The organism is Bacillus sp. 7884-1 (genome assembly GCF_002272245.1).
In the GTDB taxonomy this organism is placed as follows: Bacteria; Bacillota; Bacilli; order Bacillales; family Cytobacillaceae; genus Neobacillus.
The window spans coordinates 1-48,037 of sequence record NZ_NPDD01000079.1 but is presented as its reverse complement, the minus strand read 5'-3'; the positions used below and the strand labels follow the sequence as shown (position 1 = coordinate 48,037).

Genomic DNA, 48,037 nt, shown 5'->3' with positions numbered 1-48,037 from the left:
AACTTTTGATTGTAAAGCCTCCATAGATTCTTCGCCCGGTATTGGTTGGTTGGCTTTTGGTTTCTGTGTTTCTGTTTTCATTGTTTCTTTTTTCATGGATGGACGCCCCTTTTTCTTTGATTTAAGGGCATCAATTCCATGTTCCTCGAACTGCCTACTCCATTTTCGAATGGTAGAAGGATCAGCTATATTAAAAATAGCAGCTGTTTCATTCGGTGACGTCCCGTAATCATTCATATATTTTAGTACGTCTAGTTTAAACTCTGTTGAGAAACTTGTATAGGATTTTTGAAACGCTTCTTCACCGTTTATCTCGTATTGCTTCACCCAAGTTTTTATGAGAGAAGAGTGTACTCCAATGGAAGCCCCTATCCTACGATAACCATCATTGCCTTGTAAATAGCGCTGAACAGCCGCTAATTTATCCTCCGCACTAAATTTAGCCATAAAAAACACCCCGTAAATGTTAGAATGGTGTCTAACATTTACGGGGCAGATCACTGCTGGGCGAGTTTTTTTATTAAGAATACAAAAAACCTTATTTATACAAATATAACCTCACTTACTTGTGATAGGGTTCACCGTAATGCATCAACATGAGGTTCTCTTGGATTTTTGAGTTAAAACTCACCCCCTATTAGGGTGGCTTGTCTTAATCAGTAACCAGCAAAAGTAAAATAAGCGGAGATTTTCCGGTTAGAAGCAAAATGGAGTTCGTTTCGGGGTATATAGGGGGAGGTTTTCCGGTTATTCAAAGCAAAATCCCCCATTATAATATATTTCGAGTCAATAGGCGGAATCTCTCCGTCTATTTAAGCTAATTTCGAAGCTATTTATTAAATAAGCGGAATTTTTCCGTCTATTTAATAAATAGGATGTTTAACCCCATCCCCAACCGATATGAGCATAATAATAATAATCGTAAATTGCTATGTCTAAGTTAATAGAATTTCGTAGAAACCTTGTTAAATAAAGAAAAAGACGTATGCGAATTTTATACGTCAATTCTCTTGTCTTTTACTAACAAAGCACCCCCGAAAACGGAACCCTTTAATCACTAAAGTTCAGGGGCTTTTTCTAGGATTCTTAATCTGTATGCATTCATGGCCGTCTCACCTAATTGTTTTAATAAATTGTTATTGGCATATGCACCCACAAATGCACCGATTCCCGGCACTAACTGGAACATCTTTACTAGGTCAATATAATCTCTATATTCCTGTTGAAATTTGCGCCAATCCATTTCCACGAGCGTCTGCTTTCTCTCTTCCCAGTTTTCAATGTCAGATAAGGTTTCTCTGCGAATTTCATCACTTGAGAAAGCAAGCTGGAAGATATGCAGTAAAAATAGCCGTTCTTCAAATTCTTTTGTGTTAAATCCATAAATAGCCGCCGCTTCAAAAAGAAATTTCATTTTTATGGAAAGCAGTAATGGAAAATCGGCAAGACCCAGCAGGATTCCTCCAGCCCCAGTCCCTGCCCCCTCCACAAGGGCAGTCTTTTGAAATACAGCCGTCTTTTTTCTCATTAATTCATCACGCTCTTCTAGGCTCAGACCTGCAGCTTGATTCTTGTTCGTCGTGAGTTGGGATCCAAATAAGGTGGTTTTGACCATTCCCTTTATACTTTCTGTCATGACCTCGTGGACCTTTTCCGGGATCATTTCATTTATTTTCCCTTGAGCCTTTTTGGATATTCGATTCATCATCCCTGAACGTCTTGTTAATTTCCTTTTCCATTCAACCACTTCACCGTATACCTTTAACTCATATTCGTTCATGCTCCCACTCCCCTCAGCAAAAGAATATTAGATTTTTTCCGAATCCATTCTTGCTTTTAGCCTTTTCTTACTATAAACATTTACAAATAAAGTGCTAAATAATAATCCTGAGAGCAGGACTGCTAACGAAAAGAGCCATTCCCCTTTTATCAAAACAATCATGAAAAAAACGGTGGATTGAATATAGAGAATCGTTCTTAGAATAGAATAGAATGCAGCTGTTTTATGTTTTTGAGATACTGGATATAAGTCAATCCAAAGCTTGTTTTGGTGATGATTCCATAAGGGCAGCAGTTGAAATCCAGTTAGATAAATAAACAACAGTGACAGAACGATTTGCCCCCACCCAAAGGAAATAAAGTACAGTGCTAAAGCTCCGATTACAGTTAGACGAATAAAAAGACCTAAATAATCAGATGCTCTCAGGAATGTTCGTGCAAATAAGTAATGGTAGGTTTTATTCTGTGAAAAAGAAATGGATTGAATAAATATGTCTAACCATTTTCTTCTCTTAACCGTATCCTTTAATTTCGGTACATCTGTGAATAAATTAGCTAAACGATAAAAGGAAGCCATACGCTTCTCTTCTTGAGTAATAAGTAAATCCCACTTCAACCCCATTTTTTTCGTTCTAACATAAAAGGATTGATAGTAAAATGCCAAAATTAAGGCAAATATTAGTAATAAGAGTATATTGGCGTTGCTAAATAATAAAAAAGTAAAGATTACATTTATGAAATAACGGACGAACATGTCCCAAATATAAACCGATGGCTGAACATAATAGTGAATTCTCCAGTTAAGTGCAAGGTTCCATGCTTTTATGATCAATAACACCAGTAAAAAAATAAAAAACGATTGAAAACCATTTGCACTAACGTGTGCATACATCGGCATCAAAATGGCTAACACCATTAATAAGATATATCCTTGAAAGATTAGACTTAGTAACCCAGATTGCAAGAAATACCTCTTTAACCTTGTTTCAAGTGGTATTAAAAATACCTGATCTGCCTCAAGCAAAAAAGTATACACAGGACTGTGTGTTAATAACATCCCTAGTATTAACGCAATAATAATTTCTGCAGGGAATTCTTGTGATAATGAACTTATCCATTCTTGATAATAAAAGGCAGCCGTACCAATTAGAAATAACAGGACAACAACAAGATGACCATTTAATATATAACGAAGATAAGTGCCAAATTCTTTTAGACGATGAACAGATCTGTCCTTCCATAGCTTTTTCTCATCAAACATATTTTTCTTCCTTCGTTAATTGGATATATAAATCATCTAATGAAGCTGTCGGCATTGAAAATTGCTTTCTGAGTTCATCAAGTGTCCCTTTTGCACGAACCTTTCCTTCATGCAGAATGATAAATGAGTCACAGTATTTTTCCGCAGTGGTAAGAATATGGGTTGACATTAGTATACCTGCACCGTTTTCTTTCATTTTTTTCATTAAATCAAGCAATGATTGAATCCCAAGTGGGTCAAGACCAACAAATGGTTCATCCACTATATAAAGAGATGGCTGCACCAAAAAGGCGCACATAATCATTACTTTTTGTTTCATCCCCTTGGAAAAATGAGCTGGGAACCATTTCAGTCTTTTTTCCATTCGAAATTCAGCTAATAATTTCTCAATTCGTGCTTTATATGTAGTCTCATCTAAACCATATGCCATTGCCGTTAATCTCAAATGTTCCTCGAGGGTTAGTTCTTCGTATAAAACAGGTGTTTCTGGAACAAAAGTAAACATTTTTCGGTAAGCCTCTTTATCTTCTGTTATCGTACGTCCATTTATTTTCACTTCTCCGCGATGTGGTTCCATTAAACCAATAATATGTTTAATCGTTGTACTTTTCCCAGCACCATTCAGTCCAATTAATCCAACTAATTCTTTTTCGTTTACTTCGAAGGATACATCTTTTAAAACAGGATTCCTTGTATATCCGCCAGTTAGTCCTTCAATTGATAATAAAGACATGATTTCCGTCCTTCCTATATCATGATTTCCTTACATTTTACCAAATCGCAGTTGATAAAAATAGGAATTCAAATTTTTGTTACTTTTTTTGTATATTTAAAATCAAAACGGACATCATAATATTCGAAGGGGAAACACCTACTACTCGATGAAGTGATTCATCAAAATTTGAAATGAGGTGTCTGTCAAAGACATTTAACTTTTCAAACAAGTAGCTTCTAAACGTTTCTAATAAGGGGATGGTTGTTTTGCACAAGTTGCCTTGTAACCATTTAGAGTTCAAATAACACCAGCTATTTATCAAAAAAATAAATGAGGTGTTTACCGCAGATTATCATCCGTTTTTATAAGTTGGGAAAACTATAAAAACACATAGGGGATGGTCAGCTTGAACAAAGATTACTGTTTATAAAAAAACACTAAATTGCCAAATGAGGTGTTTATCAAACGTAATTCCTGAATGAACGTATAAAATGAAGCAATCCCCTTCGAGAGGACAGGATTCCATGCGGATCCTGTCTCTTTCTTTTTTTATTGCTAATACATATGGTAAAATACGGATATCAAAGTTAATAAAGGGGTTGTCAATTCAATGAGCGATTGTATTTTTTGTAAAATAGTTAATGGTGAAATACCAGCAGCAAAAGTATTCGAAAATGAATATGTTATGGCCTTTTTAGATATCAGTCAGGTAACAAAAGGACATACACTAGTCATTCCTAAGGTACATAAAGAAAATTTGTTTGAACTCACTCCTGACATCGCTAAAAACCTTTTCGAATCTGTTCCAGCAATTGCAAATGCATTAAAAGAAGAGTATAAGCCACTCGGCTTAAATTTAGTGAATAATAATGGTGAACAAGCGGGTCAAACGGTCTATCACTTCCATGTGCATTTAATTCCACGCTATGGTCAAGGAGACGGATTTGGTGCGGTTTGGAAATCAAATACGAGCGATTATACTCCACAAACCCTAAAAGAAATGGCAGCAAATATCAGCAAGCATTTTTAAAAGAAAGAATAAATTATCTGAAAATTATATCTTTATTATTTTTATATACCTGTGCTATAATGATAACAAGTTTTTCGCTGTAGACATTTAGCGTACTACAGGAGAAACAAATAGCGAGGTGAAAGAGAAAGCCTTTCACCCTTAGTCAGCAGAGGAGAGATGAGAAATGAATACAAAGAATCTAGTAGTCCTATCACTTTTAGCGGGAATTGGGGTAGTCTTGCACACGGTGATGCCAGCCTTTCTTACCATTAAACCAGATATGATGCTTGCAATGATGTTTTTAGGAATTATTCTGATTCCAGATATTAAGAGTGTTATGCTGTTGTCCATTGTGACTGGAGCATTATCTGCTCTTACAACTGGTTTTCCTGGCGGCCAGATTCCAAATATCATTGATAAGCCCATTACTGCTTTGGTCTTTTTTGGAATATTTTTGGCATTAAAGAAATACCGTAATTCTATCATAAGTGTTGCAGTATTAACTGCAATTGGGACATTGGTTTCAGGATCTGTCTTTTTAGGAGCAGCCCATTTCATTGTTGGCCTGCCAAGTTCTTTCGCTGCACTTTTTGCTGCAGGTGTCTTACCTGCAATTGCCCTGAATACAATTATTATGGTTATTTTGTATCCTGTTGCACTTTCAGTTGCCAAAAGAACGAAGTCGTCATCATCTATTATCATTTCCAAATAATACAGAGAGAAAAGAACCTAAGAAAGGTTCTTTTCTTTCTATAATTCCTGACAATAGTTGATTAAAAACTTGATAGTATAATAGCCACTAACAAAAGTATTCCTCCACCTCCTGCTAATGCTGAAGCTCTTTTCTTCAAGACTTGCTTAGGTGGATAAAATCCTGGTCTTTTTAAGGCTAACGTATTCCAAATAGCACCGACAATGAGCAATACACTAAGTAAAAAAAGAATCGTACTTACGCTTTTCATATCCTACCCCCTATTGAAGACCCAAGAGTTGATACTTTCATTCATATGTTTTAGTGTCCTTCTCTATGTAGAATATTCAAAAGGTTGAAATTATTAGGAGGAAAAACGGAAAAAAACATAAAAATTCTTATAGATTTTAATAAAAATAAATTTTTCAAGTAGAAAAATACGTAATTTCTAAAAATTTTGTGAATTTACACTTTATTAATTTTTACTTTATTGGCATAATGTTAATAGAGAAATAAAAAAGTAGGTGAAATTGGGGATGTCGGAGAAACAGTATTCAATGAAAGAAGCGATGCTATTTAGCCAGCGTATTGCACAGTTAAGTAAAGCCTTGTGGAAATCAATTGAGAAAGATTGGCAGCAATGGATAAAGCCTTTTGATTTAAATATCAATGAACATCATATCCTTTGGATTGCATACCATTTAAATGGGGCTTCCATTTCCGATGTGGCAAAGTTTGGGGTCATGCATGTCTCAACAGCGTTTAATTTTTCAAAAAAGTTAGAAGAAAGAGGATTGCTTCAATTTTCAAAGAAAGAGAATGATAAAAGGAATACTTATATTCAACTCACCCCTGAAGGTGAAGAGATTTTTCTTCGTATAATGGAATCCTATCAGCCAAACGGCAATGCTGCATTCACTGGAGCTTTACCGTTAAGAGACCTATATGGAAAGTTTCCCGATATTATTGAAATGATGGCAATAGTTCGCAATATCTATGGAGATGATTTTATGGAGATCTTTGAGCGTTCTTTCCATAACATCGAAACAGAATTTAACGAAGATGCTGGTAAGCTTAGGAAGTCTGTGAAAACTGAAAAAGAACTACTTTAATGTTTAAAGGCACTTATGGAACTCTCTAAAAAGAGGTTCGTATAGTCGTTGATTTAAACAAGTTTGAATTACTTCCTTCACGTCAAATTTTGCTGGCAACGAATATAAAAACTCATTGAAAAGCGGATGAAAATTAATAAAACCTTCCGCTTTTTGTTCTTCCATTTTTTTGTTCATTTCCTCACAAAGTTTGTTGAAGGCTTGTACTTCCTGTTCTGATATCCCATTTTCAATGACCAATCTATAGAATTCGAGATTGGGGGCAGATAACATTTTTAATAGCAGCCTTTGATGGTATTCAAGAAGATTCACTCTAATTTGTAATTCAGCATATTTATCCATACATTTCGACCTCCGAACATTCTTATACTTTTCTTATATTCATTATTTACCTTATTAAGTCATAGGTAAACCTTTTTCTTAAATGGTTTTGTTCCTTGGTAAACATGACCTAGAAAACTTTATTGGCAGCAATTTCAATTTATTTCCTACTTTACTACCAATCCTTTTAACTATCTTTTTTTGTAAATTTTTGATAATGTATTAACATAAATGAACATCAGGGAGGGAATCGTTGATGATCTCCATTTTTATTGTCTTGGCCATTTTTATTTTATATTATGTTAACAAAATGACCAATTCCCTTTGTATTCAAAAGGATATCCCAGAGGAACGTCAGCACAAAGTATTTCGCACAATAAATGTACTTGTCACGATATTACTGATTTCATCCTATGTAGAAATACTGTATACATAGGCTTAATTCATGTAGGTTTATATTGTAACAAACAAATAGAAGCGATGAGAATTATCTCATCGCTTTTAATTTTGTCTTCAGGTTAGAGCCAAGAAGCCCCAATAATTATTAACAGGATGAAAAGAACTACGATTAACGCAAATCCTCCACCGTGGAATCCATAACCAGACACACAATTCTCCCCTTTCATAAGTGGTAAGCTGTTGTCTGCATCATTTTAAATTTTCATTAGCAAATCCAAGATGCTCCAACAATAATCAATAGAATGAATAGGACTACAATCAATGCAAATCCTGCTCCGTGTCCACCACTCATCATAATACCTCCTTTATTGTTTACTACGATATACTATTCAAGCTGTATTCATTTCGACTAGGCTCTTACCTTATTTTCTTATGAAAAAAGTCCACCTTTTTCATAATGGGTAATGATCCATTGAGAATCTCCTGCTTAGTACCTAGGCAGTTGAACAGTATTCCTTTTTTCTTACATTGTATCGTATGTACAAATTCCGAAATCGCGATAGGTATATGCCCAAAATTCTGTAAACAACACAGGAAATATTTTTGCAGTGGTTACCATTTATGTTATAGTATAGTTTGTGGACAAAAACCCACAAGAATTTACTGTTTAGGAGAGGTTCCTCATGAAAAAATGGATGTTAGCCCTTACATTAGCTGGCGGGGTTATTGCCTTAAGCGCATGTAATCAAAGCGGTTCTACTGTGGCAGAAAGCAGTGCTGGAGATGTTACACAGGATGAACTTTATGAAGCAATGAAGGAAAAGGTGGGGGCACAAGCATTACAACAGCTTGTCTATGAAAAAGTCCTTTCCGAGAAATACAAAGTAACGGAGAAAGAATTAGATGCCAAGGTTGCTGAATTAAAAGAGCAGCTTGGAGAAAACTTTGAAGCTGCATTAGCGCAATACGGCTACGCGGATGAAAATGCTTTTAAAGAAACAATGAAACTCGGCATGATGCAAGAAAAGGCTGCTATGAAGTCAATCAAAGTAACAGATAAAGAAGTAAAGGAATACTACGATAACTATAAGCCTGAAATTAAGGCTCGTCATATTCTTGTTGCGGATGAAAAGACAGCATTAGAAGTGAAATCAAAACTTGATGCTGGAGAGAAATTTGAAGATGTAAGCAATACTTATTCTACGGATGAAGCGGCTAAAGCAGCTGGCGGAGACTTAGGATGGTTTGGTCCGGGAGCGATGGATCCTGCTTTTGAAGAGGCAGCATATGCACTTAAAAAGGATGAAATCAGTGCACCTGTGAAAACATCATTTGGATATCATGTTATTCAATTGACGGACAAAAAGGAGAAAAAGTCCTTTGAAGAAATGAAAGAACAAATGGAAAAAGAATTAAAATCTTCAAAATTAACCACCGAAAAGATTAATGAAATCATGCAAAAAGAAATTAAGGATGCAAAAGTGAAGATAAGTGATAAAGACTTAGAAAACGCTCTTGACCCACAAACTGCACCAGCACAACAATAAAGCAAAAAGAAGGAACTCTGAATAATCGAGTCCCTTCTTTTTTTATTCCGCAGTGATCCTTTCTCCTTCACGTCTTTCTTTTTCTTCTTCTAGACGGGTTAAATATATCTCTCCCTCTTTTTCTATATTTTCCATTTCTAACAAACGTTCTTCTCTGCCTGTTTTGATTGCCATCAACGCACTAATTACAATACCAACCACGACTGCATATACCCAAATAGGAATAGTCATTTATTATTGCTCCCTTCGTTAGTGGTTGTCCACTTTTTATACAACATATTCGAGTAATATATAAATATTCTATGAGCTCAAAAAAAATAACCCAATTGGGTTATTTTATTTATGAAAGATTGGCTTATAAAATGAGCGGTTATCTAAGGCATATACTCTTTCAGTAAATTCTCCAGGTTTCACTCTTTCTAAGGCTCGATCGAGCATGTTCATTTTTGCGTCAAGATTATCGATATAGTGAAGAATTTCAGCTTCTTTAATTAACGGCGGCTTTGGACTTCCCCACTCCGCTTTTCCATGGTGGCTTAACACAAGGTGCTGAAGAATTAAAACTTCCTCACCAACTATTCCTAGCTCCTCAGCGGCTTTGCCGATTTCATTTACCATTATCGTAATATGACCAAGTAAATTTCCTTCAACGGTATAAACAGTAGAAATGGGTCCTGATAATTCCACAACCTTACCCATATCATGCAAAATCACGCCTGCATAAAGTAAGTCCTTATCGAGACTTGGATATAGTGTTGCAATGGATTTTGCCAAATCAAGCATACTTACAACATGATAGACTAGTCCTGATACAAACTCGTGATGATTCTTCGTAGCTGCTGGATATTCTAGAAAAGCCTGCTGGTGCTTTTTCAATAAATGACGGGTAATTCTTTGGATGTTTGGGTTTTTCATGTCAAAAATATATTGTGTCAGTTTACTTGTCATTTCCTCTTGGCTTAATGGAGCCGTAGCTAAAAAATCCTCCAACTTTACTGAATCACTAGGTCCTGTTCTTCGAATCTGGCGAATTTTCAGCTGGCTTTTACCGCGATAGTTATGAGTATCCCCGATAATTTTAACAATTTTTTGTGCAATGTAATTCTTTTCATCCTCTTCATTAGCGTCCCAAAGTTTTGCTTCTATCTCACCGCTTTGATCTTGAAGAATAAGGGTTAGGAATGGCTTTCCATTACTCGCTATCCCTTTTGTGGCGCTTTTGATAAGTAAATACAGATCAACCTGTACACCAAAATCATAATTTAAAATTCCTTTATTCATCTTGCTCTCTCCTTCCCATTAGTACAAGTATAACATTCTCTATCAAATTACTTCGACTGCTCCCTTATGAAGATACAGAACGTTTTCAGGTTGAAAGTATTGAAGTAAATGTGTATGACAGGTAAAGAATAAAATTTGATTATGTTCAAGTTTTGTTAATAACTCCATCACCTTTTTTGTACGGCTTGAGTCAAAATTTACAAAGCTATCATCGATGATGATTGGAAAGTGATACTTTTCATATAGTGTAGTGGCAAGCGCAAGTCTAATAGAAACATATACCTGCTCTGCAGTAGCTTGACTTAACTCATTTGCCTCAAATAAGGTATGATCACTTCTTTCAATCAGAAAGCCAGATCCGGACTGCTGCAGGTGGATACGCTCATATTGTTCCTCAGTAAGAAAAAATAGGTATTCCTCTGCTTTAGCCAGCATTCTAGGTAAATGGACGGTTTTATACTTTTCAACCGTTTTTGATAGGATGTTTTGAGCTAAAGAAAAAACTGACCATTCCTTTGCTGCTTCTTCTAACTCAAACTTTTGCTGTTTATAGTGATGAAGGATTTCAGAGTAGGACCCGCCTTCTTCAAGAAGTTGAATCTGGTAGTTAACAGCTGCTTGCTTTTCTTGCAGTTCAATCAATCTAGAGGATAAAGTTTCTTTCTCCGCATGATAATGGATTAATAGTCCTTCTACATTATGAATTTGTAAGAGTCTTTCTATTTCTTCTTCCTTTAGAAAGGAATATTGGACCTGCTTACCTATATCTGCAAGCCTATCGATCAGCTTACTCTTCTTTTCTACTTTTTTACCAAGCTCATAGTATGCCTCTTCTTCCTCTACATCGGCTTCGTCAAGGAGCTTTTTCTTTTCCGAAATTAGATGGTTCTGCTCCTGCTTCATTTGATTAAGGTCTGCCTCAAGGTCATCAAGCTTTTCTTGCTTTTCTTGAATTTTTATTAATTTTCCATGCTCCTCCTTTAATTTATTCCGCAATAAAAAGGCAATTTTGGAAAAATCACTACCTTCCTCTGCTAGATATTGTTTTGAGTAAAATGTGAGTCTTTTCGTAATGTTTGCCTGTTCCTGATTAATATTTTCCAACCTTGCAAGCAAATGCTTTTTTTCTCTTCCTACTTGTTTATATTGTTCAATTAGCTGAAATGCTTCTAGGAAAAATGTTTCGGCAATATATTCAGGTATATGAAGTTCACTACTCAATTTCATTAATATTTCCTTATTTTCTGCTGCTTCGGTTTCCCATTCCTCAAATTTCCTAATTACATTCTCATACTGTGTTTGCTGCTGTTCAAGCTTTATTTTTAACAGCAGATACTGCTCTTTCCGAAGATTATCTTGATCCAATTTTTCTTGAATGGCTGGGATATTACTATTTTTATATTCCTCTAATTTTTGTATTAACTTTTTTTCATTTTCTAACAACTGACTTAGAGCCTGATGGATCTTGGTTTCATTTTTATGGGCAAGGTTTTTACTAAGAAAAACACCAATTAGTAAGCTTCCTAATACACCAACAACTAACAGTGTCCATTGCTTAGTAAACAAACCATAAAGTGTTAGAACTAGCAGTATCGCACCAATGGTTAGAAATTGAATTTGTTTTTGCTTGTTTATCTTTGTAAATGTTTTTTTGTCCTGCTCATGAGTATGTTGATAATACTCTATTTTATCTTGGACTGCCTTTAGTTCGTATTCTACTTTTCTTTTTTCACCTTCCACATGTACTACCTTTTCAAGCTTTGCTCTTTCATGAGCTGGAATCATTTGTGTTTTGGCAATGCGAACTTTTCCTTCCAGCTCCTCAAGAGCACTTTTTTCTTCACGAAATTTCTCTTCAAGGTCCTGCTTTATTTCTAAAAGCTTTTGCTTCTTACCTGCTGTCTGCTCCACCTGATTTTTCATATAGATATTGGTGTTTATCGTTAGGACTTCTTCTTCCCTTAGAGGTAAGTGTAGTTTTTCATTTATGTTGGAGATTTTTTCTTCTAAATCTGCTACTTTCAATTCGCACTGTTGTTTTTCTAGCGTCAACTGCTCATAGATGGGAATTTGGTCTAGCGCAGCAAGAAGCTGAGACTCATCAGCGAGCAATTCCTTTTCTGGCTGTATAGAGGCAACTTCTTTTTTTAATTGTGCGATTCTTTCCATTAAACTTGAAATCTGAGCATTATAAGGGTAGATTAGCTGATTTACTTTTTCTAGCCGTTCAACACCTCTAACAGGGAATGAACTTTCCCCTAATAACTTGATTTCAGAGGTGATCCATCTTTCCTCTTTGACAAGTGAATGGATCCTCTGCCACTCATTTAATTTTTCAACCTCGCCTTTTACTTCCTGCAGAGAATTATTTATCCTCTCTACTTCCTTTTGTATACTTTCTTTATCTGAAACTAGAGCTTCGTATTCTTGATTTTTAGCTGCAGCCTTTTTTAGTTCGCCACTAAGTTCGTGAAGGGCTTTAAGTTTTTCATTAACCACAGGCTTCTTTCCACTTGGTTTAAAGCGTGCTTCTATTTCCTTCTGGAGTTCTGCCTCTGACTTTTGCAGCCGTTCTGTTCCAAGTGTACCAGTTGAAAATAAAAACTTGCCTAATTCCTCCCCTTTCATTTGGTGGATATTTTGCAGCCCATGTATATTGAATGAAAAAATTGCCTGGAATAACCCTTTATCCATATTTCCAAGTAATTGCTTAAGAAGAGTCTCATCGCCTGTCGTTCCGTCCGCGAGCGTTACCGTAACATCCCCAGAAGCTTTTCCTCTAACCCTCTCAATCGTGGCAATTCCAAGCTCATCAAATAAAATTCTTAGCTTCCCGCCATAATTTGATCCGTTTTTTGGCACATAGCGAAGTTCTGAAGATTGCTTAGTTGGGAACCCAAATAGTATTCCATGAATAAATGCCATAATCGTGGATTTTCCTGCTTCATTTTCACCATAAAACACTTGAAAATCAGATAGGTCTTTAATGACCGTATTATTTAATTGACCAAAGCCGTATATATGTATCTCCTGGATTTTCAGGCTAATCATCTCCCTTCTCTATTGATACAATAATCCGATTAATAGTTTCTCTGCTTTTTCCAATAATCCTTTCTGTTCACCTTCTGTTAAAATTTTTAAGTATTTTCTGCCCATTTGATGTTCGTATAATGGGGCTAATGCAGCTTCAGGATTTTGAAAGTCATCAATAGTTGCAAACAACTCAGAAAAAAAATCTGCTTCTTTCATTAAGCTTTTTCTATCTAGCTGCTGGTTATCCTCAAGGGATAAATTAACAATCCAAACAAATGATTCTTCATCATTTTCATAATCTACTAGTAATTCTAGAAGGTCAGTATCTAGAACTCTTTTCTCTTGGAAATCATCCAATTGAACATTTTTCAAGTTCATGGTAAGCAGCGTTCCAATACCGGCTTTACGATAACGTTCAATGGTAATTTGACATAATTGAAAGATTTCTTGAAAGCTTTGTGCCGAAGCAGCATCGACAGAAACTTCTTCCCAAACCACATCTGAAGTTGCAACAAATTCCTTTTTTGCCTCTAGTTCATTCAACGTAATACAATAACATCCCTTTACTCCAACTTCCTTCTTATTACGTCCTTGGAGGTTTCCTGGATAAATGATTGGCGGGGTTTCAGATAATATCATCCGTTTATGGATATGTCCTAAAGCCCAATAATCAAATTCTTTCTCATGAAGGTCCTTGATAGTAAATGGGGCGTAATTATCGTGGTCAGTACCGCCGCCTTCATTTCCATGGAGTATTCCGATATGGAAATCCGCACGCTCTTGTTTTTGATAGTCATCTATTCTTTTATCAAGAATATGACGCTGTAGATAACTAAAGCCGTATAAATGGACTTTTTCTCCACGTTTTGTATGGAATATTTTCATTTCAACATCACTGCTAAAAAAATGTACATTCGAGGGCATATCTAGGTGTACCCATGAGCCACTTAGATGATCATGGTTTCCATGAATAACATAAACAGGAATACCTTTTTGTGAGAGCTTTTTCATTTCATTCCGGAAACGTGATTGTGCACGTAAGCTTCTGTCTTCACCATCATATAAATCCCCAGCTAAAATAACAAAATCGACGTTGTTATCGATAGCTGCTGAAGTGAGCTTCCCTAAAGCTGTGAAAGTACTTTCTCTCACTCTTGAAAGGATGTTAGCAGGCAAATGCTTTAAGCCAACCATCGGGCTGTCCAAATGCAGGTCAGCAGCGTGTATAAATGAAATCTGTTTCATAATCAAGCTCCTTTCAGTGAGTTTTTCTTTATTGTAACATCCTAAAAATGCGAATGCACGTTCTGAGTGAAAAAATCAAAAGAGCTTTGCCTTTTTTAGACAAAGCCCTCACATTTTATTCTTTTTTTGTTAATTGCAAAGCCTTTTTTATATCCTTGAAAGAATTTGACTTTCCGTACATTAATACTCCACCGCGGTAAACACGAGCACCAAATACAGCTAAGAAAATTATAGTCGAAAGCAGGATCGTAATCCCTAATGCTGTTTCCCAAACTGGAATATTGAGCATACCTACTCGTAAAAACATAATCATTGGGGTGAAGAAAGGTATATAGGATGTAATGACAATAAAAGGCGAATCCGGTTTGCCGAGACCGAACATCGCAATCATAAATCCTGCTACAACGAGTAATGTCATTGGAGTAATCATTTGCTGCACATCTTCAATCCTGCTCACCAATGAACCTAGAAAGGCGGCAAGGGTTGCATAGAGGAAATAGCCCAGAATAAAGAAGATAACCGCATACGCAATGGTTGATAACGAAATATTACCAAATCCAAAATCGTCAAAAAAACCACCTTCTAATGAAGACATATTCCGTTTAATCGAAAAATACCCTACTGATAAAAGTACTGCAAGCTGAGTTAAGCTTAAAAGACCAATTCCCAGTATTTTTGCAAACATCTGCTTGATTGGTGATACACTGGAAATCAGGATTTCCATCACCCTTGAAGACTTCTCTGTGGCAACTTCCATGGCAATCATACTAGCATACATGATAACAGCAAAATAGATGACAAACAGCAGAACATAAACAAGTCCCCTAGCTTGATTCAATTCCTCTTCCGTTTTTGCATTTTTTTCAAGAGCAATTTTCTCAAAAGAAACTGGTTCATAAAGTTGTTGGAGCTGCTCTGGTGTTAGATTAATTTTCGAAGCCGCAAACATAGTTTTCATTTGTTGAAGTCCTGCCTGAAGATCAGTAAATAATGATGAATCCGCTACACTCATTGCTTTATATGTAGCTTCTGGCAATTCCTCTGCATCATAACGCAGCTGGACAAAACCTGCATATTCTCCTTCTTCTACTGCCTTTTCAGCCTCTTTCTCTGTGCCGTCGAACTCTGTCAGTTGAAGGTTTTTATTTAAAGCACGCATTTGTTCTTTAAGCGGTACATATAGCTGACCTGTTTCATCTAAAACAGCAACCTTTTCTTTGCCTCCGTCTTTATCAAAAACCTTGATAATACTATTCATATTGGTTAATGCTAGAGTGATGACTACGGTCAACAATGTTGTAATTAAAAATGACTTTGTTTTTAATTTATTTACATACGTATGAATTAAAATAATCCAAAATTTATTCATAGGAATCACCTACTTTCTCGATAAAAATATCATTTAAAGAAGGCTCTTCAAGGTCAAATTTTCTGATGAATCCTTTGTTTACGATATCCTTTAGTATTTTTTCTGCAATGTATTCTCCCTCGATTTGCAGATGTATTCCCTCTGTTGTCGATTTAGTCTTAAACACTCCTGGATAATCCTTCAGAGAATCCAAAGGAAAATCAGCATGAATAACAAGGTTCTTTTTACCAAATGCACGTTTTATTTCTTTTAAAGAACCATGCAAAACCTGTGTTCCTTTATGCATAATACAAAGATGCTCACACATCTCTTCAACATGGTGCATTTGGTGGCTTGAAAAAACAATGGTCGTTCCCTGTTCCTTTAAAGAGAGTACTGCCTCTTTTAGCATTTCAACGTTAACTGGATCCAAACCGCTGAATGGCTCGTCGAGAATTAATAATTTTGGTTTATGTATGACTGCTGCAATAAATTGAATTTTCTGTTGGTTCCCTTTTGAAAGTTCTTCTACTTTCTTATTTTCATATTCTGGAACTTTAAATCTCTCCAGCCAATATTTCAATTCAGAAATTGCTTCACTTTTAGCCATTCCTCTTAATCTCGCAAGGTAGACAATTTGTTCGCTGACCTTTAATTTTGGGTATAAACCTCTTTCTTCAGGAAGGTAGCCAACTAAATGACTTGTGGAATAATTGATAGGCTGATTTTCCCAGGTAATCCTGCCCTCACTAGAATCCAGCAGCCCTAAGATCATTCGAAATGTTGTCGTCTTCCCTGCACCATTTGCTCCTAAAAAGCCAAACATTTCTTTTTCAGGTATTACAATGGATAAATTCTTCACTGCGGTAAAATCACCAAATCGCTTTGTGACATGTTCAAGTTTTAAAACCATACCAATTCCCCCTCAGAATTACTACGTATTTCCATATGAAAAGTTTCACCTTTACAATATATCAATAATTATGCGAATATTATAATATTATCGAAAATTAGGAGGATGTAAAATGAAAACTTACAAGTTAACTGCCTTTGAAGCAAATGGGGAAAAAATAGTAGATGAAGCGTTTCAAGCTGATCATGATGAAGCGGCAAAAGAATTAGCTGAAAAACTATTGGCAGAAAAGAATTTACTAGAAAAAACACATCGCTGCACATCACCAAGTGGAAAGCTTTTGCTGTTCCATTCGTAGTTTATAGACAAAAAAAAAGAAGCAAAGAATGCTTCTTTTTTTCTTGTTACTTTCCAATAAACTTAGGCGCTCTCTTTTCTATAAACGCTCTAATTCCTTCTTGGTGATCAAAAGTTCTACGCATATTTAATTGCCCTTGTTTTTCTAGTTCTAGTATCTTAAGTAATTGCGGACGGTTACTATCTGCTAATATTTTTTTCGTTTTTATCATTGCCTGAACTGGACGACTCAGCCAATCAGTTAATCTTGCTTCTAAAGTTTCTTCTAGATTTCCCTCAGCAACTTCCTGGATCAGCCCTAAATCTAAGGCTTCCTGTGCATTCATCATTTTTCCATCCCAGATAACTTGCTTAGCTTTTATTTCGCCTAATCTCTTTTCTAAAAAGAAGTGGGAACCGCCATCTGGTATTAACCCGATCCCAATAAAATTCATTGCCAGTTTGCTTCTATTGTCCGCTATGATATGGTCAGTAGCCAATGCTAGACTGAAACCAAGTCCTGCTGCAGCACCATTTACAGCGCTAATGGTTAATTTAGGAATACTGTATAAAGTAATGATCAATTCGCTAATACAGTCCATCACTGGAAAGAATTCGCTCTCATTCAATTCAGACAGCATCGTTTTAATATCCCCGCCTGCGGAGAAGGCTCTGCCATTCCCTGTCAAAACGACAACATCAATATCATCAGAGTCCGAGATTTCTTTAAGTTTGCTGGCAAGTCCCCTTATCATGTCCACATCAAGTGCATTTAATGCCTCCGGTCTATTCATTTCCACCGTCGCAACCCGGCCGTTAACCCTAACCTTTACCTTATCTGTTACAAAATTAATACTCACCCCAAACCCCTCCCATGAACTTTATTCATTTCTATTATAGCTTGAATTGGTACGATAAAAAATAAATTTTCATAATATATGGAATTTTCACTACCTCTATTTACTAAAACTATTTGTTACGGCAAATAGGACAAAGAGCAGCCTCTTTGTCCTTTTACAAACTTACTTCCTAAGTACTTCCTTTTGTACCTGCTCTCTTAGTGTCATCTTTAAAAACTTCCCTACAGAGGTTTTCGGAATTTCCTCTAAGAACAAGATTTCATCAGGTAACCACCACTTAGCAAACTGTGGTGTTAAAAATTCAATTAACTCTTCTTTCGTCACCTTATCTTTAAATGCATCTTTTAAAACCACACACGCAACAGGTCTTTCCTGATATTGTTCGTGCGGGACAGCAACAACTGCCGCTTCAAACACCGATTCATGGGCCATCAAAGCATTCTCCAAATCAACGGAAGAAATCCATTCACCGCCGCTCTTAATTAAATCCTTTGTCCGATCGACAATTTTCACAAAACCTTCCTCATCGATTGTAACCACATCTCCAGTGTGCAGCCAGCCGTCACGGAAGGCATCTAGCGTTCTCTCATCCTTATAATACTCAGAGGCAATCCAAGGACCCTTGATGCATAGTTCGCCCATTTCCTGACCATCCCAAGCTACTTCTCCATCCTTGCCAACAACTTTTATGCTTAAGCCCGGAACAAGAACTCCTTGTTTCGCTCTTATTTCTAGTCTTTCCTCATAATCTAAATTCTCTTGATAGCTTTTTAGGGTGGAAATAACCACCAGCGGACTTGTTTCAGTCATTCCATATGCATGTAAGAAAGGCACTTTGTGACGTTGTTCAAATGCCTTAATCATTCCTTTTGGAGCTGCTGAACCGCCGCAAAGTACTCCTCTTAAACTACTAAGGTCGTAAGAGCCCTCATCAAGTTCTTTTAACAACCCTAGCCAAATGGTTGGAACACCTGCCGTGATGGTAACTTTTTCACTTTCAATTAGTTCTGCAAGTAGTTTCGGAGTAAAATATGGTCCTGGCAGGACTAAGGATGTCCCAAACCATACAGCAGCAAATGGCATTCCCCAAGCATTGGCATGGAACATTGGCACTACTGGCAATGCAATGTCTTTTTCACTGATGGCCGCACTATCGGCAAGCCCTAATGCCATACTATGAAGAAATATCCCTCTATGCGAGTATACGACTCCTTTTGGATTTCCTGTGGTTGCAGAAGTATAACACATACCTGCTGGATCATTTTCTTCGATATCTTCAGGATAGTTAAAATTGGGATTAGCTTCTGCTAACAGATCTTCATAATGGTAAATTGGAGAAAGGGTGGTTTCAGGAAGTTCCTTGTCGTCTGTCATAATCACATAAGCCTTCACGCTTTTTAGCTCTGTTGCACATTTTTCAAGTAATGGAATGATGTCTGGGTCTACTAAGAGGACACTATCTTCTGCATGATTAATAATGTAGGAAATATGATGTGGAGAAAGACGGATGTTAATCGTATGAAGAACGGCTCCGATACACGGTATCGCAAAATAGGCCTCTAGATGGCGATGATGGTTCCATGCAAGCGTTCCTACTCTATCGCCTTTTTCTACTCCAAGTTTTTTAAGACTATCTCCTAGTCTTCTAGTTCTTTCACCGATTTGTTTGTACGTAAAACGATGTAAACCACTTGCTGTTCTCGAAACTACCTGCTTCTTTGGAAAATACTTTTCTGCTCTTTCAATCATCTGTGTCATTGTTAATGGCGTTTGCATCATTACTAAATCCCCTCCATAACTGAAAGCGTTTTCAATTCATAGTATTCTATGACTGTTTTCCTATAAAATATTCTCCATAATTATGACTTTTCCTCTATTAAGAACAAGATTTCCATAAAAAAAATCTCCTGCCTATTAAGCAAGAGATCCTTTTTCAGAGAATATTTTATCTAATATTTTTATTTTTTCTTCTGTGTAAGCTTCAAAGCTTTCATTATATGTTTTTGGATCTTTCGGATTAGCGAACTGGGTGATCTTTCCTGTCTGCAGGTCAATAAATTTACTCGCTGCTCCGCATCCAAGCCCAATTATGGTCTGCTGCTCTTCCATAATCATGATATTATAAATGCTTTCTTGATTTGGAAATGCATAACCGACATTTTCAAGATTACCCAGAATGTTTTTTTGACGGTATAGATAATAGGGAACATAGCCGTGACTGTCTGTCCACTGTGTTGCTAGATTCATCATTTGTTCTACTTCTTCCCGACCTGCCACTTTGTATTTATCCTTGTTTTTCGTCATTTCTGAGGCACGCTTAAAGGATAATGTATGAACAGTTAAGGATTCCGGCATTAACTTTTCCGTTTCAGCAAGGGAATGTGTAAATTCAGGTATCCCTTCACCTGGAAGACCAATAATGAGGTCCATGTTTATATTATTCATGCCCATTTCTCTTGCTAAATGATATTTTTCGATTGTTTCAGTAACCGTGTGATGGCGCCCAATTGCTTTTAAAGTTTCCTGTGTATAGGATTGAGGATTAATACTAATCCGGTCGATTTTCCATTTCTTTAATACCTCTAACTTTTCAGGGGTAATCGTATCGGGACGACCGGCTTCCACCGTGATCTCACGTATCTTTTCAACCTCTGGGAATGAATCATACATTTCCTCATAAAGCATATCCATTTCTTCAGCTGTAATACTAGTTGGGGTTCCGCCTCCATAGTAAACGGTGGTAATCCTTACACCCTTTTCCTTCAGCCATTCCCCACTTTTCTTTATTTCATAATGCAGCCCGCCTAAGAACGAATCAACTGATCCTTGTCGACCATTTATTGCATATGCCGGGAATGTGCAGTAGGCACATTTTGTCGGACAAAAAGGAATACCAATATAAATGCTAACTTCCTTTTGAAGTGAATATAGATCCGGAACAATGGCTAGTTGTCTGTCGACGATTTGCTGCATGAGATTTATCTTTTCGTCTGTAATAAGGTAATCAGCTTTTAATTGCTGGTGGGCAATTTCTTGAGGAATTCCCTCTTGAACTTTACGATGTAATAGCTTTGTGGGTCTGATTCCGGTTAAGATTCCCCACTTTTGGGTAATTCCTGTCCAATCCTGTAAAAGCACTAAATAAACATGAGCAACTGCATTTTTTATCTGCTTAAATTTTTCCTTTTTTGAATGTGACTGAAGGAATTCTTTTTCGTAGCTTTCCGTAATAGAATTACCTGCTTGATCTATCATATCAGCAGATACCTTAATAAAGTCGTTTTCAGCTAAAGTAAAATTTATTATTAAATCAGCAGCTTCATCTTTAACTTTCAAAATCTCTGTTTCTTCAAAAAATAAATTTCCGATTAGTTGCAGCATCCGATTAAATCGTTCATCGTCTAAACCAATAATACTAATTCGCATAAAAATCACCTTTTTCTATTTAAAAAACTCCTTTAAGTTTACATAATCAATAATATTAGGTCAATATAATGGAAAGCATTGACAAAGATAAAGAGACATCATCGTGTATGATGATGTCTCTTTCATTACTTTTTAATAATATTCATTTTCCTTAAAAACTCAATCGGCTGCTGCTTTCTAAAGTGTTCTTTAACCATATATGCAACGCCGTGCTCATTTTTTGATCTGGTTACCCAGTTAGCTGCTCTTTTCACCTCAAACTCGGCGTTCCACATAGCCACGCCCAATCCAGCAGCCTCAATGGCTGGAATATCATCTAATCCTTCTCCAATGACAACCATTTCTTTTAATTGAATCCCAAGATTACTTCCAAGGAAGGCAAGACCCTTTAACTTTGAAGCACCCGCAGGGACAATATCTAATCGCAAGGCGTCAAGTTGTATCGTCTCAATTTCTGTAAACATCTTTTCGATTGCCTTTTTTGCATCCTGAAGATCACTTTCCTCTTCAAAATAAACCTCTATTTTCGGTGGAGTAACCGGTTGATCATGTAAGTATTCACTAAGAGACGAAACAAATTGCTGTGAATAAAATACTGGATCTCCTGATGTAAACACAGTTTTAGCTAACAAATTATTGTTTAACTTCAACCTATTTGCTAACGAATATTGTTCATGTACCAGCCTAATTTGACAAGGCATCCCCTCTAGGAAACGGACTGTATCATAGGTGATATTTTCGTGTATTCTTTGGACAAGATTTTGTTTATCTTGAATGTTTGCAATATAGGCACCTTGATGAGTGATTAGCGGGTTCTTTATTTTTAATGCCCTTGCCACCTTCTTGGCTGAGGGAAAACTCCTAGATGTCATTAGCGTTACATAAATTCCCTTTTGCTGAACATACTCAATGGCTTCCTTTGTTGACTTATGGATTTTTCCATTGCTCTGTAAGAGAGTTCCATCAATATTTAATGCAAGCAAACGATAAATCATTATGCTGCCCCCTGTTCTTGGTGAAGTTACCCTTATAACACTTTTATGATTTTTCACCCAAAGATAGAACAAGGGCAGATTAGAAAAGAAAAAACTTCCGAAAAAATCGGAAGCTTTTACATCCTATTATAAATTTCCGTAAAGTTCCTCAAGCGGCTTCATAATAACTTGGTTTAACTCACCAATAATCATGCTCATCCGCTGTTCAGCCTGCATAAGTCGAGATATTTTTTCATTTTGCTGGACAAGAGCTACCGTTGATTGCGCGTGCTGGACCTCTTGTTCTGATATTTCCTGCCCCATCATTTGTTTTTGTTGTAAATTCATTTGAATTTGGCGGAAGTTATCAAACATATTTTTTGCTGTTGGATCAGCATTTACTTCATTATACATTTGCTGTAAGTGTTTGTATTCATCACTTTGACGAATCGCTTTTTCTAAAGCATAAGCTGCATCGTATAAATTAACGGACATTGATTCCACTCCTCTTAAGAAAATAATCCTAATAACTATAACAAACTATGTTTGTAAATGCGAGGATGTTCAACTAGGCTGCAATTATGTATCACCATCTATTGGGCGGTAACATACGATACTATATCAAAGAATGCCTATTTAAAAACATATTCGCCGATAAATGAGGAGTGACTATGCCCTTAATCACAATTGTTCCTATGAAATCAGTTAACAGGACAGAGCGTTTTGTTCAGATGTCCTCAAAACTTTTTATACAGTTACAGCTTGAAACAAATGAAATCAAGATTTCTGTAGGAAAGAAAATGGTGAAAGTAAAAATAAGAACGGTTGAGATGTCTCCTAACGAGATTCATTTCCCTGAAAATCTATTTCAACTTTTTTGTTTACCGATTCAACGTTACAAATTTCATTCCATTTATAAAGAAGAAATCCATTCACTGTATTTGGGTCCAGTCATTGGTCTGGTAACGGACTTTAAGAATAATGGAAATGAAGAACCCTATTTCCGTTCAATCCATAGCTTTTGTGAAGAACTTCATCATGGTTTAACGGAGAATGGCGGTTTCTTAAATGTATTTTCATATCCAGAATTTTCGGTTCAGGGTTATTATTTCGATGATGGGAAATGGAAGTCTGCAGTACTCCCTCTCCCTGATGTCATTTATAATCGTATTCATTCTCGAAAAATTGAATTTGGAAAGGAATATCATTTATTTCGTCAAAGGCTTACGGAGTTAAGCATTCCTATTTTTAATGATCGCTTTCTTTCAAAATGGGAGGTTCATGAGCACTTAATCCATGAAAATCATCTTCATTCCTATATACCTGACACTAATCTGTTCACTAAGGAACATTTAGCTGCATTTGCAAATAAGTATGAGACTGTTTTTATTAAACCTGTACATGGAAGTCAAGGGAGAAACATATTCAAACTAAAAAAAGAGAATACCCATTTGATATTGAACTCCTCAGTTAAATTGCACCCAGCAAATAAGCAAATCCTATTATCCTTTGAAGAGATATATCAGCATATTAAACCATTATTGAACAACAGAATCTACATTATTCAGCAGGGAATCCCCCTTCTTACCTATCAAAATAGAGGGATGGACTTTAGAGTATTGTGTCATAAGAATCAACAAAATACCTGGAAGGCTACCTCGCTGGTTGCCCGAATATCAGCAAAGGATGAGTTTGTTTCCAACATTGCCAGAGGCGGAGAAATATTGACTCCCATAAATGCATTAAAAGATAGCATGAGTATAAATGATGCAAAGGTGTTAATCACAGAAATGAAAGAATTAGCCATTGAAACAGCAATAATTATTGAAAGGAAGTCGTCTGGAATTACTGGAGAACTTGGAATCGATATTGGAATTGACCAAGAAGGCAACCCCTGGCTAATTGAAGTCAATTCAAAGCCATCGAAAAACTTTGAAGATGGTCAAATGAAAATAAGACCATCTGCCAAAGCAATTATTCAGTTTTGCACCATGCTAGCTTTGGATACAACCTCAGAAATGGAGGATTTATAGATGATTACCTTTGGAATTATGACCTTAAATTTAGAAAGTGAAGCAGCCTATATAAACGAAATTGCTGCCCGCGGTCATTCCTGCGGCATGGAATGTTACCATTTTCTTCCTTCTACTATTAATCCTCGTACCACACTGGTTTTAGGGAGAAGATTTGATACAGTAAAACAATGTTGGGTAGAAGATGAATTTCCCATCCCTTCTATCATCTATGACCGCTGTTTTTACGGTGATGACGAACATTCAAAGCAATGTATCCCTATTGTTTCCTGGTTAAAAAGCAGAGAGGATATTACTTTTTTAGGATTTGGGCTTCCTAATAAACTAGAATTATATGATACCTTACGCAATTCTCGATTAGTTCCTTATTTGCCTCACTCACAGCCTATTAAAGATTGCTCGCAAGTAGGAAACGCCTTACAAAAACAGAAAAAAATCATTATTAAACCAATAAATGGTTCTCAAGGTTATGGTATCTATTATTTAAAGAAAAACGATAAAACCATCCATGTCAAAACCGAAAAAAACAAGAAAATTATCTCGAGGATTTTTCCTAATGAGAAAAAGTTATTTCAATGGCTCCAACCCTTAATAAACTTCCGGCCATACCTTCTTCAACCCTATCTTGAATTATCTAATGCTGCTTCACAGCCATTTGATATTAGAATTTTACTTCAAAAAGATGAACAAGGGTTCTGGGTTGAACGCGGAAAGGCTATTCGCCAAGGAAATACTGGAGGGATTATTTCAAATTTAAGTGCTGGAGGCTCAGCTGTTGACTTTCGTGACTGGTCCTCTACCCTCCCTTTAGCCAGCAAAGATTATATTTTATCAGAATTAAATTTTATAACTCAAAACCTTCCACATTTACTCGAAAGTGAAATTCTTCCGTTATTTGAAATTGGTATTGATATTGGAATGGCAAAGGATGGTGCCCTTTGGATTCTCGATGTAAATTCAAAGCCTGGAAGAAAGGTAGTCTTACAAACACAGCCAGATTTAAAAGAAACCTTATTCCTATCCCCTCTTCTTTATGGGAAACACCTATCACAGTCAGATCATAAAGAAAGGAAGAGCTACTATGAGAAAACGTTATACCATTGAGATTGCTGAAAACAGCCATTTAGTTGTTTACTGTCCTCAAGAGCTCTTAAAAGATAATGTAATAAAAAAAATTGCCTTTGGGTGTAAAGCAATTGATGCTGACTTCAGACCTCACCCAAAAGAAAATAATGGAATTGTGATAAGCAAAGAGATTCAAAAACTCTTACTTTTTCCTGATTTTGCAATAAAATTGCATGTATTTATCGAACAGCAAGTTCTCAATATTGGACCACTCGTTGGAATATTTACAGCAGGCTTCACCCCATTCCCTCACCGGCCGATTGGAAATAGAACTAACTTTTTCTCCAAACTGTTATCGGTGAAAGCCAATGTTGGAGCGATACCATTTGTTTTTGGAGAACGGCATATTAACTGGGAAATGGGTACAATTAGTGGTTATTTTTATCATGAAAACCATTGGCAAAGTATGGAGGTGCCCTTTCCTCATGTTATATATGATCGGATTCCAAACCGGAAAAGTGAAAGAAATCCCAAATTAGTAAAGGTAAAGGAAACCTTGCAAAAGGACTATCTGATTCCTTGGTATAACCCAGGTTTTTTTAGTAAGTTAGATATATATGAAAGATTACAGCAGGACAAATCGGTGGCTGCCTATCTTCCAGAAACCCATCCATTTACTTCCTTTTCAGTGATTGAAGACATGCTTTCTAAATATGGTCACATCTATCTAAAACCAATAAATGGAAGCCTTGGTTTAGGTGTCCATCAAATCCTCTATGATAAAATCCAGGATGAATATTATTGCCGCTATCAAGATCGTGACGGTTCGAACCGCCTGCGAAAGTTTTCTTCCTTAGAAGGCTTGTTTCAAACTGTTTTCGCGAATCGTAGTTTAGATAAAATGCTTGTTCAGCAAGGAATTCACCTCCTCAGACAAGAGCAGCGCCCCATTGATTTTCGCATACACAGTAATAAAGATGATGCTGGTGTATGGCATGTTACAGCATTGGCTGCAAAATTAGCTGGCCTAGGCAGCGTAACTACCCATGCCCGGAGCGGAGGAGAAATTAAAACACTGTCAGAACTTTTTCAACAGGAAGAATGTCAACTTTATACAGAAAAGCTTGTTCATGCTGCCCTGTTGTTAAGTAACAGCCTCTCTAACAACATGGAAGGCATTATTGGCGAAGTGGGATTTGATTTAGGAATTGATAAACATGGTGATGTTTGGTTATTTGAAGCAAATTCCAAACCAGGCAGATCCATTTTCAGCCACCCAGAACTTAAGGAATTCGATAAACTCACGTGCAAGCTATCACTGGCTTTTGCAGTTTTTTTAACGGAACAAACCATTTTGCATCCTGAGTATGATATCAAATGGTAGCAATGATTCCATGGAGTAAAAAACTAAAGCCCGTCATTGGAATTTTGACTGCAAAGAAAAAGGATGGAACAATTGGTGGGAATGGCTCCCTATTTATTGAGCTGCAAAAGAAGCTTATTTCACTTAATGGAATAAGCTTTATCTTTACACTTGACGGGGTTCATGATGATTCAATAGATGGGTTCACATTTATCCCAGAGAAGAATGAATGGGAAAAGATTAATTCCCCCTACCCGGACCTTGTATATAACCGCATACCCTTTCGAAAGTCAGAAGTAGAAATAAAAAATAGTACGTTTTTTTCTGACTTAAAAGATAAAAAAATACCTTTTTTTAATCCAGGCTTTATTGATAAATATGAACTATATCAGCTCTTTAAAGACCACCCCATTCTTCATTCTTATCTGCCTTCTACCATCCCGGCCATTGAAAAACAAAAACTAAGGTCCTTCCTAGCTCAATTTCAATCTATTTATTTAAAACCTGCTCAATCTGCAAGGGGAAATGGGATTTTTAGATTAGAACTAGAAACAGAGAAAAAGCTCATTTTAAATGGAATAAGTAAGAGCAATGAATACATTACTTTTGATCATTTTTGGAGCGATTGGGAAAACATACTTAGGGAAAAAAATTACTTGGCACAAGAGGAAATAAAGACTAAAACGTATGATGGTAAACGGTTCGATTTACGCATTCTCGCTCATGCTGTAAATGACAACTATATTGTTACAGGAGTAGGAATAAGACAATCCCAAAAGCAGGATATAACCACTCATATTCCTTCAGGTGGAAAGCTTTTACCCTATGATCTATTCCAAACGGAGGAGCAAGACTTTTTTATTGAAAATGTTGTTGAACAAATCGGGATGGCACTCTCACAGAAGTTTGGCTTTTTTGGGGAGTTTTCCATAGATGTCGGCATTAGTGAAACTGGACACTATTATATTTACGAAGTCAACTCAAAACCAATGAGTTTTGATGAGAAAGAAATAGAAGTTAAGAAAATTGAATATCTCTGTCAGTTGTTCCTGCAGCTTACTGTTCATAGCAACTAACTGAAAAATTTACTGGAATGTATTCATTAATTCCCTTAAGCTAGAGGTAACTACTAGTATTTAGAGGGAGATGTTAATAATGTTGACACATTTTCAATATAAGCCTTTATTTGAGAATAAGAATATTCCTGGATGGAATTTTTCCTTTTACTATAAAAAACAAAGATATTCAGGTATTTATCATCAAACGGGAAAAATTGATTGGACAGTCAATATTCCCGAACAGGATGACATTGACGCACTAACCAGCCAAATCCACGAGTTAATGCTCTTCCATGTTTATGAATAATGAATGAGTGAATGAAATACTACCCTTTCCGTAAACTAAAGAAAAAACTAGGAAAGGAAATGATTGCTGTGGAAGAAGGAAAAAAAGACTTGCAGTATGAAGGAAAAGACAAAGTTCACTTAGATATTGACAGAATAATTAACGAAGGATTGTCGGGAGGTTCCGTCCATTCTCGCCATGATACTACCAATATTGAAGAAGCCCGTAATCTTACCGAAGAAGAACCGCCTTTACAATCAACCGAATAATTTAAAAAGGCTAGCTCGTAGAAATGATCACGAGTTAGCCTTTTTTTATGATTGCCAAAATAATGCTATAATTAGTGTATTATTCTTAAAATTATCATATTGGAGAAGTTGAACTTGTTAAAAAAAATCATGTCCTTATACGAAAATTCAGTACTGTCTTCTGTGCAGCCAACCTACACATTTGACCAATATTACATATTTTATGACAAAACTGAAAAGAACTGGCTTTCAATCCCGAAGTCAAATTTAACAGAAAATGAGCTAAACCTTCTAAAAGTTCTATATGAACAAGTGAAAATGTCTTCCGTACCGCCGAGCTCACTTTCTAGAAAATGGCATGAGTTTTTGCTATTAGATGGACCAATTCCTACTCTAAGTAGTGAAAGTAATTTTCGCTTCATCCAGTTCCAAATAAAAGGTCATGGGGTAGACCCAACTGAAATTGAGTCCGCCATTAAAGGTTTTTTTTCTGATGAAGTACAAATTATTTGGGAAGATGACCATTATGGGATAGTTATTGAAGAAAGAAGACAATTTTCCCTCACCGAAAGTGAGTTAACTTCCATAGCGGATACATTAGAAAGTGACTTTTATGTAAAAGTTTCCTTTTATATTGGCAAACTCTACTCTGCTTCAAGTCAATTGCGAAACCATTTTCATCAAGAAAAGGAGTATTTTGAATTTGCTAAGAAAAATCTAACGAGCACAAGTATTATTACCTTTGAAAAGATATTTCCAGCTTTTGTTGCATTTAATCTGCCTGATGACATTAAAGATAAAGTTAATACGGAACTTTCTTCGATTTTTTTAGAGGATCCTGAGTTATATACAACCATAAAAGTATTCTTAGAGAATAATTTAAATGCAAGCTTAACAGCTAAAAAATTATTTATTCATCGCAATACACTTCAATACCGAATTGATAAATTCATTGATAAGACCGGGGTACAATTAAAAGACTTTTATGGAGCTTTTACCGTCTTTTTAGCCTGTCTGCTTTTTGAACAAAACAAATAGGACACAATGCACAAAATTCATTTTAGCAACTTTGTGCATTGTGTCCATATTGTTTGTAAACCTTTTCATGTAAACTGAGATTAATCAAAACTTAGGAGGGTTTACACAATGGCTGAATTAAAATTAGATCATATTTATAAAATTTACGATAATAAAGTTACAGCGGTTACAGACTTTAATCTACATATTCAAGATAAGGAGTTTATCGTATTTGTCGGTCCTTCCGGCTGCGGTAAATCAACAACGTTACGTATGGTTGCTGGTCTTGAAGAAATTTCAAAAGGTGACTTTTATATTGACGGAAAAAGAGTGAATGATGTAGCTCCTAAAGATCGTGATATCGCAATGGTATTCCAAAACTATGCACTATATCCGCATATGACGGTTTATGATAATATGGCTTTCGGTTTAAAACTTCGTAAGTTTCCGAAGGATGAAATTGATCGTCGTGTAAATGAAGCTGCAAAAATCCTAGGATTAGAAGCCTACTTAAAGAGAAAGCCAAAAGCTTTATCAGGTGGTCAACGTCAGCGTGTTGCATTAGGACGTGCGATTGTCCGTGATGCAAAGGTGTTCTTAATGGACGAACCTCTTTCAAACCTAGATGCAAAACTTCGTGTAGCCATGCGTGCTGAAATCGCGAAGCTTCACCGTCGTTTAAACACAACTACTATTTATGTAACACATGACCAAACAGAAGCAATGACAATGGCTTCAAGACTTGTAGTTATGAAGGATGGTCTTATTCAACAAGTGGGAACACCAAAAGAAGTATATGAAAAGCCTGAAAACGTATTTGTTGGCGGCTTTATCGGTTCTCCTGCAATGAACTTCTTCAATGGTAAACTTGAAGATGGCAAGTTTGTAGCTGGCAAAACTTCTATTGCAGTTCCTGAAGGTAAAATGAAAGTACTTCGTGAGCAAGGATATGTAGGAAAAGAAATTATCCTTGGTGTTCGTCCAGAAGATATCCATGATGAGCCAGTATTTATCGAAGCATCTGCTGGTACAAAAGTTACTACTACTGTAGATGTAGCTGAGTTAACTGGTGCGGAATTAATGGTGTACTCTAGTATTGATGGACAGGACTTCGTTGCCCGTCTTGATTCAAGAGCTGATATTCACCCAGGCGATTCATTAGAATTAGCATTTGATTTAAATAAGGGTCATTTCTTTGACATAGAAACTGAGTCCCGCATCCGCGTGGCTAACGAATAGGAAAGCACTAAAAAGGTCTCGCGATTGCGAGACCTTTTGCATTTATTCTTTAATAAAGATTACGTCATCCTTTTGACAGGATGGACACTGATATAAGTGCGGGCATTTTCCCCCTGAGTTCGTGTCCGGATAACCGTCTTCCATCTTCATTAAATCAATTTCCATATATGGACTGTAATCATCATAGAAGTCCATTAACCTGCCGCTATCTAACATTTGTTCACCGCAATGTGTGCATAATAGCGTTACTTCACGTAAACCGTTGCATATTGGGCATATCGACATTCCCATTCACCCTCTAAGTTATTGTATATGATTAGTTTGCGTTACTATTACGGCACTATGTAACGGAATAAATTACCAGTAAAATTCATCGAATAAGTTGTCCATTTTTAATCATAATAATATTACAAAGCAAGCAACAACCCAGCTACACAAAAGAAAGTATGAAGCATCTCCAACATCTAATAACTTTTAAGATGGGTTAGGCCAAGGTGGCAATGGTTTATTTTAACCATATGGTTCAATTCCATACTGACCCCAAAATTATTAAGAGGAGTGTTATTCAACTATGGCTAGTAACAACAACTCTAATCAACTTTTAGTACCTGGAGTGGAGCAAGCACTTCAACAAATGAAGTATGAAATTGCAACAGAATTTGGAGTAAATCTTGGTGCCGATACTACTTCTCGTGCAAACGGTTCTGTCGGTGGAGAAATCACTAAGCGTCTTGTAGCAATGGCAGAGCAACAACTTGGCGGATTCCAACGCTAATCTTTAAGTAAACACAGTAAAAAATAAATATTATGGCTTAAGCCCCCTCCTTCATCGGAGGGGGCTTTCAATGGTCTAAATCATCTTCTCAGGTTTAACCCATTCATCGAATTGCTGCGAGGTAACATATCCTGTTTTGACAGCTGCATCCCTTAACGTACTATTTTCCTTATAAGCTAGCTTGGCAATCTCAGCGGCTTTTTCATAACCAATATAAGGATTTAACGCAGTAACAAGCATTAATGATCGCTCCACATGTTTTTTAACCACCTCTTCATTTACTTCAATACCCCTCGCACATTTTTCATTAAAGGAACGAATGCTGTCACTTAAGAGGGAAATCGATTGAATGAGATTGTAAATAATGACCGGCTTATAAACATTTAACTCGAAATTCCCCTGGCTTGCCGCAAAGCCAATGGTCGCATCATTTCCGAAAACCTGGCAGGCAACCATACTTAACGCTTCACTTTGCGTAGGATTTACCTTTCCAGGCATAATGGAACTTCCCGGCTCATTAGCCGGTATCGTTAACTCGCCAATCCCGCTCCGAGGTCCGCTTGCCAGCCATCTGACATCATTAGCAATTTTCATTAAATCTGCTGCCAGTGCCTTTAGGGCACCGTGCACAAAGACGATTTCATCATGACTCGTTAACGCGTGAAATTTATTCGGAGAAGCCTGAAAGGGGTAACCCGTCAATGTTGAAAGCTGTTCGGCCATTTTATCCCCAAATTTAGGATGAGCGTTTATGCCCGTACCAACTGCGGTGCCGCCAATAGCAAGGTTCAATAAATAACGACTTGAATCGGCAGCCATCTTTTCAGCCTTTTCGAGCATGAATCTCCAGCCGCTTATTTCTTGACCAAAAGTCAGTGGAGTAGCATCCTGCAAATGAGTTCGGCCAATCTTCACCACATGCATAAATGCCTTTTCCTTTTCTAAAAAGGTGTCTTTTAGCTCATCCATAGCGGGAAGTAAATTCTCCGTTAACTTTATGTACGCAGCGATATGCATAGCGGTCGGAAATGTATCATTTGAACTCTGCGACATATTGACGTCATCATTTGGATGAATCCGTTCTTTATTTCCTTGGCTCATTAATAAATCGTTGGCCTGATTTGCAATGACCTCATTCACATTCATATTGGTTTGAGTGCCGCTTCCTGTTTGCCAGACTGCAAGTGGAAAATGGCTGTTATATTTTCCAGAAAGGATTGAGTCGCAAACCATAACAATTGCCTTCATTTTACTTTCAGCTAATTCTCCTAGTTGATGATTGACAATAGCACCTGCTTTTTTAATTAAGGTTAACGCATATACCACTTCGATCGGCATTTTTTCGATGCCAATATTGAAATTGTTCAAGCTCCTCTGTGTTTGTGCACCCCAAAATTTATCACTCGGAACCTGAACCTCACCAAGTGTATCTCTTTCAATTCTAACGTTTTCCATAAATGCTCTCACCTCACTATCATATATATTCCCAATAAAAAGAAAAAAACTACAGACATTTGTCTGCAGTTTAATGTTTAACAACAATATAACCGATATAGTACGAAAGAATTAAGAGACTGCCAATAATATTAACAATTGAATAATCTGCCATCTAATCCACCCCTTTATTATGGAAAAGCTTAAACACATTTAAAATATCATAATAAAGGAGTTTTATATGTGATAAAAATAACAGGTTATCAGTAAATTTGTGAAGTTTCTGTGAACATTCACCCAGCCAACTCAGCACTGCCTTTTTGAAGTTCATACAATTGATAATACTTTCCGTTTACTAACATCAATTCTTCATGTGTGCCGCGCTCGACAATCTTCCCGCGGTCTAGAACAAGAATTTGGTCAGCGTTCCGAATAGTGGATAACCTGTGCGCAATAATAAAAGTGGTTCTTCCTTTTTTCAAGACGTCCATAGCCTCTTGAATAATGGCTTCAGTTTCTGTATCAATACTCGATGTGGCTTCATCTAGAATTAAGATTGCCGGATTAAATGCTAGTGCTCTAGCAAAGGAAATTAACTGGCGCTGCCCGCTAGATAGGGTACTTCCTTTTTCGATTACAGGTTCATCATATCCATTTTCCAAGTTTTTAAAGACTTTATCTGCCCCAACATCCTTTAAAGCCTTTTCCACCATTTTCCTTGTTATGGATGGCTCGTTAAGGCTGACATTTGAGGCAATCGTGCCAGTAAACAAGTATGGATCCTGTAACACAATTCCCATATGATTTCGAATCGTCTGACGTGGAATGCTGACAATATCCTTGCCATCAATTAGGATTTTACCCTTTTGACTATCATAGAAACGGAAGAGCAAATTCATAATCGAGCTCTTTCCAGATCCGGTGTGTCCAACAAGTGCAACCGTCTGCCCCTGCTTAGCTTCAAAGTGAATATCTTTAAGCACATACTCACCCTCTTTGTATCCAAACGACACATGCTCAAATTGTACATTGCCCTGAAATCTTTCGATTCGGTCTGCACTTACATTTTCTCCTTGTTCATCCATTAGCGTGAACACTCTTTCACCTGCAACGAGTGCCGTTTCCAAATTGGCTAATTGATTGACAATTCCCTGTACAGGCTGAAAAAGACGATTAATGTAATCAACAAAAGCATAGAGTACACCGAGAGAAATGACAGAAGCGGGATTTAACGACTGACCCCCAAAGTACCAAATGAAAGCTACAAATACGAGATTTCTAAGAACCCCCACTAAATTATGGGAAGTTAAAGCATTTAAGCTTAATAATTTATTTTGATAAGCAAAATGCTCTGTATTAAGCTTTTCGAATTCCTTTTCAGTCTCTTTTTCCCTTCGAAAGGCTTGAATAATACTCATACCGCCGATTGATTCATTAATAGTCGCATTGATATCACTTATTCGAGAGCGGATAACGTGATTGTATTTTGAAGCAAACTTTCGATATAATAACATCCATCCATAAAGGATTGGCAAAAGTAATAAACAAATGGCAGCCAGCTTCACATCTAAGATAAATAAGGCCGCATATATTCCTGTGATATAAATAGCACTGGTGAAAAATTGGGCTAATACAGTCACATATAATTCACGTATTGCTTCTGTATCATTCGTAATCCTAGCAACCACTTTTCCAGCCGGAAGATTATCAAAGTATTGGATTGGAAGCCGTTGGATTTGGCCGTATACATCCTCCCGCATTTTTTGAATGATCCGATTTGCTGACTTCTGCAGCAGGAACCGCTGTCCATATTGGAAAATAGCAGATATCACTAAAAGACAGAAATAAATTATCAGCAGTTTAATAATCCCTGGAATCTCCAGTTGATAGAACGCCAATATCTCCCGATTGGTAAATTCCTTTGCGTCATATTCAACCTTCTTCGTTCCTTTTTGAAGTGTTATGATTCCATTTTCAAATGTTCTTTTCCCATCGAATTCAATCTTTTCTTCCACAATGACAAACTTTGCTCCAACCTGCAAAATTCTAACTTCCTTCCCCTTTTCTTCACCGTTGGAGAAGTTCTTTTCTTTCTTATAAAATTGCTCGTTATATTCTACTGTGTTATTTCCCTCATTACTCTCATACCAAACGGACTCGATGCCTAAAATGTGTTCATCGATAATATTTTTTGCAATGAATGGACCTGCCAAATCAGTAGCTACGGAAATGCTCAGCATGAATAGTGCAGCAATAATGATTTTTTTGTAGTTTAAGGCATACTGGGTTAATCGCCGGCCTGTACTCATGCCGTCACCTCCTCTTCAAGAATATTTTCAACTTGTTGTCGTAAATATTGTTCTTTATACCAGCCATCCCTAGCAAGCAGCTGTTCATGAGTTCCTTCTTCAATGATCTTGCCATCATCAAGAACAAGGATTTGGTCTGCATGTTGAACGGCTGTCATTCGGTGAGTCGTGATAATGGTTGTTTTGTCTTTTCGTATTTCACGAATATTGTCAATGATTCTCTTTTCTGTTTTTGCATCAACTGCAGACAAGGAATCATCAAGAATAAGGATTTCAGGATTTCTTATTAGCGCACGTGCGATTGAAATTCTTTGCTTTTGACCACCAGAAAGTGCGACTCCTTTTTCACCCACAAGAGTTTTTAACCCTTCTGGGAGCATTTCTAAATCCTTTCTTAGTGCAGATAAGTCGATGGCCTTCTCCAATTCTTCTTCGGTTGCTTGACTGTTCCCAAAAAGAATATTTTCTTTTACACTTTTTGAAAAAAGGACATGGTCCTGAGGTACATAACCAATCCATTTACGAACTTGATGCAGTGTCTGCTCTTTAAGCGGAACACCTGAGATGGAAAGGTCTCCACTTCCAAGAGGATATTGTCTTAACAACTGTTTAATAAATGTTGTTTTTCCACTTCCTGTTTTTCCAACAATACCTAATGTCTGCCCCTGGAGTAATTGTACAGAAATATTCGTTAAATTATCCTCCTTAGATGAAGGATATCGAAACGTTACCTTTTCAAAATCAATCCGCTCTGGATTTTCTACCTTAATAGGCTGGGCAGGATTCTCCACGGTCTCCTGAAAGGAAAGAGTTTCATTTACCCGATCTAAGGATGCATTTCCCCGCTGCATGATATTAATTAATTCGCCTATCGCGAACATCGGCCAAATTAGCATCCCTAAATAGACATTGAAGGCAACAAGATCACCTAAGGTTATAGCCTGATTAAAGACTAAATAGGCACCATAACCAAGACCAATCATATAGCTTAATCCGACCAGTATTTTTACTGTTGGGTCAAATAAAGAGTCTATCCTTGCAACCTTGATATTTTTTTCAAAGACATCCTCTGTTAATTGGTGGAACCTTCTGCCATCTGCCTCTTCCTGAACGTAGGCACGGATAACTCTAACACCTGCAACAGATTCCAAAACGCGGTCATTTAACTCCCCGAACGCATCCTGTGCTTCCATAAAGCGCTTATGAATTCTATTCCCGTAAATTTGCATGATATAAGCCATAATCGGAAGAGGCAGGATTGCTGCAATCGTTAGCTTCCAGCTAATTAATAGTCCCATGGTAATGATTAGCGTAAGCATCCAGACGCTTGAATCGACTAGCGTCAATATCCCAAAGCCTGCGGTAATAGATATTGCCTTTAGGTCATTTGTTGCTCTCGCCATTAAATCGCCCGTTCGATTTTTTTCATAAAAGGTTGGAGACATTTTTAATAAATGTTTCATAAACCTCGATCTTAACTTTCTTTCTACAAGAAAGGCACCGCCAAATAATTTATACATCCAAACGTAGGTTATTCCATATGAAAAAACCATTATTAAGAAAAGATAACCCACATATTTTCCTATTTTCCCATTACTCATTTCGCCAACCTGAATATCATCAATGGCCATACCAATTAATTTAGGCGGTACTACATCTAAGATTCCAACTAGAATTAATAAGGAAATGGCAATGACATAACGCTTCCAATATTCTTTAAAAAACCAACTCAATTTCTTTAAAACCGAAAACATACTGTTCCCCCCTATGCAAAAGAAAAAGACATACCGCAATAGTGCAGTATGCCTCAAAACTAAAAAAAGAGACAAAAAAACACACGTTACGTACGAAAAGAACGCAACCTGTGTTTTGATTATCATCTAATTAAAATACGGACTAATTAAAAAGAGATCATAATGGAGCAGGTTACATTCAAGTATTCAGTTGCTGATAAAGTGCTGTGTAGTACAATCATCTCGTAACCCTCCTTTTCCTTTTTTTTCATCCTTTGTTAGATTATCACCAGATTATTTAAATGTCAATTCCCATTTTTCAGAATTTTCCAATCTGCTTATTCTGCCCTTTTTCGAAAGATTTTACGAATAAATATTAAGTAAAAAAGGGTTGGCATTGGAGCTTGAATGAGACCAACGATTCCCCATAACCAATAGTTGTGATTTCGTTTCCTAGCATCTAAGAATAAAAAGATACTTTGGAGTAAAAGAATAGCAGCAACAACAATAATCAGAGTTGGTGAGTAATCATTACTCATTGATTTTCACCTTCTTACTAAACCTAGAAATTGTATAGTATGCAATAAACACCGGAGTAATGATTTGAATGAAAATAAAAACAACTGGCATTTGATAAAAAGAAACAATGATTCCACTTAAGATAAATAATGCAATTATTAGAAATAAGGATAGTTCTTTCCTTAATTTTTTTCTGCTATTTTCCTTCTCAGTTCGTACCATGCTTTCAAACCACTGGAGATCCGGAGTATAGACAGGGAATTGATCCACCTTGCTCAAACCTTCTTGCATCATGTGAATAGCATCCAAGTCATGTTTATTTTGTTGTTCGTTGTCGAGTATGACGACCTTCTGTTTCTTCACCTAGTTTCAGCTCCCTTCTTACCGCCAAAATTCCATTATGAACTCTTGATTTCACCGTTCCAGAGGATATTTTCATCCATTCACCAATCTCATCATAGGAGTAACCATAATAATGCTTCAGCACAATGGGAACCCGAACGTCTACTGGCAATTTACCTAATGCCTCCAACGCATCGTTCCATTCCTCATTACGGCTTTCAAAATGCCATTTCAGCTTTCGATAAACTTCTTCTTGTCCTTTCCATTTGTTTTCTCGCTTTTGTTTTCTACATTGGTCAATATAGGCATTGGTAGCAATGGAAATCAGCCAAGTGGAAAATTTGCTTTGACCATTATAGAGATGAATTTTTTGTATACATTTTGCCATTGTTTCTTGTGCAAGTTCCTCTGCCATATCTGGATTCATTGTAATTTTCATTAAATACTTTACAAGGAATGGATAATTTTCTTTAAACAACATGGCAAATGCTAGATGATCCCCTTCTTTTGCACTTTTTATTAACGGATCCATCACACTTGTCCTCTCTTTCCCCCATCTATCCCTCTTTTTCTATTTATGTATAAGACGTGAAAGTATTAATTTCGTTCATATTTTATAATATTTTTATTGATTATAAAAATTTCTAACACAAAAGGCACGAATATCTTCGTGCCTTACCATTAATGATTCATCTTAGGACCTATTCTTTTCCATCGCTTTTCCCATTTTTCTTTTTGCTTTCTCCATTTTTCTTCCCATTTTCTCGCACCTTTATTAAAATGCTCTTCAATTGTATCTAGGTTCATTTCTGTTTCTTCCTCTTGCTTCTTTTGTATCAACCCATCAATGCGAGGGACATCAAAGCTGGTTGAAGGTGTATCTTTTAATGCCTCCTTCATGACTTCACGAAATACAATGGCTGCACCCGCACTGCTAGTGGTGTTCAAGTAGTGTTTTTCATCGGTTTTATCGTAGCCAACCCAGACCGCTCCAACTAATTGTGGGGTATAGCCTACAAACCATTGATCCTTAACACCTTTAACTCCTTCAATTGGTACTTGTGTTGAGCCTGTTTTCCCAGCCATTTCTCTACCTGGTATTTGAGCGTTTTTTCCAGAACCGTGGTCAACGACGCCAAGCAGCATAGTGTTTATGTGATCGGTTACAGCTTTTGTGCTGACCCTTTCCTTTTTTTCCTTCCATACTGCAACGATGTTTCCTTCTGCATCTTCAATCTTTTTGATAACATGGGCTTTCATTCGAACTCCATTATTTGGGAAGGCAGAATAGGCTTCAGCCATAATCAACGGAGATACTCCTTTTTCTACACCTCCAAGTGCAAGTGATAGGTTGCGATCACCCTTTTCTAGTGGTATTCCAAACCGTTTGGCCGAATCTAAGCCCTTTTCAATCCCAATTTCATTTAATAACCAGACAGCCGAAACATTTTTTGAATCCTTTACTGCTTCATACATAGGAACTTCCCCATCATATTCATGGTTGTAATTGCTTGGTTCATATTCACCAAAGCTCATTGGCTCATCCTTTAGCATATCGGTTATTTTCCAGCCATTTTCTAGTGCAGGAGTAAAGACCGCGAGCGGTTTAATGGCTGAACCTGGCTGTGCCTTTAATTGAGTTGCTCGATTATATCCCCTAAAAGTGTGCTCTCCGCGACCACCAACAATGGCTCGGATTCCACCTGTTTTGGGATCAACTAATATTCCACCGCTTTGGACCATTTTATCAGTGCCTTTTGGGAATAAATCGTCTTTTTGATAGGTTTTCTCCATAGCATTCTGCATAGTAGAATCAAGCTCGGTATAAATCTGATATCCGCCAGTTAGTAATTCATCCTGTGATAAATGATATACGTTAATCGCCTCTTCAAAGACTTGGTCAACATAATGAGGATACTTCCCGCGGAACGGGTCTCCACCTTTATCATTTAACAATACTTTTTCATTCATTGCTTGTTCATACTGCTGGTTTGTTATATATCCCTGTTTCTTCATTTGTGTTAAAACAAGATTTCTCCTTTGCGTTGCTTTTTCTAAATGGTGATAGGGATTTAAAGCAGAAGGTGCTTTAATTAACCCTGCCAGCAATGCCGATTCACTTATGGACAAATCCTTGACATCTTTTGCAAAGTAATTTCGTGCTGCATGCTTTATCCCCCAAGCACCATCACCAAAATAAATCTGGTTTAAGTACATTTGAAGGATTTCCTGTTTGCTGTATTGTCGTTCAATTTGCATGGCTAGGAATACCTCATCTACTTTTCTCTTTAATGTTTTTTGAGAGGTAAGCAGTGTATTTTTCGTTAATTGCTGGGTTATGGTACTACCGCCTTCAACCATACCGCGAGCTTTAATATCCCTTATCAGTGCTCTTGTGATACCAATATAATCGACGCCATGATGCTCATAGAATCGGTGGTCCTCTATTGCAATGACTGCATTTTTCATGGAGTCAGGTATCTGATTGATTGGAACACCTTCATTTTTATTTGCTGAAACCTTACTGGCAACCTCTCCATTCAAATCATAAAATACGGTTGCCTGTGGAAGTTCATTCTTAAGTGAAGAAATATCTAAATCCATTGAATAAGCATATACGATACCTAGAAAGCCCAAAACTAAAAGCGAAAACGAGAGAACCATTAATTGGTTCATATGCCATCGCTTCCAATTATTCACTACCTTTTTCATAGCTCCTCCTTACAAAAATAAAAATAGAATGAAGGACATCATTTTCTTTTTCCCAATATAGGGAAAAATTATCCAAAAAAAGCACTCGAAAAAAATTCGAATGCTTTTTCTTATTCGTTCTTTGTTAATTCTTTAAATCTTATTTTTGATTGTTTTTCGTCAAAACTGCTGTATACCCGATAATGTTTGTCATCCAATATTCGGAAATGCTTGCTAAGGATATTCTGTTGAAGGATGAATCCATTTTTCCGTGCGACCTCACGCCACCAAATTCGTCCTCCAAACGTTTTCATTTTCCGATAATCAATTCCTTCGCGAGCAACTGTCTCCAAAACTTCGAGCGGTTCATTTCCAAATAGAAATTGGACCGTTTCTGTTTCTCTAAATAAAGCACATATGGTAACAACAGTAGACCAGCCTGCAAGGACCCTTCCTTTTTCAATCTGTACAAGTGTTTTCTTTGATACTCCAATGATTTCTGCCATTTTATCCTGAGTATAGCCTGCTTCTGTACGAATCAATCGCAATTTATCTGAAACTAGCATAATGATTTCTTCTCTATTCATGCTAAAACCTTCTTTCAAAAACCTACTAGTGTAATTTTACACAAGTTGCCTTATATTTAAAAGAAAAAACTGCTATCGTTTAAATGATAGCAGTTTCATCCTTTTATTTTGGTTGAATGCCACATTGACTTTGAGTAGAGCAAGACTTTTCAAGATCACATGCCGCACATTTTCCTTTTTTCGATTTATTAATAAACTTCACTAATGCCCATGCCGCATAACCAAAAATCGCAGCGCCTATTATGAAACTACCTATATTTGCTATCATACGGAACACCTACCTAATTAGACTAGACCAAACAATTTACCGCCCTGATAAATGACCAAACATAAAACATACGCAATAAATAGTGCGTAAAGGATAGAAAATACAGTCCATTTCCTTGAGCCTGTTTCTTTATAGATGGTTGCGGCCGTGGCTAAACATGGAATATATAATAGTATAAAAACCATAAAGCTATAGGCAGCCAGCGGTGTGTAAAAATCACTCAATAAACCTTGCAGACTCGCATTTTCTGGAACAAAGTAAATAATATTCATAGTTGAAATGATAGCTTCTTTTGCTAAGAATCCTGTTATTAATGAGGCGGCTGCCTGCCAAGTACCAAATCCTATTGGCTCTAATAGCGGTGCAAACAAATTCCCTATCGCTGCCAAAAAGCTATCATCCATATCAACTTTTAATCCATTCGGCCCGGCATACGATAACAGCCAAATGAAAACGGAGCCGGCAAAGATGAAGGTTCCTGCTTTTCTAACAAAGCCTTTTCCCTTATCCCAGGTACTTCTCCAAAGCGATTGAACCTGTGGGAGACGATATGGCGGCAATTCTATAACGAATAGAGACGTTTCTGATTTTAATAATGTTTTCGTAAATATTTTCGCTAGTAGTAAAGCGACAACGATTCCTAGAACATAAAGACTTAATACCACTAGTGCTTTATGACCCACAAAAAATGCTCCAACAAATAATGTATAAACCGGTAAGCGGGCAGAGCATGACATCAAGGGTGTCAATAATATGGTCATAAGTCTCTCACGTGGTGTTTCAATCGTCCTTGCAGCCATAATTCCTGGAACATTACAGCCAAACCCAATCATCATTGGAATAAATGCCTTTCCATTTAGCCCAACAGACTCCATAATTCGGTCCATTACGAGGGCAACCCTTGCCATGTAGCCAGAATCCTCTAATAGGGAAATAAAAAAGAAGAGAATAAATATCTGTGGAACAAATACCAGTACCCCGCCGACACCAGCAATCAATCCTTCAATAATCAATGCATGTATAAAGTCTGAAGCATGAATAGCGCCAAGGAGTGCTTCAAAACCCGTGGACACTGGTCCTGTTAATATCCCATCCAATACATCAGATAATGGGGTACCCAGCCAATCAAAGGTCAGCATAAACATCAAATACATACATATTAGGAAGATTGGCATTCCTAAATAGCGATTGGTTACAATGGCGTCAATTCTTTCAGACAAAGGGACAACGGTACTCACCTTTTGAACTGATGCCTCTAGTATTTTTTCAATAACTTCTTTTCTCTTCATATAAATATAGTTTGCCAGCGATTTCACATGGCTATTTTCTTGTTTTATGACTGATTCTAGATTTAAAACGAGTGGTACTAGTTTACTAGGTTCTAAAAGATCAGAAAGATAATGATTTACGTATTCATTCCCCTCAAAAAGTTGAATAGCAAGCCATCTTGGTGAATGCTCTGTTTTTCCAATTAGTTCCATACTTAATTTGGTTATCGCATCCTCGACTGCTTTTCCATAGTAAACATGTTTTTTCACCTTTGAGTGATTCGAACTTGTTGAGATAACCTCTATTAAACGGTCGCAGCCTTTACCACTTCTTGCTACAACGGGTACAACGGGTACACCCAAAATCTGGGATAACTTATCTGTATCTATTTTAATACCGCGGTTATTCGCGACATCAATCATATTCAAACCAATCAGGGCAGGTTTCTCATATTCGAGCAGCTGCAAGGTTAAATGTAAATTCCGTTCTAATTGAGAAGCATCCAGAATATTTAACAGTCTATCAACCTGTTCCTCTAAGAAGTAAGTGGTTACGACTCCTTCATCCTTTGATAATGGATTCAAGGAATAGATTCCAGGCAAATCAATTAATTTTCCTATTTGATTCTTGAAAACCCCGACTTTCTTTTCAACTGTAACACCGCTCCAGTTGCCCACATACTCGTAGGATCCTGTAAGATTATTAAACAATGAGGTTTTTCCGGTATTTGGGTTTCCAATTAGGGCGATTTCCATTAAATTCTCTCCACTTCTATTAAACACGCTTCTTTGCGACGGAGCCCTACACACTGTCCGCAAGACTCAATCATGACTGGTCCACCAAAAGGCATGACACATTTGACACAGACCTCAGATCCTTCTGTTATTCCTAGGTCCAACAACCTTCTTTGGACTAGGCGGCCAACCTTAGAAATATTAATTATTTTTCCTTTTTCTCCAATTTTAAACGAACCGAACATCCTTATCACCCTAACACAAGTTAATTGAGAATGATTATCTTTATTTATAACCTCATTTTACCATTGAACAATCGCTTATTCTGTGACAAAAGTTTGAAAAAAAAATAGAAAAGTCACAGACTTTTCTATTTTTCCACTTATATCATTTTTTTTGGTGCTGCACTAATGACAAGGATTACAAGGATTGCGCAAACGATAAAGCTAGGAAGCATATAGGTTCCATTGTAAACAAAGGAATAAACAGCAACTGGCTGACCAGCAGGTGCATATTCACCAAAGAATACAATACCCGAATACACATGAGCAAGATATCGCAAAGCACTTCCTAATAACGTTCCTAAAAGAACAAATGTGACCCAATTTCTTGAATTATTCTTAAGAGAATTCTTCACTTGTGAGGCAAAAATACCTGCTAACCCAACAACTGAAAAAGCAATTCCATAATCAATTATCCCTTGAAGAAGTGTATAAATTTGAGAAAAGCCAAGGATGAATTGAAGTATACCAAGTAAAAATCCAGACAAGATTCCTCCTTTTATACCCCAACGAAATGACATTAGGAATATCGGAATCATCGCGATTGAAATCGAACCGCCTTGTGGCCATATCTTTAATGATAATAGCCCCGAAACAAGATCCAATAAATAAGCAAGTGCAGAAAATACGGCTACTTCAACTAAAAATAATGTGTTACTACGTTTTTTTTCCATACATGTTCCCCCTATAGTTTGTATATTGGAGAACGTTCGACAGGTATTACTCCTAAGAATTAATATGGCGCCTTATAAACAAAAAAAAACAATGCAGGACAGTTAGGATTGTCTGCATTGTTAGCTTTTAATAATTGGCAAACCACATCCCTACGCTAGCGTTAACTAACAGGTTCATAGGGTCAGAACTCGAACGTTCACTCTCAGCCGCTAAAAGCAGCTCCCCCTGTGGAAATATTTAATTGATTTCAATAACGAATATACTATTTTTATAGAACTTTTACAAGGAAAAACTTCCATACATGGTATAATAAAAATAACTAGTCAGTTTGGCATTGTCTTAGGAGGAAAACTGTAATGTTATCTGAAGTACAAACGGAATTAATAGCCTTTTTTGATGAAAATAAAGAAAGTTTAGTACGTGAGTGGGAAAAGTCCATTGTCATTTCTAACGGAGATCCCTATAAAGAAAAAATACGTGAAAATGGAATTGCTTTATTTAATGTTATTTTAACTATGCATACAATGGGTGAAGAAGAGCTATTAGAGATTATCAAAAAATATGCTCTTGAAATTTCTGAGGAAAGAGCACTGGCGAATATTAATATTGGTGACTTTGTTTATAATGTTAATCTTGGCAGAAGTGTGTTATACAGTTATCTAAGCAGGGCTGGTCTTCAGTGGGATGACCTTCAGGTATCGATTAATAAGATAAATTACACTTTTGATAAATTTCTATATTTTGCGGTTACACATTATACAGAGGCTAAAAACAAAATCATTGAAGAAAAAACAATGTTTATAGATTCAACTCATCAGGACCGATTAACACTTCTTGGACAAATGACATCTAGTTTTATTCATGAATTTAGAAACCCTCTAACTTCGATACAGGGGTTTGTTCAGCTGCTTAAGGCTGACCATCCTAAAATGAAATATTTAGAGATTATTTCAAGTGAGTTAGAACAGCTAAATTTCCGGATTTCGCAATTTTTACTTTTATCTAAAAAAGAACTAATTGGAAAAGAAAAAGAGCAGTTTCACCTAAATAAATTAATTGATGAAGTCTTAAATTTCTTATATCCGAGTATTTTAGACGGTAAAGTAAAAATCAAGAAAGAAATAGTCGATGAAATCACTCTTTATGGGTATGCGGATGAAATGCGGCAAGTACTCATTAATATTATATTTAATGCGATTGACGTGTTAAATCATCACAGAATCTCTAATCCAATTATTGAGATTAAAAGTCATATAGAGAATCATACACATGTTCTTTTCTCCATTTCCAATAATGGTCCAATGATTCCTTCAGAATTAAGTAAAACCATATTCGAGCCATTCTTTACAACCAAAAAACTTGGCACTGGTCTTGGACTTTTTGTTTGTAAAGAAATCATTGAAAAACATAAGGGTGATTTAACCTGTCTTTCAACTCCAGAATTAACCGTTTTTACACTTAAATTACCTCTTGCTGCGTCTCCTATGTAGGAGACGTTTATTTCTAATATTTTTTGAAAATTTATAATTTTCCAATTCATATAGACAAGACTTTTTTCATAAAATGTTGATACCAACTAATATGCTAACCAGAACGTTTGACTGTACAGTTGTAATTTACTATAATTGTTTTAAAATTTAGTTATCCGAGGTGATATGATGGGGCTGTCTATCGTATCGGTGAATTAGCAGAAATTGCAATGGTTTCTAAACGGACAATTGATTATTATACATCAATTGGTTTATTAAACGCGGATCGTTCCAAATCTAATTATCGAATTTATTCTGATGAATCCTTAAGGGATTTAAAATTTATTGAAGAGTGTAAGAGTTTACACTATCCACTTGACGAGATTAAAAGAAAACTAGATAGGAAGAAAGACAAAAAAATTCGTGATTCAGAAGTGGAGAAACATGTAGATGCAGTATCGCAGCAAATGCAGCAGTTACAAAATGATTTAGTGGACTTAATCCCAGTTGTTGAAAAATTAGATGACCTGCAGAAAGAGAAATTCACAACGAATCTAATGATGCTAAATTCAGTCTTGATGAAATCCCTTTTGAATGTACCGAGTTAATTTTTTTAAATTACTAGGAGGTGACTCCTTAACTCGTATTTAACGAGCTAAGGGAAATTATTTGGACATATTTAACTTGGTTATCATAGCCATTTTAATTGCTTTAACTGCCTTTTTTGTAACTTCAGAGTTTGCTATTGTCAAGATCCGAAGTTCAAGAATTGACCAGTTAATTGAGGAAGGTAATTCGAGTGCTATTTCAGCAAAAAAGGTAATTTCAAACTTGGATGAATATCTTTCAGCCTGTCAGTTAGGAATTACCATTACTGCCCTTGCTTTAGGTTGGATTGGGGAATCAACGATTGAGCATTTACTCGCTCCCCTTTTTAATGGGCTGGAGATCCCTGAGGGTGTTTCCCACATCTTATCCATTGTGATTGCCTTTCTTACCATTACATTTTTACATGTTGTCGTCGGAGAGCTGGCACCTAAAACACTGGCTATACAGAAAGCTGAAATGATTACTCTTCTTATGTCACGGCCTTTAATTCTCTTTTATAAAGTGATGTATCCCTTTATTTGGTTATTAAATGGGTCAGCACGGATCGTAACGAGCATTTTTGGTCTTAAGCCAGTCTCTGAGAGCGAAATGGCACATACAGAGGAAGAGCTTCGAATTATCCTATCTGAAAGCTATAAAAGCGGCGAAATTAACCAATCTGAGTTTAAGTATGTAAATAAAATTTTTGAATTTGATAACCGGATTGCCAAAGAAATTATGGTTCCCCGGACGGAAATCGTTTCATTATCAAAAGATGATACATTAGATACTTTTCTCCAAGTAATCCGTGAGGAAAAATATACGAGATATCCGATTATTGATGGTGATAAAGACCATATCATTGGTCTAGTTAATATTAAAGAAATGGTGACAGATTTAATTAGTAAAGAAACCCTTTCAACGAAAACGCTGGAGCATTATACCCGCCCAATTATTAGAGTAATTGAAACGATTCCCATCCATGATTTACTTGTTAAAATGCAGAAAGATCGAATGCATATGGCTATATTAATGGATGAATATGGCGGAACATCGGGATTGGTTACGGTTGAAGATATTCTCGAGGAAATTGTTGGTGAAATCCGCGATGAATTTGATTCCGATGAAATTCCAATGATACGTAAAATAAAGGAACATCACTATATTATCGACTCAAAGGTTTTAGTAACAGAAGTCAATGACTTATTGGGAGTCGACATAGATGATGAAGATATAGACACCATTGGCGGCTGGATATTAACTGAAAATTATGAAGCAAAAGAGGGAGACTCCATCCATCACGAATCATATAGCTTTAAAATACTCGATATGGAGGAGCATCACATTAAATATATTGAGGTAACAAAGAAAGTCAATGATGAAGAACCTAGCGAAAATAAAATTTCTTTGTCACAAACAGAGGTACTCTCCTAAAAATAGACCCACTAAAACAGGCCAATTACGGTCTGTTTTTTTGTAATAAAATCGTAATATTTCCTCTAAAATCCAATCACCTCCCCCTTGGAATTCATATTCTAAACTAAAGGGGGGAGAAATTACCATGGAATTAATTTTCTTATTTTTAGCGTCTATACTTTCTGGATTTGCTTTAATGAGCTTTGAACCAGTATCATTTTTAAGTTTCTTAGGTCCACTTTTTGATATCGTTGGCGCCTTAGCAATCATTATCTTTTCACTGGCTCTACTGTTTAAAGGTGTTAAATCACTATTTAAATAATTTTGTAAACGGTTACATTATAGACTGTGTTAAAGGAAAATATCGATATTAGAACTAAGTTGATTTGTGCGGAAGACACGAGACTCCTGCAGGAGGACGGGACAGGGGAGACCCCGCAGGCGC

51 protein-coding genes and 1 riboswitch are annotated in these 48,037 nt (G+C 36.6%); of the genes, 19 read left to right on the top strand and 32 right to left on the bottom strand.

Annotated elements, in window-relative coordinates; translation table 11 throughout:
* The 4 genes from CHI06_RS10730 to CHI06_RS10715 all read right to left on the bottom strand — a co-directional run.
* A partial coding sequence (locus tag CHI06_RS10730) for a helix-turn-helix domain-containing protein (protein ID WP_142300942.1) occupies window positions 1–447 on the bottom strand: 447 nt, incomplete at its 3' end.
* A gap of 610 nt (window positions 448–1,057) precedes the next feature.
* A complete protein-coding gene (locus CHI06_RS10725; protein WP_095248542.1) occupies window positions 1,058–1,780 on the bottom strand; it encodes an EcsC family protein in 723 nt (240 codons plus the stop codon).
* A gap of 27 nt (window positions 1,781–1,807) precedes the next feature.
* Window positions 1,808–3,040 carry an ABC transporter permease gene (locus tag CHI06_RS10720; protein WP_095248541.1) on the bottom strand — a complete coding sequence of 411 codons (1,233 nt, stop codon included), beginning with the start codon at window positions 3,038–3,040 and terminating at the stop codon, window positions 1,808–1,810.
* Window positions 3,033–3,773 carry an ABC transporter ATP-binding protein gene (locus CHI06_RS10715; protein WP_095248540.1) on the bottom strand — a complete coding sequence of 247 codons (741 nt, stop codon included), beginning with the start codon at window positions 3,771–3,773 and terminating at the stop codon, window positions 3,033–3,035. Before CHI06_RS10715 ends, CHI06_RS10720 begins: the two co-directional genes overlap by 8 nt.
* A 592-nt stretch (window positions 3,774–4,365) precedes the next feature.
* On the opposite strand from CHI06_RS10715, the gene CHI06_RS10710 reads away from it, so the two are divergent.
* Both CHI06_RS10710 and CHI06_RS10705 read left to right on the top strand, forming a co-directional pair.
* Entirely contained in the window at window positions 4,366–4,785 is a 420-nt protein-coding gene (locus tag CHI06_RS10710) for an HIT family protein (RefSeq protein WP_095248539.1), read from the top strand.
* Window positions 4,786–4,951: 166 nt separating this feature from the next.
* Complete coding sequence (locus tag CHI06_RS10705; protein WP_095248538.1) at window positions 4,952–5,479, top strand: tryptophan transporter; 528 nt, start codon at window positions 4,952–4,954, stop codon at window positions 5,477–5,479.
* A 61-nt stretch (window positions 5,480–5,540) separates the two neighbouring features.
* Here the strand turns inward: CHI06_RS10705 and CHI06_RS10700 are convergent, their stop codons facing one another.
* Window positions 5,541–5,729 carry a hypothetical protein gene (locus tag CHI06_RS10700; protein ID WP_095248537.1) on the bottom strand — a complete coding sequence of 63 codons (189 nt, stop codon included), beginning with the start codon at window positions 5,727–5,729 and terminating at the stop codon, window positions 5,541–5,543.
* Window positions 5,730–5,994: 265 nt separating this feature from the next.
* Between CHI06_RS10700 and CHI06_RS10695 the strand changes: the two genes are divergently transcribed.
* The gene (locus CHI06_RS10695) at window positions 5,995–6,570 is read left to right on the top strand and encodes an HTH-type transcriptional regulator Hpr (RefSeq protein ID WP_095248536.1); all 576 of its coding nucleotides are present in this window, start codon (window positions 5,995–5,997) and stop codon (window positions 6,568–6,570) included.
* Between the two features lie 3 nt (window positions 6,571–6,573).
* On the opposite strand, the gene CHI06_RS10690 is transcribed toward CHI06_RS10695, so the two are convergent.
* Complete coding sequence (locus CHI06_RS10690) at window positions 6,574–6,912, bottom strand: DUF1878 family protein (RefSeq protein ID WP_095248535.1); 339 nt, start codon at window positions 6,910–6,912, stop codon at window positions 6,574–6,576.
* A gap of 235 nt (window positions 6,913–7,147) precedes the next feature.
* Here CHI06_RS10690 and CHI06_RS10685 point away from each other — a divergent pair, with 235 nt between their 5' ends.
* Window positions 7,148–7,327 carry a hypothetical protein gene (locus CHI06_RS10685; RefSeq protein WP_095248534.1) on the top strand — a complete coding sequence of 60 codons (180 nt, stop codon included), beginning with the start codon at window positions 7,148–7,150 and terminating at the stop codon, window positions 7,325–7,327.
* 82 nt (window positions 7,328–7,409) lie between these two features.
* On the opposite strand, the gene CHI06_RS10680 is transcribed toward CHI06_RS10685, so the two are convergent.
* Together CHI06_RS10680 and CHI06_RS10675 are read right to left on the bottom strand one after the other, a co-directional pair.
* Window positions 7,410–7,517 carry a YjcZ family sporulation protein gene (locus tag CHI06_RS10680; protein WP_095248533.1) on the bottom strand — a complete coding sequence of 36 codons (108 nt, stop codon included), beginning with the start codon at window positions 7,515–7,517 and terminating at the stop codon, window positions 7,410–7,412.
* Between the two features lie 38 nt (window positions 7,518–7,555).
* A complete protein-coding gene (locus CHI06_RS10675) occupies window positions 7,556–7,645 on the bottom strand; it encodes a YjcZ family sporulation protein (RefSeq protein ID WP_095248532.1) in 90 nt (29 codons plus the stop codon).
* Between the two features lie 328 nt (window positions 7,646–7,973).
* On the opposite strand from CHI06_RS10675, the gene CHI06_RS10670 reads away from it, so the two are divergent.
* On the top strand, window positions 7,974–8,837 hold the full coding sequence (locus tag CHI06_RS10670) for a peptidylprolyl isomerase (RefSeq protein ID WP_095248531.1): 864 nt from the start codon (window positions 7,974–7,976) through the stop codon (window positions 8,835–8,837).
* Window positions 8,838–8,879: 42 nt separating this feature from the next.
* Here the strand turns inward: CHI06_RS10670 and CHI06_RS10665 are convergent, their stop codons facing one another.
* The 6 genes from CHI06_RS10665 to CHI06_RS10640 form a co-directional block, all read right to left on the bottom strand.
* The gene (locus tag CHI06_RS10665; RefSeq protein WP_095248530.1) at window positions 8,880–9,068 is read right to left on the bottom strand and encodes a sporulation YhaL family protein; all 189 of its coding nucleotides are present in this window, start codon (window positions 9,066–9,068) and stop codon (window positions 8,880–8,882) included.
* A 105-nt stretch (window positions 9,069–9,173) separates the two neighbouring features.
* A complete protein-coding gene (gene yhaM / locus CHI06_RS10660) occupies window positions 9,174–10,118 on the bottom strand; it encodes a 3'-5' exoribonuclease YhaM (protein WP_095248529.1) in 945 nt (314 codons plus the stop codon).
* A 42-nt stretch (window positions 10,119–10,160) separates the two neighbouring features.
* On the bottom strand, window positions 10,161–13,169 hold the full coding sequence (locus CHI06_RS10655; protein WP_095248528.1) for an ATP-binding protein: 3,009 nt from the start codon (window positions 13,167–13,169) through the stop codon (window positions 10,161–10,163).
* A gap of 9 nt (window positions 13,170–13,178) precedes the next feature.
* Entirely contained in the window at window positions 13,179–14,396 is a 1,218-nt protein-coding gene (locus CHI06_RS10650; RefSeq protein ID WP_095248527.1) for a metallophosphoesterase family protein, read from the bottom strand.
* Window positions 14,397–14,511: 115 nt separating this feature from the next.
* A complete protein-coding gene (locus CHI06_RS10645) occupies window positions 14,512–15,765 on the bottom strand; it encodes an ABC transporter permease (protein ID WP_095248526.1) in 1,254 nt (417 codons plus the stop codon).
* Complete coding sequence (locus tag CHI06_RS10640; RefSeq protein ID WP_095248525.1) at window positions 15,758–16,657, bottom strand: ABC transporter ATP-binding protein; 900 nt, start codon at window positions 16,655–16,657, stop codon at window positions 15,758–15,760. Before CHI06_RS10640 ends, CHI06_RS10645 begins: the two co-directional genes overlap by 8 nt.
* Before the next feature lie 112 nt (window positions 16,658–16,769).
* Here CHI06_RS10640 and CHI06_RS10635 point away from each other — a divergent pair, with 112 nt between their 5' ends.
* Window positions 16,770–16,955: a YhzD family protein gene (locus CHI06_RS10635; protein WP_095248524.1), complete on the top strand. Its 186-nt coding sequence runs from the start codon at window positions 16,770–16,772 to the stop codon at window positions 16,953–16,955.
* Between the two features lie 46 nt (window positions 16,956–17,001).
* Here the strand turns inward: CHI06_RS10635 and CHI06_RS10630 are convergent, their stop codons facing one another.
* The 5 genes from CHI06_RS10630 to CHI06_RS10610 form a co-directional block, all read right to left on the bottom strand.
* A complete protein-coding gene (locus tag CHI06_RS10630; protein WP_095248523.1) occupies window positions 17,002–17,793 on the bottom strand; it encodes an enoyl-CoA hydratase in 792 nt (263 codons plus the stop codon).
* Window positions 17,794–17,955: 162 nt separating this feature from the next.
* Window positions 17,956–19,572, bottom strand: coding sequence for a long-chain fatty acid--CoA ligase (locus CHI06_RS10625; RefSeq protein ID WP_095248522.1), 1,617 nt, complete (start codon window positions 19,570–19,572; stop codon window positions 17,956–17,958).
* A 135-nt stretch (window positions 19,573–19,707) separates the two neighbouring features.
* On the bottom strand, window positions 19,708–21,219 hold the full coding sequence (locus tag CHI06_RS10620; RefSeq protein WP_095248521.1) for a coproporphyrinogen III oxidase: 1,512 nt from the start codon (window positions 21,217–21,219) through the stop codon (window positions 19,708–19,710).
* A 125-nt stretch (window positions 21,220–21,344) separates the two neighbouring features.
* Window positions 21,345–22,214, bottom strand: a complete 870-nt coding sequence (locus tag CHI06_RS10615; protein ID WP_095248520.1) for a Cof-type HAD-IIB family hydrolase — start codon at window positions 22,212–22,214, stop codon at window positions 21,345–21,347.
* Between the two features lie 126 nt (window positions 22,215–22,340).
* Window positions 22,341–22,688 (bottom strand): YlbF family regulator, encoded by a 348-nt coding sequence (locus tag CHI06_RS10610; RefSeq protein WP_095248519.1) that lies wholly within the window; start codon window positions 22,686–22,688, stop codon window positions 22,341–22,343.
* A 176-nt stretch (window positions 22,689–22,864) separates the two neighbouring features.
* Between CHI06_RS10610 and CHI06_RS10605 the strand changes: the two genes are divergently transcribed.
* From CHI06_RS10605 to CHI06_RS10570, 8 genes are all read left to right on the top strand, one after another.
* Window positions 22,865–24,226, top strand: a complete 1,362-nt coding sequence (locus CHI06_RS10605; RefSeq protein ID WP_095248518.1) for a YheC/YheD family endospore coat-associated protein — start codon at window positions 22,865–22,867, stop codon at window positions 24,224–24,226.
* On the top strand, window positions 24,227–25,330 hold the full coding sequence (locus tag CHI06_RS10600; RefSeq protein ID WP_095248517.1) for a YheC/YheD family endospore coat-associated protein: 1,104 nt from the start codon (window positions 24,227–24,229) through the stop codon (window positions 25,328–25,330).
* Complete coding sequence (locus CHI06_RS10595) at window positions 25,308–26,675, top strand: YheC/YheD family endospore coat-associated protein (RefSeq protein ID WP_095248516.1); 1,368 nt, start codon at window positions 25,308–25,310, stop codon at window positions 26,673–26,675. Before CHI06_RS10600 ends, CHI06_RS10595 begins: the two co-directional genes overlap by 23 nt.
* Window positions 26,669–27,730 (top strand): YheC/YheD family endospore coat-associated protein, encoded by a 1,062-nt coding sequence (locus CHI06_RS10590; protein ID WP_257009236.1) that lies wholly within the window; start codon window positions 26,669–26,671, stop codon window positions 27,728–27,730. Before CHI06_RS10595 ends, CHI06_RS10590 begins: the two co-directional genes overlap by 7 nt.
* A 79-nt stretch (window positions 27,731–27,809) precedes the next feature.
* Entirely contained in the window at window positions 27,810–28,019 is a 210-nt protein-coding gene (locus CHI06_RS10585) for a YheE family protein (RefSeq protein ID WP_095248515.1), read from the top strand.
* 59 nt (window positions 28,020–28,078) lie between these two features.
* A complete protein-coding gene (locus CHI06_RS10580) occupies window positions 28,079–28,267 on the top strand; it encodes a hypothetical protein (RefSeq protein ID WP_095248544.1) in 189 nt (62 codons plus the stop codon).
* Window positions 28,268–28,381: 114 nt separating this feature from the next.
* The gene (locus CHI06_RS10575) at window positions 28,382–29,284 is read left to right on the top strand and encodes a PucR family transcriptional regulator (protein ID WP_095248514.1); all 903 of its coding nucleotides are present in this window, start codon (window positions 28,382–28,384) and stop codon (window positions 29,282–29,284) included.
* A gap of 108 nt (window positions 29,285–29,392) precedes the next feature.
* Window positions 29,393–30,502 carry an ABC transporter ATP-binding protein gene (locus tag CHI06_RS10570; protein ID WP_095248513.1) on the top strand — a complete coding sequence of 370 codons (1,110 nt, stop codon included), beginning with the start codon at window positions 29,393–29,395 and terminating at the stop codon, window positions 30,500–30,502.
* A 42-nt stretch (window positions 30,503–30,544) separates the two neighbouring features.
* Here the strand turns inward: CHI06_RS10570 and CHI06_RS10565 are convergent, their stop codons facing one another.
* Window positions 30,545–30,787, bottom strand: coding sequence for a hypothetical protein (locus tag CHI06_RS10565; protein ID WP_095248512.1), 243 nt, complete (start codon window positions 30,785–30,787; stop codon window positions 30,545–30,547).
* Between the two features lie 286 nt (window positions 30,788–31,073).
* Here CHI06_RS10565 and CHI06_RS10560 point away from each other — a divergent pair, with 286 nt between their 5' ends.
* Window positions 31,074–31,277: an alpha/beta-type small acid-soluble spore protein gene (locus tag CHI06_RS10560; RefSeq protein ID WP_095248511.1), complete on the top strand. Its 204-nt coding sequence runs from the start codon at window positions 31,074–31,076 to the stop codon at window positions 31,275–31,277.
* Window positions 31,278–31,352: 75 nt separating this feature from the next.
* On the opposite strand, the gene fumC is transcribed toward CHI06_RS10560, so the two are convergent.
* The 12 genes from fumC to thiT form a co-directional block, all read right to left on the bottom strand.
* Entirely contained in the window at window positions 31,353–32,732 is a 1,380-nt protein-coding gene (gene fumC / locus CHI06_RS10555) for a class II fumarate hydratase (protein WP_095248510.1), read from the bottom strand.
* A gap of 272 nt (window positions 32,733–33,004) precedes the next feature.
* A complete protein-coding gene (locus CHI06_RS10550; RefSeq protein WP_095248509.1) occupies window positions 33,005–35,020 on the bottom strand; it encodes an ABC transporter ATP-binding protein in 2,016 nt (671 codons plus the stop codon).
* The gene (locus CHI06_RS10545) at window positions 35,017–36,774 is read right to left on the bottom strand and encodes an ABC transporter ATP-binding protein (protein ID WP_095248508.1); all 1,758 of its coding nucleotides are present in this window, start codon (window positions 36,772–36,774) and stop codon (window positions 35,017–35,019) included. Before CHI06_RS10545 ends, CHI06_RS10550 begins: the two co-directional genes overlap by 4 nt.
* A 317-nt stretch (window positions 36,775–37,091) precedes the next feature.
* Window positions 37,092–37,292, bottom strand: a complete 201-nt coding sequence (locus tag CHI06_RS10540) for a sigma-Y antisigma factor component (protein WP_095248507.1) — start codon at window positions 37,290–37,292, stop codon at window positions 37,092–37,094.
* Window positions 37,285–37,635, bottom strand: a complete 351-nt coding sequence (locus CHI06_RS10535; protein ID WP_133370715.1) for a YxlC family protein — start codon at window positions 37,633–37,635, stop codon at window positions 37,285–37,287. Before CHI06_RS10535 ends, CHI06_RS10540 begins: the two co-directional genes overlap by 8 nt.
* Window positions 37,589–38,146, bottom strand: a complete 558-nt coding sequence (gene sigY, locus CHI06_RS10530) for an RNA polymerase sigma factor SigY (RefSeq protein WP_095248505.1) — start codon at window positions 38,144–38,146, stop codon at window positions 37,589–37,591. The genes CHI06_RS10535 and sigY overlap by 47 nt, the downstream gene beginning before the upstream one ends.
* A 149-nt stretch (window positions 38,147–38,295) precedes the next feature.
* Window positions 38,296–40,326 (bottom strand): transglycosylase domain-containing protein, encoded by a 2,031-nt coding sequence (locus CHI06_RS10525; protein WP_218833095.1) that lies wholly within the window; start codon window positions 40,324–40,326, stop codon window positions 38,296–38,298.
* A gap of 110 nt (window positions 40,327–40,436) precedes the next feature.
* Window positions 40,437–40,892 (bottom strand): helix-turn-helix transcriptional regulator, encoded by a 456-nt coding sequence (locus tag CHI06_RS10520; RefSeq protein WP_095248504.1) that lies wholly within the window; start codon window positions 40,890–40,892, stop codon window positions 40,437–40,439.
* Window positions 40,893–40,995: 103 nt separating this feature from the next.
* Window positions 40,996–41,160 (bottom strand): FeoB-associated Cys-rich membrane protein, encoded by a 165-nt coding sequence (locus CHI06_RS10515; protein WP_095248503.1) that lies wholly within the window; start codon window positions 41,158–41,160, stop codon window positions 40,996–40,998.
* Between the two features lie 17 nt (window positions 41,161–41,177).
* Window positions 41,178–43,184, bottom strand: coding sequence for a ferrous iron transport protein B (gene feoB, locus CHI06_RS10510; RefSeq protein WP_095248502.1), 2,007 nt, complete (start codon window positions 43,182–43,184; stop codon window positions 41,178–41,180).
* A complete protein-coding gene (locus tag CHI06_RS10505) occupies window positions 43,184–43,408 on the bottom strand; it encodes a FeoA family protein (protein ID WP_095248501.1) in 225 nt (74 codons plus the stop codon). The genes feoB and CHI06_RS10505 overlap by 1 nt, the downstream gene beginning before the upstream one ends.
* A 137-nt stretch (window positions 43,409–43,545) precedes the next feature.
* The gene (thiT, locus tag CHI06_RS10500) at window positions 43,546–44,118 is read right to left on the bottom strand and encodes an energy-coupled thiamine transporter ThiT (protein WP_095248500.1); all 573 of its coding nucleotides are present in this window, start codon (window positions 44,116–44,118) and stop codon (window positions 43,546–43,548) included.
* Window positions 44,119–44,248: 130 nt separating this feature from the next.
* Window positions 44,249–44,355: riboswitch (TPP riboswitch) on the bottom strand.
* 120 nt (window positions 44,356–44,475) lie between these two features.
* Here thiT and CHI06_RS10495 point away from each other — a divergent pair.
* From CHI06_RS10495 to CHI06_RS29715, 4 genes are all read left to right on the top strand, one after another.
* Entirely contained in the window at window positions 44,476–45,609 is a 1,134-nt protein-coding gene (locus tag CHI06_RS10495) for a histidine kinase N-terminal domain-containing protein (RefSeq protein WP_095248499.1), read from the top strand.
* Between the two features lie 185 nt (window positions 45,610–45,794).
* Window positions 45,795–46,196 (top strand): MerR family transcriptional regulator, encoded by a 402-nt coding sequence (locus tag CHI06_RS10490; RefSeq protein WP_257009237.1) that lies wholly within the window; start codon window positions 45,795–45,797, stop codon window positions 46,194–46,196.
* 61 nt (window positions 46,197–46,257) lie between these two features.
* Window positions 46,258–47,610: a hemolysin family protein gene (locus CHI06_RS10485; RefSeq protein WP_095248497.1), complete on the top strand. Its 1,353-nt coding sequence runs from the start codon at window positions 46,258–46,260 to the stop codon at window positions 47,608–47,610.
* A gap of 127 nt (window positions 47,611–47,737) precedes the next feature.
* Window positions 47,738–47,914 (top strand): hypothetical protein, encoded by a 177-nt coding sequence (locus CHI06_RS29715; protein ID WP_179292596.1) that lies wholly within the window; start codon window positions 47,738–47,740, stop codon window positions 47,912–47,914.
* Window positions 47,915–48,037: the final 123 nt, after the last annotated feature.

Excerpts from the sequence above, each read along its gene's own strand:
- CHI06_RS10640 (WP_095248525.1), bottom strand. The coding sequence starts at position 16,657 with ATGGTTTTAAAACTTGAACATGTCACAAAGCGATTTGGTGATTTTACC.
- CHI06_RS10595 (WP_095248516.1), top strand. The coding sequence starts at position 25,308 with ATGAGAAAACGTTATACCATTGAGATTGCTGAAAACAGCCATTTAGTT.
- CHI06_RS10615 (WP_095248520.1), bottom strand. The coding sequence starts at position 22,214 with ATGATTTATCGTTTGCTTGCATTAAATATTGATGGAACTCTCTTACAG.
- CHI06_RS10665 (WP_095248530.1), bottom strand. The coding sequence starts at position 9,068 with ATGACTATTCCTATTTGGGTATATGCAGTCGTGGTTGGTATTGTAATT.
- CHI06_RS10685 (WP_095248534.1), top strand. The coding sequence starts at position 7,148 with ATGATCTCCATTTTTATTGTCTTGGCCATTTTTATTTTATATTATGTT.
- CHI06_RS10645 (WP_095248526.1), bottom strand. The coding sequence starts at position 15,765 with ATGAATAAATTTTGGATTATTTTAATTCATACGTATGTAAATAAATTA.
- CHI06_RS10605 (WP_095248518.1), top strand. The coding sequence starts at position 22,865 with ATGCCCTTAATCACAATTGTTCCTATGAAATCAGTTAACAGGACAGAG.
- sigY (WP_095248505.1), bottom strand. The coding sequence starts at position 38,146 with ATGGATCCGTTAATAAAAAGTGCAAAAGAAGGGGATCATCTAGCATTT.
- CHI06_RS10695 (WP_095248536.1), top strand. The coding sequence starts at position 5,995 with ATGTCGGAGAAACAGTATTCAATGAAAGAAGCGATGCTATTTAGCCAG.
- CHI06_RS10705 (WP_095248538.1), top strand. The coding sequence starts at position 4,952 with ATGAATACAAAGAATCTAGTAGTCCTATCACTTTTAGCGGGAATTGGG.
- CHI06_RS10675 (WP_095248532.1), bottom strand. The coding sequence starts at position 7,645 with ATGATGAGTGGTGGACACGGAGCAGGATTTGCATTGATTGTAGTCCTA.
- yhaM (WP_095248529.1), bottom strand. The coding sequence starts at position 10,118 with ATGAATAAAGGAATTTTAAATTATGATTTTGGTGTACAGGTTGATCTG.
- CHI06_RS10495 (WP_095248499.1), top strand. The coding sequence starts at position 44,476 with ATGTTATCTGAAGTACAAACGGAATTAATAGCCTTTTTTGATGAAAAT.
- CHI06_RS10525 (WP_218833095.1), bottom strand. The coding sequence starts at position 40,326 with ATGAAAAAGGTAGTGAATAATTGGAAGCGATGGCATATGAACCAATTA.
- CHI06_RS10505 (WP_095248501.1), bottom strand. The coding sequence starts at position 43,408 with ATGTTCGGTTCGTTTAAAATTGGAGAAAAAGGAAAAATAATTAATATT.
- thiT (WP_095248500.1), bottom strand. The coding sequence starts at position 44,118 with ATGGAAAAAAAACGTAGTAACACATTATTTTTAGTTGAAGTAGCCGTA.
- CHI06_RS10725 (WP_095248542.1), bottom strand. The coding sequence starts at position 1,780 with ATGAACGAATATGAGTTAAAGGTATACGGTGAAGTGGTTGAATGGAAA.
- CHI06_RS10540 (WP_095248507.1), bottom strand. The coding sequence starts at position 37,292 with ATGAGTAATGATTACTCACCAACTCTGATTATTGTTGTTGCTGCTATT.
- feoB (WP_095248502.1), bottom strand. The coding sequence starts at position 43,184 with ATGGAAATCGCCCTAATTGGAAACCCAAATACCGGAAAAACCTCATTG.
- CHI06_RS10690 (WP_095248535.1), bottom strand. The coding sequence starts at position 6,912 with ATGGATAAATATGCTGAATTACAAATTAGAGTGAATCTTCTTGAATAC.
- CHI06_RS10585 (WP_095248515.1), top strand. The coding sequence starts at position 27,810 with ATGTTGACACATTTTCAATATAAGCCTTTATTTGAGAATAAGAATATT.
- CHI06_RS10715 (WP_095248540.1), bottom strand. The coding sequence starts at position 3,773 with ATGTCTTTATTATCAATTGAAGGACTAACTGGCGGATATACAAGGAAT.
- CHI06_RS10580 (WP_095248544.1), top strand. The coding sequence starts at position 28,079 with ATGATTGCTGTGGAAGAAGGAAAAAAAGACTTGCAGTATGAAGGAAAA.
- CHI06_RS10515 (WP_095248503.1), bottom strand. The coding sequence starts at position 41,160 with ATGATAGCAAATATAGGTAGTTTCATAATAGGCGCTGCGATTTTTGGT.
- CHI06_RS10655 (WP_095248528.1), bottom strand. The coding sequence starts at position 13,169 with ATGATTAGCCTGAAAATCCAGGAGATACATATATACGGCTTTGGTCAA.
- fumC (WP_095248510.1), bottom strand. The coding sequence starts at position 32,732 with ATGGAAAACGTTAGAATTGAAAGAGATACACTTGGTGAGGTTCAGGTT.
- CHI06_RS10520 (WP_095248504.1), bottom strand. The coding sequence starts at position 40,892 with ATGAATAGAGAAGAAATCATTATGCTAGTTTCAGATAAATTGCGATTG.
- CHI06_RS10610 (WP_095248519.1), bottom strand. The coding sequence starts at position 22,688 with ATGTCCGTTAATTTATACGATGCAGCTTATGCTTTAGAAAAAGCGATT.
- CHI06_RS10600 (WP_095248517.1), top strand. The coding sequence starts at position 24,227 with ATGATTACCTTTGGAATTATGACCTTAAATTTAGAAAGTGAAGCAGCC.
- CHI06_RS10650 (WP_095248527.1), bottom strand. The coding sequence starts at position 14,396 with ATGAAACAGATTTCATTTATACACGCTGCTGACCTGCATTTGGACAGC.
- CHI06_RS10635 (WP_095248524.1), top strand. The coding sequence starts at position 16,770 with ATGAAAACTTACAAGTTAACTGCCTTTGAAGCAAATGGGGAAAAAATA.
- CHI06_RS10550 (WP_095248509.1), bottom strand. The coding sequence starts at position 35,020 with ATGAGTACAGGCCGGCGATTAACCCAGTATGCCTTAAACTACAAAAAA.
- CHI06_RS10720 (WP_095248541.1), bottom strand. The coding sequence starts at position 3,040 with ATGTTTGATGAGAAAAAGCTATGGAAGGACAGATCTGTTCATCGTCTA.
- CHI06_RS10560 (WP_095248511.1), top strand. The coding sequence starts at position 31,074 with ATGGCTAGTAACAACAACTCTAATCAACTTTTAGTACCTGGAGTGGAG.
- CHI06_RS10590 (WP_257009236.1), top strand. The coding sequence starts at position 26,669 with ATGGTAGCAATGATTCCATGGAGTAAAAAACTAAAGCCCGTCATTGGA.
- CHI06_RS10700 (WP_095248537.1), bottom strand. The coding sequence starts at position 5,729 with ATGAAAAGCGTAAGTACGATTCTTTTTTTACTTAGTGTATTGCTCATT.
- CHI06_RS29715 (WP_179292596.1), top strand. The coding sequence starts at position 47,738 with ATGGAATTAATTTTCTTATTTTTAGCGTCTATACTTTCTGGATTTGCT.
- CHI06_RS10570 (WP_095248513.1), top strand. The coding sequence starts at position 29,393 with ATGGCTGAATTAAAATTAGATCATATTTATAAAATTTACGATAATAAA.
- CHI06_RS10710 (WP_095248539.1), top strand. The coding sequence starts at position 4,366 with ATGAGCGATTGTATTTTTTGTAAAATAGTTAATGGTGAAATACCAGCA.
- CHI06_RS10670 (WP_095248531.1), top strand. The coding sequence starts at position 7,974 with ATGAAAAAATGGATGTTAGCCCTTACATTAGCTGGCGGGGTTATTGCC.
- CHI06_RS10620 (WP_095248521.1), bottom strand. The coding sequence starts at position 21,219 with ATGCGAATTAGTATTATTGGTTTAGACGATGAACGATTTAATCGGATG.
- CHI06_RS10625 (WP_095248522.1), bottom strand. The coding sequence starts at position 19,572 with ATGATGCAAACGCCATTAACAATGACACAGATGATTGAAAGAGCAGAA.
- CHI06_RS10545 (WP_095248508.1), bottom strand. The coding sequence starts at position 36,774 with ATGTTTTCGGTTTTAAAGAAATTGAGTTGGTTTTTTAAAGAATATTGG.
- CHI06_RS10565 (WP_095248512.1), bottom strand. The coding sequence starts at position 30,787 with ATGTCGATATGCCCAATATGCAACGGTTTACGTGAAGTAACGCTATTA.
- CHI06_RS10680 (WP_095248533.1), bottom strand. The coding sequence starts at position 7,517 with ATGAAAGGGGAGAATTGTGTGTCTGGTTATGGATTCCACGGTGGAGGA.